The sequence below is a fragment of the Haloplanus salinarum genome, assembly GCF_024498175.1.
GTDB classification, from domain to species: Archaea; Halobacteriota; Halobacteria; order Halobacteriales; family Haloferacaceae; genus Haloplanus; species Haloplanus salinarum.
Genome location: NZ_CP101823.1, coordinates 954,300 through 1,008,855 on the forward strand (window position 1 = coordinate 954,300; position 54,556 = coordinate 1,008,855).

A 54,556-nucleotide genomic window follows, 5' to 3' on the forward strand; every position below is an offset into this window, starting at 1 on the left:
TCGGGGTTCTCGGAGGGTGGTTCGTATGATAATCGAAGCGCTGATCGCCATCACGTTCGTCGCCTCGATGGCCGTGTTGCTGGCCCCGGACGAGTGGGCCGGTCGCCTCGCGGCGGCGCTGAGCCTGCTCCCCATCGTGGGGAGTCTCTACATGTGGAGTCGATTCGACGCGACGGGCAACGCCCTCACCGGCGGTGACCCCGCGTTCGAGACGACCGTCCAGTGGCTGGAACTGGGCGGCTACACGCTCAACTGGCACGTCGGCGTCGACGGCATCGGCCTGCCACTGGTCGTGTTGACGACGGTCCTGACGACCCTCGCCATCGTGAGCGCCTGGGCCTCCATCGACGACCGCCAGTCGCAGTTCTACGGACTGATGCTGTTCATGGAGGCGAACCTGCTTGGCGTCTTTACGGCGCTCGATTTCTTCGTCTGGTTCGTCTTCTGGGAGGCCGTCCTCCTGCCGATGTACTTCCTCATCGGCGTCTGGGGCGGCCCGCGGCGGAAGTACGCCGCGATCAAGTTCTTCGTCTACACCAACATCGCGTCGCTCGCGATGTTCATCGGCTTCATCGCCCTGGTGTTCGGCCTCGGCGACTCGGTGTCGTCGCTCGACATGCCGGCCATCGCCGGGGCGTTGCGGGCGGGCGAACTCGGCTCGCTGTTCGGCATCCCCGCCGCGACCCTGCGGAGCGTCGCCTTCGTGGCGATGTTCCTCGGCTTCGCGGTGAAAGTGCCCATCGTCCCCTTCCACACGTGGCTGCCGGACGCCCACGTCGAGGCGCCGTCGCCGGTGTCGGTGATGCTGGCCGGCGTCCTCCTGAAGATGGGGACCTACGCCCTGCTTCGGTTCAACTTCACCATGCTGCCGGAGACGGCGACGCAGTTCGCGGTTCCCATCGCCCTGATCGCCGTGATCAGCGTCATCTACGGCGCGATGCTGGCGCTGGCCCAACAGGACCTCAAGCGCATCGTCGCCTACTCGTCCGTGTCGTCGATGGGCTACGTCATCCTCGGACTGATCGCCTACACGACCTACGGGGTCGGCGGGGCGACCTTCCAGATGATCGCCCACGGCCTCATCTCGGGGCTGATGTTCATGTCGGTCGGCGTCATGTACAACACGACCCACACCAGGATGGTCGGCGACATGTCCGGGATGGCCGACCGGATGCCGGTCACCGCCGGCATCTTCGTCGCCGGCGCCTTCGGCTACATGGGGCTGCCCCTGATGGCCGGCTTCGCCGGCGAGTTCTTCATCTTCAAGGGCGCGTTCGAGTCGACGGTCCACGCCGCCATGCCGCTGTTCACCGCGGCGGCCATGTTCGGCATCGTGATCGTCGCGGGCTACCTGCTGTTCGCGATGCAGCGGACGCTCTTCGGCTCGTTCCGCCTGGAGACCGACTACGAGGTCGGCCCGGCTCCGCTCAGCGAGACGGCACCCCTCGCGGTGTTGCTCGTGACTATCATCGTCCTCGGGGTCGCTCCCGACCTCTTCTTCGGGATGATCCAGGACGCGGTCGATCCCCTCCTCGAGTTCGGAGGTGACCTCTCGTGACACCACTACAGATCCAGTTGCCGACCTGGGCGGCCGTCGCCCCGACGCTGCTGCTCGGGCTGACGGCGCTCGTCCTGCTGCTCGTCGACAGTATCGACCCCGACTCGACGCGACCGACCGCGCTCGCGGGCGTCGCGACGTTCGGGAGCCTCGCCGCGCTCGCCGTCGCCGGCTGGTACCTGCTCGCGGGGACCGGCCAGCAGGGCGGCGCCATCGAACTCTACGGCGGCTCCGTCGTCGTCGACGGCCTGAGCCTGTTCTTCACGGTCGTCGTCTCCAGCGTCGTCGCCATGGTGTCGCTGGCGAGCTACGACTACCTGCGTGACCGCACCTACCAGGCGGAGTTCTATTCCCTGGTCATGCTGGCGGCCACGGGCATGAGCCTCATGGCCTCCTCGGGATCGCTGGCGACGGTCTTCGTCAGCCTCGAACTCGCCTCGCTACCGTCCTACGCCCTCGTCGCCTTCCTCAAGAAGAACCGGGGGAGCGTCGAGGCGGGGCTGAAGTACTTCCTCGTGGGCGCCGTCTCCTCGGCGGTGCTCGCGTTCGGCATCTCGCTCGTGTACGCGGTCACGGGGTCGCTCCTGCTTTCCGACGTCGCGAGCGCCATCGGCTCCGCCGGTGACCTGGTCGGCGTCGCCGGCGTGGGTGTCGTGATGATCGCCGGCGGCTTCGCGTTCAAGACCGCCTCGGTGCCCTTCCACTTCTGGGCGCCGGAGGCCTACGAAGGCGCGCCCGCACCGATCAGCGCCTTCCTGTCGTCGGCCTCGAAGGCGGCCGGCTTCGCCGTCGCCTTCCGCGTGTTCGCGGTGGCCTTCCCCATCGACGCGGTCGTGCCGATGGGCATCGACTGGCCCCTGCTCTTTGCCGTCCTCGCCGTCGTCACGATGACGCTCGGCAACTTCGCGGCGGCGACCCAGGAGAACGTCAAGCGGATGCTGGCGTACTCCTCGGTCGGTCACGCGGGCTACGCGCTCATCGGCCTCGCCGCCCTCTCGGGCAGCGGCCCCAACGGCAACGTGATGGGCGCCAGCATGGCCCACCTGCTCGTCTACGGCTTCATGAACACGGGCGCGTTCCTGTTCATCGCCATGGTCGAACACTGGGAGATCGGTCGCACCTTCGAGGACTACAACGGGCTGGCGACCCGGGCTCCCGTCGCCTGCCTGGCGATGACGGTGTTCATGTTCTCGCTCGCGGGGCTCCCGCCCTTCGGCGGCTTCCTCTCGAAGTACGCCCTCTTCTACGAGGCGATCCAGGGTGGCTTCTGGTGGCTCGCCGCCGTCGGCGCGATCAACAGCGCGCTGTCGCTGTTCTACTACTCCCGCGTGGTGAAGGCGATGTGGATCGAGGACCCGACCGGCGGGTTCGACCTCGGCGCGACGCCGCTCGGACTCTACGCCGCGGTGATGGTCGCCGCGGTCGGGACGCTCCTGCTGTTGCCGGCGTTCGGCCCCGTCGTCGAGACGGCACAGAGTGCCGCCACGGCGCTGTTCGCGTAGTCAGAGCGTCGACCCGATCGCCTCCGTCACTTCCTTCGACCGCCGCACGGTGATGCCGTCGGTCGTCACGAACACGCCGTGATCCTCGTCGATGACGCGTGTCACGTACCCGTTTTCGAACACCCGCAAGGTGTACTGATACTCGCCGAGTTCGGTGCCGTCGTAGGCCGTCTGGGCTCGAAACCCCGCGGCCTCGTGTTCGACCCACCCCGTGAGGTCGGCCTCCGCCTCCAGATCCGAGCGCAGGTAGATCTGCTCGTATTCGTCCGGCGTGAAGTAGACGATGCTCCGGAGGCTGTCGCCGACCGTCGTCCGACAGGCGCTCACCAGTTGCTCTCCGAGCGACGGATCGACGAGGTCACGGTGCTCGCTCATGGTGCATGGTATCACGCCACACATAGAGTTAACTCCATCGCCGACGCGTGACGGTAGGGTTTTGAGTTCCCGGGGATACCGACGACCATGGTCAGGCGGCTGGTACTCGGCTGTGGTCACGCCGGCGAGACGGTCGCCGGCGTCGTCTCGACGTGGGGCGGATCCCTCCGCGTGGTCGTGCCTGCGGGCCACGAGGTGAGGGAGTTCGAGGCTGGCGCGGAGGTGATCCGCGGCGATCCGGCCGACCCCGGTACCTACCCCGAGGCGGCGGACGTGGTGCTCGTCCTCGGCGACGACCCGGCCCACAACGTGGCCACGGCGGAGCAGGCGCGAGCGTCGTTTCCCGACGCCCTGCTCGTGGCGTCGACGGCCGGAGGTGACGTCGGCGACCGGCTGAGGACCGTCGCGGACCGCGTCGTCGACACCCAGGCGGTCGTCGCCGATTACCTCCTGGAGACGGCGACTGGCGACGGCGGCGAGCGAGTGTGGCGGCTCCTGAACGTCCTCCGGGGAATCGACGGCCGACTGGCGGTCGTGATGCACGAAAACCCGGATCCGGACGCCATCGCGTCGGCTCTCGCCCTCGCGGACATCGCCCGGTCGGTCGGCGTCGAGGGCGACGCCTGTTACTACGGCGACATCTCACACCAGGAGAACCGGGCGCTAGTGAACCTGCTGGAACTCGACTTGTGCAACCTCGGTCCCGGCGATGATATCGGCGAGTACGCGGCCGTGGCGCTGGTCGATCACTCCCGGCCAGGGGTCAACGACGGCCTCGACCCCGACACCCCCGTCGACATCGTCGTGGATCACCACCCCCCACGGGGCCCCGTCACGGCCCGGTTCGTGGACCTGCGAAGCGACGTCGGGGCGACGAGTACGCTCCTCGCGGAGTATCTGGACCGTCTGGGCATGGATCCGAGCCGCGAGGTGGCGACCGCCCTCCTGTACGGCATCCGGATCGACACCCGGGAGTTCACCCGCGAGGCCGTCGAGGCGGACTTCGAGGCGGCGGCTTTCCTCCACGCTCACGTGGACGCGTCGGTCCTCGAACGGGTCGAGTCGCCGAGTATGAATCCGGAGGTGCTGGCGACGCTGGCCGCGGCGATCCGAAACCGGGACGTCAGGGACGACGTGCTCACGACGGGCGTCGGTCGCATCCGGGACCGTGACGCCCTGGCGCAGGCCGCGGACAAACTCCTCGACATGGAGGGGATCCGTGTCACCGTCGTCTACGGGTTCATGGACGAGACGGTGTACGTCTCCGGTCGCACCCGCGGGACGGACGTCGACCTCGGGGAGGTCCTGCGGGACGCCCTGGGCGCCATCGGGAGCGCGGGCGGGCACGCCGACATGGCCGGGGCACAGATCCCGCTGGGGATCCTCGGTGCGGTCGACGACGATTCGACCGCCTCGCTGGCCGACGTCGTCGACGACGTAGTCGCCGAGCGGATCTTCGAGGTTCTGGAGGATCCCCCGAACGCGCCGGGAGGCGACCCGTCGACCGCCGAGGCCGTCTTCGAGTTTCCGCTGTCCGACGACGGGTAGGAGCCCGAACGGCCCGCGACGACCACCCTTTTGAGAGTCGGCCGCGTACGTCGGAGCGATGGCCGACAACGCGACCGTCGAGGAGTACATGACACAGGACGTGGCCACCGTCGACCCAGACGACTCCGTCTCCGAGGTGTCGCGGCGCATCGTCGAGAGCGACGGTCACACCGGCTTCCCGGTGACAGACGGCCGGCAGGTCGAGGGGTTCGTCAGTGCCCGCGACCTGCTGTTGGCCGACGACGAGGCGCTGGTGTTCACCGTGATGTCCGAGGACCTCGTGGTCGCCCACCCCGACATGAAGGTCAACGACGCCGCACGGGTGATCCTCCGCTCCGGCATCCAGAAACTCCCGGTCGTCGACGACGCGGGCAAACTCGTCGGCATCATCTCGAACACGGACGTGATCCGCAGTCAGATCGAGCGGGTGACGCCCAAGAAGGTCGACAAGCTCCTCCATACCTTGGAGGAGATTCACGACATCGAGGCCGCGGAGGAGCGCCGCAGCGTCGAGTTGGCCGAGCTGACGCCGACGCAGGGACGGGTGTACGCCGACGAGTTGCAGGGCCGGAGCTACGAACTCGAACACGGACTGGCCGAACCGCTGGTCGTTATCGACAACGATGGCACGCTCCTGCTCGCGGACGGCCACCACCGGGTCATGGCCGCCAACAGGCTCGACATCGAGGAGATGGACGCCTACGTGATCGTCGTCGACGAGGACGGCGGTGCCGATCTCGAACTCGGGATGCAGCGGACCGCGGAGAAGGAGGGCCTCGCCTCCATCGAGGACATCGACGTCGTCGACTACGCGCGACACCCGCTGATCGAGACGACCGAGCGACTCCAGGAGGAGCGACGCTAGGCCACCGACGTGACTCCGTGTCGTGACGCGGCCTCTCGACCGTCGGCGCCCGCCGGGCGCCCGGGCGGATCCGGATCGTCGTCATCGCCGTCCCCACCGACTTCTTGGCTGTCGTCGTCGTCATCGCCGTCCCCACCGACTTCTTGGCCGTCGTCGTCATCGCCGTCCCCACCGACTTCTTGGCCGTCGTCGTCATCGCCGTCCCCACCGACTTCTTGGCCGTCGTCGTCCCCGTCCGGCCGGTCGACGCCGACTAGGTCGAGTTCGGGGACCAACATCCCGAGCACCGACAACGAGTAGTAGCGGACGAACACGAGCGCGGGCACCTGGAGGAGCAGGCTGACGACGATCAACGAAAGGACGAACAGCAGTACCAGCGGGACCACGACGACGGCACCGACGTGGGCCGCGCCGGCCGCGGCGATGGCGAGATAGAGGGCTCCGCCGACGACCACGAACGGGATGGCCAACGCGATGGCGACGAGGAGGGTCGCGATGGAGACGACGAGGCCGACGGCGATTCCGAGGACGAACTTGGCGACCAGATAGAGGCCGACCTGCTTCCACTCGGCGCGTAGGGTCGGCCAGAGTCGACGCCAGCCGTCGAGGACGCCCCGATCCTCGGTCAGCATCGTCGGCACCACGAAGTCGGTCGTCAGGCCGAGGATAACGCTCGTGACGAGGCCGACGACGAGGAGGACCAGAAGGAGGGGGACCACGAGGACGAACAGCGCCGCCGAGAGGCCGATCCCACCGACGAACACGGCCAGAATCGGGACGGCGATCAACAGGAGGGTGCCGAGGCCGACGGCGATCCGGAACCCGAACAGGCGCAGGCCGGGGCAGAACTCCTCGGCGAACGGGTCGCGGATCGACACCGAACGGTCGCGAAGGGCGCGCACGAGGACGAACTCCATCACGGCGCCGACCAGGTTCCACAGGAGGACGAGTGCGAGGACGAGCGCGACGATGCCGGCGATCAGTACCGCCGTCGACCCCAGATCCGGCAGCGACGGCGACGGCATCTCCGACATGCCACCGCCCGAGGAGAGGTTCGTGTTCGCGTTCCCGCCGGTCGGGACGCCGCCACCGACGCCGACGAAGAGCGTGATCACCGCCAGCCGGAGCCACACCCCTCGATCCAACGGACGGAGGAGGTCTTCGGTCGCTTCACGGGCGGCCGACAGGGCGGCGAAGGCGTACCAGGAGGGCATACGTACGACCCCGCAGTCACGTGCCAAAAATACAGGGGGTCACCCGCAGCACCGGAAACACGGCCGGCGACGCGTCTTTGTCGACGGGGTGAAAACGGGCGGCCATGACGCCGTTCGAACGCCGGACCCGGCGGGTCCAGTCCCGACTCGACGACGACGACCTCCTCGCCCTCTCGCCCGGGCGGAGTCTGTACTACCTGAGCGGCGTCGACGCCGACCCGAGCGACCGCCTCACGCTCCTCCTGGTTCCCGGCGAGGGTGATCCGACGTTCGTGGTGCCGGCCCTGGAGGCCGACGGAATCCGGGCGGCCACGTGGGTCGCGGACGTGCGGCCATGGCGCGACGGGACGGGGCCGGATCGCGTCCTCGATCCGCTCTTCGAGAGCCTGTCGCCGTCCCGCGTGTTCCTCGCGGACCGGATGTGGGCGACCGTCTCGCTCGACCTCCGCGAACGACTGCCCGGGGCCCGCTTCGACCTCGCGAGCGAAGTGTTGACCCCGCTCCGCCGGCGGAAGGACGACCGGGAACTCGACGCCCTCCGTGCGGCCGCCGAGGCGGCGGACGCGACGATGCGGGACGTGCGCGCCCTCGGCGCCGACGCGGTGGGACGGACGGAGGCCGACCTCGCGTCGTTCGTCGCGGAGCGACTGGAGAGCCACGGCGGCACGGGCGTCGCCTTCGAGACCATCGTCGCCGCGGGGGCGAACGGCGCCGACCCGCACCACGCGAGCGGCGACCGGGTGATCGGCGCCGGCGACCCCGTCGTCCTCGATTTCGGGACGCGCGTCGACGGCTACGTGAGCGACCAGACGCGGACCGTCGTCTTCGACGGCGACCCGCCCGCGGCGTTCGCGGACGTTCACTCGGTCGTCCGGGAGGCAGGGGTCGCGGCGGTCGAGGCCGTCGAACCCGGTGCCGTCACGGGGGCGGTCGACCGCGCCGCCCGGTCGGTGATCGAGTCGGCGGGCTACGGTGAACGGTTCGTTCACCGGACGGGCCACGGCGTCGGCCTCGACGTCCACGAGGCGCCGGACGTCGTCGCCGGCGGCGAGGTGACACTCGAACCCGGGATGGTCTTCAGCGTCGAACCCGGGATCTACCTCCCGGATCGCTTCGGCGTCCGGATCGAGGATCTGGTCGTCGTCACCGAGGATGGCTGCGAGCGACTCAACCGGACGAATCGCGGCTGGCGGTGCTAGTCCGCCCCGAGCAACGCGTCGACGTCGGCGTGGTCGGTCAGCAGGTCGTCCATCACCTCGACGGTGTGTTCGTCGCGGGTCCGCCCGCCGTGGACCACCTCCTCGGCGCGTTCGAGCGTGGTGAGGGTGTCCCCCGAACAGAGCAGGATGGGGACCCCCTTCTCCGCCGCGGTGCCGAGGACGGTCGTGGGGGGCCGACGCCCGCCGGTCAGCACCAGACACCTGATCCCCGGCGCTTCGAGCGCCGCGGTGTGGATGTCGGTGCGGTCGCCGCCGGTGACGACCGCGGCGTCTTTCGTCCGGCGGAAGAACCGCAGCGCCGACTCGCCGCTCATCGCGCCGACCAGAAATCGCTCGACGAGGCCGTCGGTCGGGACGTCGGTGAGTAGTTCGGCGCCGAGTTCGTCCGCCAGGTCGCCGACGGTGACGCCGGCCAGTTCCGCCTCGCGGGGCAACACACCGAGCACCGGGATCCCCCGCTCTTCCAGGAACGGCGCGACGAGGGTTTCGACCTCGTCGTAGGCGGCGTCGGCGACCCGGTTGAAGAGGACGCCCGTGAGGCGGTCACCGATCTGCCGGGCGGCCGCCAGGACCTCGTCGACGTCCGCGGGCGTCCCGTACTCCGCGATCAACACGACGTCGGCGTCGAGGAGGTCGGCCACGTCGGGGTCGGTGAGGTCGACGACGCCGCCGGTCGTCAGGTGGCCGCCGCCCTCGACGACCGTCAGGTCGCGGCCCGCCGAGACGGCCTCGAAGCCCTCGCGGACGCGCTCGCGGAGTTCGTCCGGTCGCTCCCGGCCCTCCATCGCGCTCCGGACGAACGTCGGCGAGTAGACGATGGGCTCCATCTCGTGCATCTCGTCGTCGGTGTCGAGGAGTTCGCGCGCCAGCATCGGATCGCGGTCCAGCGTCTTGCCGACCTGGCTCTGGAGGCGCGTACCCTTCGGTTTCATGTAGCCGACGCTTCGCCCCCGGGCCTGTGCCTGGCGGCCGAGCGCGACGGCGACGGCCGTCTTGCCTGTGCTCTCTCCGGTCGCGGTGACGAGTAGGGTGGTCATAGGGTGTCTGGATCGAGGGTCAGTCTGAGGTCGACCGCCTGCACGCCGTCGGGGCGAGCCACCAGCGGGTTCACGTCGAGTTCGAGGATGGCCGGGAAGTCGGTGACGAGCTGCGAGAGGCGGGCCAGCGCCTCCGTGACGGCCGGCTCGTCCACGGGGTCGCGTCCCCGGGCGCCGGACAGGAGCGGGGCGGCCTGGATCTCGTCGAGCATCGCCCGCGCCTCCGACTCGGCGAGCGGCGCGAGACGGAGGGCGGTGTCCTCCATCACCTCGACGAAGACGCCGCCGAGGCCGAAGAGAACGAGCGGCCCGAACTGCGGATCGCGGTTCGTCCCGGCGATGGTTTCGACACCCGACTCCGTCTCCACCATCTCCTGGACCTGGACGCCGAGGATCGTCGCGTCGGGTTGGTAGTTCCGCGCCCGGGTGACCAGGTCCTCGAAGGCGTCGTACACGTCCTCGTGGGCGACGCCGACCTTCACGCCGCCGATGTCGGACTTGTGGAGGATATCGGGGCTCACGATCTTCATGACGACCGGGTCGCCGATCCGCTCGGCGACCGCGAGGGCGTCGACCGGCGAGTCGACCACCTCGCCCGCGGGCGTCGGGATGCCGTAGGCGTCGAGCAGCGGCATGGCCTCGACGCCGAGTCGCGTCGCCCCCCGCTCGCCGGCCCGTTCGAGGACGTCCCTGGCCGCCTCCCGGTCCACGTCGTAGGTCGTCGGCTCGGCTCGCTCCCGCTCGCGGATCTCGCGGTACCGCGAGAGGGTGCCGAGGCTTCCGACCGCCCGGGCAGGGTCGAAGTAGTTCGGGATCCCCGCCGCGTCGAGGGCGTCCTCGGCCGACCGGGCGCGCTCGCCGCCCATCAGACACGTCGTCACGGGGACGCCGTGCCGGGCTTGGAGGTCGGCTACGTCCGCTGCCAGGTCGCCGTAGTCGAGCGTCGCGGTGGGGGCGGCGATGACGACGGCCGACCCCACGGCGTCGTCGTCGAGGACGGCGTCGACGGCCGCACACAGTCGCTCGTTGTCGGCGTCGCCGATGACGTCCACCGGGTTGTAGACGTTCGCCCCCTCGGGCAGGCGGTCGCGGAGCCGCTCCAGCGTGTCGTTCCCGAACTCCGCGAGGGACAGGGGCGCGTCGCCGACGGCGTCCGTCGCCATCACGCCCGGCCCGCCGGCGTTGGTGACGACGGCCACCCCGTCGGTCTCCGGGACGGGTTGTCCGGCGAGGACGCGCGCGGCGTCGAAGAGTTCCTGGACGGTGTCGACGCGGACGACTCCCGCCTCCCGGAAGCCGGCCGCGGCCGCCCGGTCCTGCCCCGCCATCGCCCCCGTATGCGAGGAGGCGGCCTGAGCCCCCGCCTCGGTCCGCCCCGACTTGACGACCACGACGGGCGTCTCGGGGGTCACCTCGCGGGCCACCTCGACGAACCGGCGACCGTCCTCGACGCTCTCCAGGTAGCCGACGATGACGTCCGTTCCCTCGTCGTCCCCCCACGAGGCCACGAAGTCCGCCTCGTCGAGGACGGCCTTGTTGCCGAGCGACACCACGTCCTTGAAGCCGACGCCGTGGTCGGCCGCCCAGTCGAGGACCGCGGTGACGAAGGCCCCCGACTGGCTCAGGAACGATATCGAGCCGGCAGGCGCCGCCCGCGGGGCGAACGTGGCGTTGAGACCGACCGGCGTGCCGATGACCCCGAGGGAGTTCGGCCCGACGACGTTCAGGTCGTATTCGTCGGCGAGCGCGATCAGGTCGCGTTCGCGGGCGGCGCCCTCGCCACCCGCCTCGCCGAACCCCGCCGAGATGACGACGACGTGTCGGATGCCCGCCTCGCCGGCCTCGCGAACGACGTCGAGCACCGCGGACGCCGGCACCGCCACCACGGCCAAGTCGGCGTCGGTGTCGCCGACCCGGTCCCTCGCCGGTAAGCCACACACCGTCTCGTAGTTCGGGTTGACGGGAACCACCTCGCCGTCGAAATCGGCGAGGTTCTCGACGAGCGCGCGCCCGACCGATCCCGGACGCTCCGTCGCGCCGACGACGGCGACACGATCCGGCGCAAACAACGGGGACAGTCCTCCCATCGGGTGACGGTATCACCGGCCGTCGCATAAGTTCGGGGGGCGGTTCCCGCCGGTTTAGGCCGGCCAAATATATCAGGATCGTGATAATATTTATGGCCGTCGGCGACCTGTCGTCGGACGATGGCACTGCTAGCGAACGTCGTATTCGTCTTCCTCGCCGGCCTAGTGACTGCCCTGGCCACCGGTCTCGGAGCGATTCCCTTCTTCCTGGTCGAGGAGGTGAGCGACCGGTGGAACGTGGCGCTGTGGGGACTCGCCTCGGGGATCATGGTTTCGGCCTCGATGTTCGGCCTGATCTTCGAGGGCCTGTCGGCCGCGGACTCGCCGCTCGAGATCGTCCCCGGGTTGATCGCGGGGGTCGTGCTCGTCGTCGTCGCCCACGAAGTGATCGAGAGTTACGAGGTGAGCCCCCGGCAGTACGCGGAGGCCGACTTCCGGAAGCTACTGCTCATTCTGGGGGTGCTGACCGTCCACAGTTTCCCCGAGGGTGTCGCCGTCGGCGTCTCCTTCGCCGACCTGGGGCTACGGCAGGCCGCCGGGACGACGCTCGGCCTGTTCGGCGTTGCCGTCCCGCTGCTTGCCGTGTTCATGACCGTCGCCATCTCGATCCACAACGTCCCCGAGGGTGTCGCCATCTCCATTCCCCTCCGGACGCTCGGCGTCTCGGAGTGGAAGATGGTGTGGTGGGCCGTCTTCTCCAGTCTCCCCCAGCCGATCGGCGCGGTGATCGCGTTCCTGTTCGTCCGGATCGCCCGGGAGTTCCTGCCCATGGGCTTTGGCTTCGCCGCCGGCGCGATGATCTACCTCGTCGTCACGGAGTTCGTCCCCGAAGCGCTGGAGATCGGCGCGGACCTGCCCGGTGGCGGGCGACGCGAACTCGTCGCCGGCGTCGTCGTCGGCGTCCTCGCGATGCTGCCGCTCCTGATCGTCTAGTGGCTGTGGCCCGTCGCCTCCTCGAAGGTCATGCCGAACCGCTCCTCGAAGAGCGCCTCGGCCTTCTCGTTGATCGCTTCGAGGTCGGCGGGCACCTCGCCCTCCGCGTGGTGGACGATGGCGTGGGAGCGCTGGACGAAAGAGAGCAGCGCGATCTCGGCGACGACGGTCGTCGGCGCCTCGCCCTGCTCGGCGAGGGTGTCGACCAGCCCTTCCGGCAGTTCGAGTTCGTCCGTGTCCCCGTCCGGCCCTTCGATTGTGTAGGTCTCGGTGTCGACCATGGCGCTACTGGGAGCCGGTGGTATAAGGGCGTGTGGGACTCGGGACGCCGTTCAGTCGTCGCCCTCGGCGGCCGCCGGCGCCTCGCTTTCGGCGGCCGCCCGCTCGCGATCCAGGTCCTCGAGGTAGCCGTCGGCGTCGATGGCGGCCTTACAGCCCATGCCGCCCGCGGTGATCGCCTGCTGGTAGTGGTAATCGACGACGTCGCCCGCGCCGAACAGGCCGGGGACGCCCGTCGCCGTCTGGCCGGCGCCGTCGCCGCCGGCCGTTTCGAGGTACCCCTCGTCGTCCATCTCGACGTCCAGTCCCTCCAAGTAGTCGGTGTTCGGCGTGTGGCCGATGGCGTAGAAGACGGCGCCGGCGTCGAAGGCGAACTCCTCGGTCTCGGGGTCGTCGAGTTTCCCCGTCGGGTGGCCCTCGGGGTGATGGACCATCGTCACGTGGTCGACGCCCTCCGCCTGGGTGCCGTGGAGTTCGGTAACCTCCGTGTTCAGCTTGAGTTCGATGTCGCCGTCCTCGACGTGTTCCATCACGCGGTCGATCCAGTAGTCCTCGGCGCGGAACTCCTCGCGCCGGTGGACCAGATGGACCGTCGACGCGAACTTCGTCAGGAAGACGGCCTCCTCGCAGGCGGCGTCGCCGCCGCCGACGACGACGATCTCCTCGTCGCGGAAGAAGGCGCCGTCGCAGGTGGCACACGTCGACAGCCCGTAACCCATGAGTTCGTCCTCGCCCGGGATGCCGAGGGTCCGTGCGCTCGCCCCCGAGGCGGCGATGACGGCGTCGGCCGTGTACTCGTCGCCGCTCGACAACGTGACGTGGAAGGTGTGCCCCGGGCCGGGGTCGTCGACCACGTCGACCGACTCGATCACGCCGTTTTCGACCTCGGCGCCGAACTTGCGCGCCTGCTCTTTCATGTCGCTGACCAGTTCGGGTCCGCTGATCCCCTCCGGGAACCCCGGATAGTTGTCGACGTCGGTCGTCAGCGTCAACTGGCCGCCGGGCTCGTCACCCTCGAACACCAGCGGCTCGTTGTTCGACCGGCCGGCGTAGATGGCGGCGGTGAGTCCCGCGATTCCGCTTCCGGCGATGATGAGACGCCGGTGGTCGGCGCCGTCGGGGTCGCTCATACACGTCGTTGGTCGGTGGGACCCATTTAGCTTGTGTTGTCGTGCGGTGCGGCGCTCGACCGCTGCCGGCGGTTTCTTGTCGCCGCCGCTCCCATCCGCGTCCATGCCCGCCGACCTCCAGGAGAAGACCGACCGCTACGAGCGGATGCTCGCCGACGCGCTCGACGAGGCCGAGACGCGTCCGCCCGCCGACACGCCCCTCGGCACCGCCGCCGCCGAGTGTCGGGAGATGGCCGCCTCCTACCTCGACGACGGCCGGCACTTCCGCGAGGACGACGACCCCGTGAACGCGCTCGCCGCGTTCTCCTACGGCTATGGGTGGCTCGACGCCGGGGTCCGGATGGGGCTCTTTGCCGTTCCCGCGGGGACGGAGCTGTTCACCGTCTGAACCGTTCTTGCCCACGTCGTCGGTCGGCTCAGTACCGGTACGTCGTCCCCTCGGTCCCGTCCTCCACCGTGACGCCGAGTGCCTCCAGGTCGTCCCGGAGTTCGTCCGCCCGCTCGTAGTTGCCGGCGTCGCGTTCGGCCTCGCGCACGTCGAGGACGAGTTCGATCAGGTCGTCCGCGAGGCGGGCCTCGCCCTCGCTCCCGCCGCCGAAGTCGAGGCCCAACACGTCGCCGCCCAGTTCCTCGAACGCTTCGATCGCTCGCCGCAGGCCGACGTAGTCGTACGTCTCCCGGCTGTCGACGTGGCGGTTGACCGCCGTCGCGAGTTCCAGGAGGGCGGCCGTCGCCTCGCGCACCCCGAAGTCGTCGTTCATCGCCGCGGTGAACTCCTCGCGCGTTTCTTCGACGGCGGACCGTAGGTCCATATCCTCGACTTTCGTCCGGGCGTCGACGCCGTCGCAGGCGTCGACCGCCGCCTCGTGGGCCCGGTCGAGGCGCTCCCAGTTTTCCGCGGCCTCGGCCATCGCCGCCTCGCTGAACGTCTGTTTCGACCCGTAGTTGGTTGAGCAGTAGAACGTCCGGATGACGTTCGGGCCGAACTCCGCCAGGGCGTCGGTGACGTAGAAGTAGTTGCCGAGGCTGGAGCTCATCTTCTCGCCCGCCGTCTCCAGCAGGCCGGTGTGGAGCCAGTACCGGGCGAACTGCTCGCCAGTCGCCGCCTCGCTCTGGGCGATTTCGTTCTCGTGGTGGGGGAAGACCAGGTCGTGGCCGCCGACGTGGATGTCGATGGTGTCGTCGAGGTGGGTCGTGCTCATCGCCGAGCACTCGACGTGCCAGCCGGGCCGACCCTCGCCCCAAGGGGAGTCCCACGTCTCGCCCGTCGGCGGATGGTCGCCGAGCGGCCGGTCGTCGTTCCGGTGTTCGGCCACGTCGCTCGGCGAGACGCCGCCGGCCTTCCAGAGCGCGAAGTCAGCGGGGTGGCGCTTCTCGCTTCGCTCGTCCGGGTCGCCCTGGGACTCCATCTCCTCCAACCGCTGGTTCGAGAGTTTGCCGTAGTCCTCGAAGGCGGTCACGTCGAAGTAGACCGATCCGTCGGCCTCGTAGGCGTAGCCGCGGTCGATCAGGGTCTCCACCAGGTCGATGATCTCGGGGACGTGCTCCGAGACACGGGGATACACCGTCGCCCGCTTCAGGTTCAGACCGCGCATGTCCTCGATGATGGAGGCGATGAACCCTTCGGCGACGTCGAGTTCCGACGCGCCGAGATCGTCCTCGCCGACCCGCGCGACGATCTTCTCGTTCACGTCGGTGAAGTTCTCCACGTGGCGCACCTCGTACCCCAGGTGCGAGAGCCATCGGTGCATCACGTCGGCGTGGGTCCACACCCGTGCGTGGCCGAGGTGCGCGTCGTCCGAGACCGTCAGCCCACAGACGTACAACAGGACTTCCTCGCCCGCTGGCTCGAACTCCTCGCGGTCGCTGGTCAGCGTGTTGGTCACGGACAGCGTCATTGGCGGGGATTCCGGGCCGAGGCATTAATATTTGAAGAAAGCCCGCCGTCGGCGGCCGTCGGCGACGCGAACGGCCCCACGTCCCGACGGGCCCACGGTGTCCGAACGGGAGCGAGGACGACCCCGTCGGGTGACGTTTTAATTGGGTCATCCGCGTATCGGCGCCCGTGGACGACAACGATCGCTCCATCGTCGGGTTCGTCATGGTCGGCCACGCGATGGTGCACACCTACGAGATGTCCATCCCGATCCTGATGACGGTGTGGTTGTCGCAGTTCTCGACCACGACGGCGGTACTCGGCGTCGCCGCCGCCGTCGGGTACGGGCTGTTCGGGATCGGCGCGTTACCGGGCGGGCTGCTGGTCGACCGCTTCGGATCGCGGGTGTTGATCAGCGCCTGTCTGGCCGGTATGGGCGTCTCGTTCCTCCTGTTGGGTCTCGCACCCGGTGTCATCGGCGTGACGGCCGCACTGGCGGTCTGGGGGGCCGCCGCGAGCGTCTATCACCCCGCGGGACTGACGCTCATCAGCAACGGCGTCGAGGAACGCGGGAGGGGGTTCGCCTATCACGGCATGGCCGGGAACGTCGGCATCGCCGGTGGGCCGCTGGTGACCGCCCTCCTGTTGCTCGCGTTCGACTGGCGGCTCGTGGTGTTGCTCCTCGCCGTGCCGGCCTTGCTCGCCACGCTCGCCGGCCTCTCCATCGAGTTCGACCCCGCCGCGGCCATCGAGGCGACGGACGGCGGCTCCCGACGGCGGTCGCCCGACTCGCTCGGCGAGTTCGCCGGGGAGACACGCCGACTGTTCACGCTCGGCTTCCTGTTGATCTTCGTGATCGTCGGCTTCAACGGCCTCTACTACCGGGGCGTGCTCACGTTCCTCCCGGAGTTCCTCGGCGACTTCCTGACGGCGGCCGTCGGCGACGTCCGACCCGGCATCTTCGATCCCGGGAGCCCGATGGCGGCGGAGTTCGACCTCGCCCAGTACCTCTATGCCGGCCTGTTGACCGTCGGGATCGGCGGCCAGTATCTCGGGGGCCGGCTCACGGAGTCGACCGAACCGGATCGGGCCCTGATATTCGTCCTCGTCACCCTCACCGTCGTCGCACTGGGATTCGTCCCCGCGGCGGAGACGGGACTCCCGGGGCTCCTGCTCGCCAGCTTCGCCCTCGGGTTCGCGCTGTTCGCCACGCAACCGCTCACGCAGGCGACCGTCGCCAAGTACTCCGTCCCGGAGGCGAGGGGGCTCTCCTTCGGCTACACCTACCTCGCCATCTTCGGCGTCGGGGCCCTCGGTGCGGCCATCGTCGGGACCGTCCTCACGTACGCGTCCGTCTCCGTCGTCTTCGTCGTCCTCGCGGCGTTCTCGACGACGGGGACGTGCCTCGCGCTGGCGCTCGTACGGGCCGGTCGAGTGCCGTAGGGGTCAGGGCCGACCGACACCGCGGAGGAGCCGACGCGTCGGTGTCCCGCCCCGCGACGCGCCACCCAGCGTTTTACCGCCCGGTCACGAACTACGGACACAGATGTCCACGGACGAGTTCGACCTCAGCGAACCGGAACTGACCGCCGACGACCTCCTCGTTCTCGACGACGAGCGGTTCACCGACGGGGACGTCGCCGTGGTGACGGGGGCGGCGTCGGGCATCGGCCGCGCCACGGCCGTCGCCCTCGCGGCGAACGGGTTGACGGTCGTCGGGGCCGACGTCGACGAGGGCGGACTCGACGGCACCGTCGACCTCGCCGCCGACGTGGGCGCCGCGGGCGAGGTCCTGCCGGTGCCTACCGACCTCACCGACGACGGGGACGTGGCCGCGATGGTCGACGCCGCGGCCGAGCGGGGCGACCTGCGCTACGTCGCCAACGTCGCGGGGATGCAACACATCGCCTCGCTCCCCGAGTTCCCGATGGAGAAGTACGACCAACTGCTCGACGTGATGCTCCGGGCCCCGTTCCTGACCGCGAAACTCGCGATGCCGCACATCCGCGCGACCGACGATGGCGTCGGTGCCATCGGCAACATGTCCTCGGTTCACGGGCGATACGCCACGCAGGACAAGGCCGCGTACATCACGGCCAAACACGGGCTGAACGGACTGACTCGCGCCATCGCCGCGGAGGGAGAGGGTACCCTGCGGGGCTTCTCGGTGAGCGTCGGCTACGTCCTGACGCCCCTGATGGTGAACCAGATCGAGGACACGGCCGCGGAGCGGGGCATCTCCGAACGGGAGGTCGTCGAGGACGTAATGCTGGGTCAGGCCCGCTCGACGGAGATGATGACGCCCGCCGAAGTCGCGAACCTCTTCGTCTTCGGGTTCTCGAGCCACGCCAGCCACCTCAACGGCGGCGACATGCTCCACGACGGCGGCTACTCGACGACCTACGAGTGAGCGAGCGTCGCAACGCTGGAGCGAATCAAAGTCCGTATATTGGGGTCGGCGTCTAGAGGAGGGTACGATATGACTACCGTGAGCGTCATCGGGTGTGGCCACATGGGCGGAGCCCTGGTGAAGGGGCTCTCCCGTGTCGACACCCACAGGGTGACCGCGTGTGATCTGGACACGGACGCCCTCGAAGCGATGGAGCCGTACTGTGCGGAGACGACGACGGACGTCGCGAGCGCGACGGCCGACGCGGACGTGGTGTTCGTCGCGGTGAAACCGGAGGTGGTGGGCCCCGTCCTCGCCGATCTCGATCTCTCCCCCGACCAGACGCTCGTCACCATCGCCGCCGGCGTCCCGCGGGCGTTCGTCGCCGGCCACACCGACGCGACGGTAGTCCGACTCATGCCCAACCTCGCCGCGGAGACGGGCACCATGGCCGCGGCGGTGAGTTGGGACGCTCCCGACGCGGACGTCCGTGCGGTCCTCGACGACCTCGGCGAGTTCGTCGTGATCGACGAGGACCTGATGGACGTGGCGACGGCACTCAACGGGAGCGGCCCGGCGTTCGTCTACTACCTCATCAAGTCGATGCAGGAAGGTGCCGTCGCCGGGGGGATGGACGCCGATGACGCCCGGACGCTCGCGGCACAGACGTTCAAGGGCGCCGCCGAGACGGTCCTTCGCTCGGAGGAGTCCCTCGACGACCTGATCGACGCCGTCGCGACCGAGGGCGGCACCACCATCGAGGGCATGGAGGTGCTGTGGGACAGCGACGTCGACGTCGCCGTCGGCGACGCCCTGCACGCGGCGGCCGACCGCTCCCGGGAACTGTCCGGTGGATTCGACGATGAATGAGGTCGTCGAGGCGGCGACCGTCGAGCGGGCGCGGCGGCTCGCGGCAGAGGCCGGGCGCGTGGTCGTCAAGGCCGGGACGAACTCGCTGACCGACGACGAGTCCAACCTCGACGACACGAAACTCGACAAACTCGTCGACGACATCGAGGACCTGCTCGCCCGCGGCAAGGAGGTCATCCTCGTCTCGTCGGGCGCCATCGGCGCCGGCATGGGCCGGATCGACTACCCCTCCGAGACGGTCGAGGAGTCACAGGCGCTTTCGACGGTCGGCCAGAGCCACCTGATGCGGCGCTACACGGAGAGCTTCGAGCGCTACGACCGGACGGTCGCTCAGATCCTCCTGACCGATCACGACTTGGAGGACCCCGAGCGGTTCACCAACTTCCGGAACACCATCGAGACGCTACTCGACTGGGGCGTCGTCCCGATCATCAACGAGAACGACGCCGTCGCGACGGAGGAGATTCGGATCGGCGACAACGACATGCTCTCCTCCTCGGTCGCCATCGGCGTCGACGTGGACCTGTTGGTGACGCTCACCGACGTCGACGGCGTCTACACCGGCAACCCGAAGGACGACCCCGACGCGGAGCGCATCGAAGCCGTCGGCCGTAACTACGGCCGCGTTCAGGAGCTCGTCGCCGGCGGTTCGAGCGACGGAATCGGCTTCGGCGGCATCCGGACGAAGGTGGAGGGCGCACGGGATGCGAGCGAACACGGCATCCCGGCGATCATCGCCGGGTCGGCCGAGCCGGACGTGCTCGAACGAATCGCTACTGGCAAATCCGTGGGCACCGTATTCGTCCCCGTGAACGGAGTCATCGATGACTGAGCAAGCCAAATCCACCGAAGAGAAGGTCGCAGAGGCAGGGACCGCCGCGCTGGAGCTGGCGAACGTCGACGACGGGACGCGGAGCGCCGCCCTGCGGAACGTCGCCGACGCCATCGACGCGAACCACGAGCGCATCCTCGAGGCCAACGCGAAGGACGTCGCGGCGGCGGAGGAACTGCTCGAAGCCGGGGAGTACAGCCAGGCGCTCGTCGACCGGCTCGACCTCTCGGCGTCGAAGCTCGACGACATCGCCGAGATGGTTCGCAGTGTCGCCGACCAGGAGGATCCCCTGGGCAGGACGCTGGAGGCCCGACGGCTGGACGAGGACCTCGAACTCTACAAGGTCGGCGTTCCCATCGGCGTCATCGGCACCGTCTTCGAGTCCCGGCCCGACGCCCTGGTGCAGATCGCTGCGCTCAGCCTCAAGTCCGGCAACGCCGTCATCCTGAAGGGCGGGAGCGAGGCCAGCCACTCCAACCGCGTCCTGTACGAACTCATCGTCGAGGCGACGGCCGACGTGCCCGACGGCTGGGCACAGCTCATCGAAGCGCGGGAGGACGTCACGACGCTCCTCGGGATGGACGATTCCGTCGACCTGCTCATGCCCCGGGGGAGCTCCGAGTTCGTCAGCTACATCCAGGACAACACGAGCATCCCCGTCCTCGGCCACACCGAGGGCGTGTGTCACGTCTTCGTCGACCGCGCGGCCGACCTGGGGATGGCCGCGGACGTCGCCTTCGACGCGAAGGTGCAGTACCCCGCCGTGTGCAACGCCGTCGAGACGCTGCTGGTCCACGAGGCCGTCGCCGACGAGTTCCTGCCCGCGATGGTCGAGCGCTACCGCGAGGCGGGCGTCACCCTCCGTGGCGACGCCGCGACCCGCGAGGTCGTCGACGTCGACCCCGCGACCGACGCGGACTGGTCGACCGAGTACGGCGACCTCGAACTCTCGATCAAGGTCGTCGACTCCCTCGCGGCCGCCGTCGATCACGTCAACGCCTTCGGCTCGAAGCACACGGAATCCATCGTGAGCGAGGACGCCGACCGCGCGGGGACCTTCATGCGCGGCGTCGACGCCGCGAGCGTCTTCCACAACGCCTCGACCCGGTTCGCGGACGGCTACCGATTCGGCCTCGGCGCCGAGGTGGGCATCAGTACGGGCAAGATCCACGCCCGCGGCCCCGTCGGCCTCGAAGGACTCACCACCTACAAGTACCACCTCGAAGGCGACGGGCAACTGGTCGCCACCTACAGCGGCGAGAACGCGAAACCCTACCGCCACGAGGAGTTCGACGGGGCGTGGACCCCCGGCCACCTGTCGGACGCCGACGAGTGAGGGCCACGATACCCCTAGCGTCCGATCGCGGTCACCAAACCGTCGGGCCCGACTAGGGGAGCAGATCGTCGAGCACGTCCGCGATCCGGTCACGCTGCAGGTAGGCGGCGACGGCGACGACGGTGACGACGACGAACAGGAGTCCGGCCCGACGGAGTTCGCCGGTCGCCACGAGGTCGCCGAGGACGTTGGCGAGGAAGAAGGCGGGTGCCCGGCCCACGACGGCGACGACGACGAGTTTCCGGAGGGGGATCGTCGTCAGGCCGCCGACGAAACAGAGCGCGTCGTCGGGCAGCCCGGGGATCAGAAAGAGGACGAACAGGGCGGGGAGGCCACGCCGTTCGACCAGGTCGTCGAACCGCTCCAGCACCGCCGCGCTCACGACCCGTTCGACGTAGCCGCGTCCGAACCGGCGTGACAGCCAGAAGGCGATCGTACTGCCCAGGCCGATGCCGATCACGTTGAACAGCGTCCCCCACCACGGTCCGAAGAGGTAGCCGGCGACGACCGCGAGCACCTGGCCGGGGATCGGTGCCAACACGACCTGGAGGGTCTGGAGGAGGATCAGGACGACGGGTGCCAACACCCCGAACCCGGCGACGAACGCCCGTAGCGCCGCGACGTCGGTCACGATCCACAGTCGGTCGCGAACGAGGACCGTCGCGGCCACGAAAACGAGGCCGGCGACGAGGAAATGAACGAGGGCACGCCGGCGTGCCCGTTTCGAGGCGAATACCTTCACGGCCGGGCACCCCACGAGCGGTGGCGGCGACGCTCCCTCCGCGCCCGCGCGGTCGGGTCGGCGCGTGTCCGCCCTCGATGATCGCTCACTCCGTCCCGTCGACGTCGTTTACGGGGTTTCGGGGTGTGTCGCCCTGCAGGATGCCGAGCACGTCCTCGGCGACCGTCCGTCGCATGGTCGCCATCGACTCCTCGGAGTACCACGCGACGTGGGGCGTGTAGACGACCGACTCGTGGTCGATCGGCGGGATCGAGTCCGGCGGCTCCTCGGGCAACACGTCCAGGCCCGCTCCCGCGATCTCCCCCGCCTCGACCGCCTCGCCGAGCGCGTCGATGTCGACCAGCGGGCCCCGGGCAGTGTTGATCAGGATCGCGTCCTCGCGCATCCGCTCGAACGCCGCCGCGTCGATGAGGTGGTGTGTCTCCTCGGTGAGCGGGGCGTGGACCGACACGTACTTCGAGCGCTCCAGCAGGGCGTCGAGGTCGACCTTCTCGGCGTTTGCGGCCTCGACATCCGCGGCGTCGACGTATGGGTCGTAGACGAGGACGTCGAGGTCGAACCCGGCGACGAGTTCCCGCAGGCGACGCGGGAGCTTGCCGAAGCCGACGAGGCCGAGCGTCGACCCGGTGAGGCGGTGGATCGGCTTGCCGCCGGTCCAGTCCCACTCCCCGCCCTTGATCGTCCGGTCGTAACTCGGGACCTTGCGGATGCAGGAGAGCAGGAGCGCGAGCGCGTGGGTCGGCACCTCCTCGATACAGTAGTCCGGGACGTTCACCACCGGGACGTCGTGCTCGGTCGCGGCGTCGAGGTCGATGGAGTCGACGCCGATCCCGTACCGGCCGACGGCCTGGAGATCGAGCGCCTCGAACACCGCCTCGGTGACCTCCGCGTACTGTACCAACAGGGCGTCGGCGCCCGCCGCGGCCTCGATCACCTCTTCGGGGGTCCGGGCGTACTCGCCCCGGAGGTCGGCGTCGGCGGCCTCGATGACCGAGCGTTCGATCGACAGGTCGGGGAAGTCGTAGTCGGTGACGACGATCCGATGAGTCATCGTTCGGCGTGGGTCGCGGTACCCACATAAACGTCCCGCCGTCGGCGTCGTACGTGGTGTGACGAACTCCCAAACCGGTTAGTGCCCCGGCGCCACCGTCACTCGTCGGTCGTATCGACCCCGAGGGCGGCGTTCAGCCCACAGAAACAGGTCACTGCGTTGACCGCGAAACCGAGCGCGCCCGCCGCGGCGAGTAGGCCAGTCGTTCGCTTGCCCCGTTCGAGCGCCGCGATGGCGACGACGGTGAGGACGGCCGCGAGGGCCGTCCGCACGAGTCGGTCGCGTCCGCCCACGTTCTTCTCGATGCGCATACCCGACGGTGGGGCCGACGGCGCATGAACGTTCGGCCCCACGGCCACCGTCACCTACTCGGGGGCCGGTCCGCTACGTCGGAGCATGTCACACCGCGACCGCGTCGTGATCCTCGGTGGGACGTTCACCCCGATCCACAACGGACACCGGGCGCTCCTGCATCACGCGTTCCGGACGGCCAGCCACGACGGCGCGGGCGACGGCCACGTCGTCGTTGGACTCACGTCGCCCGAACTCGCGACCGAGACACGGAGCGATCCGGCCCACGCGGATCGACTCGGGGCCTGGACCGACCGCCGTGACGCCCTCGAGGAAGAACTCGACCGGATCGGAGGGGCGTATCCGGCGTCCTGCGAGATCATCCGTCTCGAGGACCCGGCCGGCCCGGCGGCGAGTCGGGAGGACGCCGACGCCCTCGTCACGTCGCCGGAGGCCACGGCTCAGCGGCGGGCTCACGGGATCAACGAGCGTCGCCTCGACGCCGGGCTGTCGCCCCTCGAGATCCACACCCCGCCGTTCATCGTCGACGAGGAGGGCAACCGGATCAGCAGCACCCGCATCCGGAACGGCGAGATCGACGTCCACGGCCGTCTGCTGGAGTGACCGGTCACGTCGCCCCGTCGCCCTCGGAGTTTGCCGCGGCGCCGGCGATCAGGTCGGCCGCCCGTTCGACCGCATCGACCGCGCTCTCCCCGAGGACGTAGGTGATGGGTTCGATGCCGAACGCGCCCTCGTGGTAGAGGACGCGGGGGACGCCCGAGGCGAACAGGTCGCCAAGCCGGGCGCGACGGTCCGCGTACTCGGCGTCGAACTCGACGGCGTCGATCGGTTCTGGCACGGCCGCGAGGAGGTCGTCGCTCGTCGCCAGGTTGATCGCCCCCCGGATCGAGGGGTCGGCGGCCGTGGCGGCGAGCACCGTCGTCGCGACGTGCTGTGAGGCGCCGAACTCCGGGTTCGCGGGGACGTTGATGCCGCCGCGCATCGCGTGGAGCCGCCCGGGGACGGCCGCCACGTCGGTCTCGTCGGCCGCGTCCGGGAGCGCCATCGCCACGTTCGTCCCGACGTTCGGCACGTGGGCCGCCGCGTCCGGCGTGTTGGCGAAGCGTCTGACCGCCCGGCGGACGTTCGAGAGGATCTCGCGTTCGGCCTGGAGGGCCCGGTCGCGGCCCCGAACACAGAGATCACACCCCATTCCCGCCAGCGCGGGCATCTCCTCCTCGTGGATGGCACAGATGGGCCCCCGGTCCTCGAACTCGCGGACGAGTTCCATGAGTTCCGCCAGCGCCTCGTAGTCGTCCATCCGACCCGTGTCGAAGCCCTCGGCGATCCGCTCGATCGTCGCCCGCATCCGCGGATCGTCGACGAACCGCTCCTCGCCGCCCCCCTCGCCGGCGAGATACTGGCTCACCGCCGCCTGGGAGACGCCGAGTCGGTCGGCGATCTCCCGCTGTGCGAACCCGCGGTCCGCGAGTTCGGCCGCCAGCATCGACCGAACCGTCGGCAGGAAGCGATCGACGACGATCTCGCTCGGTAACTGCACCGTCACGGTTCCACCGCCCGTGTCCCGCGTTCCATACCACATCCTCGTGGGCGGCTGGTTTATATGCTGGTGGACGGTCGTGCCCGGAATCCTTAGGGGCGAACGGCACCGAGTCGGGGTATGCGCCTGTTCCGGTCGAGCGAACTCCTCGGCATCGCGCGGGAGACGCTGGATTTCGTCCGCGAGGCCAGCGAGGAGAGCCACCCCGACGAGTACATGGGCTTTCTCCGCGCCGAGGACGCCCGGAAACTCGGTCTCGAACGCTCGGGACAGGTGATCACCGACGTACTGGTCATCCCCGGCACCACCTCCAACCCAGTCAGCGCGACGGTGAAAACGAGCATGAAGCCGAACGACGTCCAGTCGGTCGGCTCGGTCCACTCCCACCCGAACGGCGTCCTGCGGCCGAGTTCGGCTGATCTGAGCACCTTCGGCCAGGGCGACGTCCACATCATCGTCGGCGCGCCGTACGGTCCCGACGACTGGCGCGCCTTCGACAACCGTGGCGACCCGACGACACTGGACGTCCTCGACGTCGACCTCCCAGAGGAGCGCTTTTTCGATTTCACGCAGGCGGACATCGACGCCGAACTGCTCGACGAGGGGCGACGGCGGGGTGTCGTCCCGCCGGAGGAACAGGGACTCGAACGTGACGACGACGACGGCGGGTTCCTCTCCTGGCTCCGGTGACCGCTCGGCTAACGGCGGGAGTCCGGCGGTCCGTCGGCGTCCTCGTCGTCACCCTCCGTTCGTTCCCGTGCGGCCTCCACGGTTTCCCGGGCCGTCTCCTCTATCTGTTCGGAGGCGTCGACGGCGTAGGCCTCCAGATCCCCGATGTCGACGAGGTCCGCGGCCTCCAATCGCCGGTTGACGCGGTCGAACATCCCTTCGCTGAACTCGTACTCGCTCCCGGACCGCTGGCCGGTGGCGACGCCGCTGGTGACGATGGACTGGATACCCTCCTCGACGGTCAGGTCCACGTCGTGGACGCGGTCCGCGGAGACGTGGAGGACGTACCCACCCATCACGGGGTTGGGTGCGAGCGGGAGAAAGACGGTGACCATCCCCTCCGCCTCCGGCGTCGCCTCCCGAACGACCTCGGGGGTCTCGGCGGTCAGGAAGGCGACGGCGTAGGACCCCTCGGTGGGGAACTCGACCAGTTTCACCTCCCGGAAGCTGTCGGTGTCGCTGTCGAGGAGGAGACCGCTCATCTCGTCGATGCTGCGGTACAGCGAGCCGACGCCGGGGATGCGGGAGACGAGCGTATCGAAGAGGGCGCCGAACCCGGTGCGATCGGGGCGGCGCTCGGCGACGACGCCGATACAGAAGATCAGGGCAGCCAGCGTCACCACGGCGAGGAGTTTGAGCGTCACCTCGGAGGCCGGTTGGATGCCGGTGACCCGGGAGACGAGTTCGACGATCGGATCGAGTTGCTGTGAGACGAAATCGACGACCACGCCGAGGACGAGGAGGGTGACGATCAGCGGGAGCGTCACAGCGGTACCGGTGACGAAGGCCTGCCTGGCGAACCCTCGCAGCCCGTCGTACTCCTCGACCCCGTCGATATCGAGGGAGCGATCCATGTGCCCACATCGAGGGGCCGGGTCAAAACGTTCCGGACGACAGACTTTAGCCGACGCTGTCGGAGGCTACCGTATGACCGGACAGACGCTCCGTCCGTTCCTGACGCGGGCGGCGACGCTGTACCCCGACCGGGCGGTCGTCGCGCGGACGGGAGCCGGGGAGACCCGAGACACGTACGCGGGCTACGCCGACCGCGTGCGCCGACTGGCGAGCGCCCTGCGCGCGGCGGGGATCGGCCGCGGCGACCGCGTCGCGACCCTCTGTTGGAACCACGGCAGGCATTTCGAGGCCTACTTCGCGGTGCCCGCTCTCGGCGCGCAACTGCACACGATCAACCCGCTGCTCCCGGCCGACGACGTGCGACGGATCGTCGCGGAGGCGGCGGACCGTCTCCTGTTGGTCGACCCCTCGCTGACCGACGCGCTCCGTGCGGCCTACGACCCCGACGCCTTCGAGAGCGTCGAACGGGTCGTCGTCGTCGGATCGACGGAGCCGGACCTCCCCCTTCCGACGACGGGGTTCTCCGAGTTCGTCGCCGCCCACGACGCGGACGGCGACCTGCCGGCCCTCGACGGCGACGACCCCGCCGGCCTGTGTTACTCCTCGGGGACGACCGGCGATCCGAAGGGGGTCGAGTACACCCAGCGGATGCTCTGGAGTCACACCATGGCGATCATGACGCCGATGGGGTTGGATATCGCCGACTCGGACGTCGTCATGCCCGTCGTCCCGATGTTCCACATCAACGCCTGGGGACTCCCCTACGCCGCGACGGCGGCGGGGGCAAAGCAGGTTTACCCCGGCCCCTCGCCCGACCCCGCGGACCTCGTCGGCCTGATCGAACGCGAGGGCGTCACGCTCACCGCCGGGGTGCCGACCGTGTGGCTCGGCGTCCTCGACTACCTGGAGGACCACGACGCCGACCTCTCGACGCTCTCCCGGGTCGTCGTCGGGGGCGCGGCGCCGCCCGAGCGGCTGATCCGTGCGTTCGACGACCGGGGCGTCGAGGTGGTCCACGGCTGGGGGATGACCGAGACGGCTCCCGTCGGCGCCGTCTCCCACCTCAAGCCCGAACTCCGCGACGCGGACTACGAGACGCGCCTGGAAAAGCGCAAGAAACAGGGCCTGATCCTCCCGGGACTGGAGTTCGAGGTGGTCGACGACGACGGCGACTCCGTCCCCCACGACGGCGAGTCGATGGGCGAACTCCGGGTGCGGGGGCCCTGGGTCGCAGAGGGGTACGTCGACGGTAACGGCGACGCCTTCGACGGCTCGTGGCTCCGCACCGGCGACGTGGTCACCGTCGACCCCGATGGGTACGTGGAACTCGTCGACCGGGCCGCGGACGTGATCAAGTCCGGCGGGGAGTGGATCTCCTCACAGGCCGTCGAGAACGCCATCATGAGCCACGGGGCGGTGAGCGAGGCGGCGGTCGTCGGCGTCCCCCACGAGCGCTGGGGGGAGCGCCCGGTCGCCTACGTCGTGGCCGACGCGGCCCGCGACGACCTGATCGCGGCCGTCTCGGCCGAGGTCCGCCGGGAGTTCCCGGACTGGTGGGTGCCCGACCGCTTCGAGTTCGTCGAGTCCATCCCCAAGACCGCGACGGGGAAGTTCGCGAAGACGGCGCTCCGGGCGCGACACGAGGACCCGCTGGCGGGGCCGGTCGCAGCCGAACCGCCGGACAGCGCCTAACCGACGATCAGGAGGCCGGCGCCGAGCGCGGCGGCGAACACGCCGACGAGCAGTCCGGCGACCGCCGTCTTCGACAGCCGGAGGAGGGCCCGAATCGGCGAGCCGTCGACGACGAGCAGCGGGTCGAGGCGGCCGTCGACGACTCGGCCGACGACGGTCACCGACTCGCCGGGCGAGAGGCGACGTTCGGCGTACCGGCGCCTTCCGAGCGAGAGCGCGCGGGCGAGGGGGGCGAGCAACGCGGGCGGCGACCGGAACCCGGATTCCGGGCCCACCCCCGCGGTCCCGCGTTCGTAGTCGGCGATCCGGGCCGGCGGCGTCTCGCCGGCTCCGACCGTGGCGACGACGGTCGGATCGAGGGCGACGGTCCGGGACGGGGCGTCGACCGGGACCGTCGCGTGGGGGGTCCGCAGGGCGAAGGGTCGGCTCCGGGCCGGATCGTGAATCGTCACGTCGGTCGGGAGGAGGAAGCTCCCGACGCGTCGCTCCTCGACCACCGGGCGCAGGACGACGCAGTCGACGCCGCTGAACGGCGCCTCGATCGACTCGCCCTCGGCTTCGACGGTGCCGGTGAGACGGACGAGCGCTCCCTCCGCGCCGTCGATCCGCGACACCGTCTCGGCGCGCAGGAGGGAACTCGACCGCCACACGTACCGCAGGCTGACGAGCGTGATCAGCAGGCCGACGGCGAGGAGGGCGAGACCGAAGAGGGAGGGGGTGGGGAGATCGGCGGGCATGTGGAGGGCTCGGTGTCGTCAGGAGCGGCGCGGGCTGTCCGGCGCGAGCGCGTCGTCGTAGATGGTGACGTAGAGGTCGGCGATCTCCTCGCGGGTCGGCTTCCGGGGGTTGTTGTCGGGCGACCCGGAGTCGATGGCGTCCTGTGTCATCTCGTCGACCACGTCGAGATACGCCTCGCGGGCGGGTACCTCGCCGAAGTCGTCGAGGTAGCCGGTGAGGTTCAGGTCGGCACAGAGGTCGAGCACGCCGTCGGCGGCCGCGTCGGCGGCCTGACGCGTCGAGTCGTCCGTATCGGCGGCGTCGAGGATGCGCGCGACCTCGGCGTACTTCTCGGGTGCGGCCATCGCGGAGAAGTCGACGACGTAGGGGAGGATGAGCCCGTTCGCGAGTCCGTGGGGGATGTGGAGTTGCGCGCCGAGGGGGCGAGCGAGGCCGTGGACCAGCGCCACGGAGGCGTTGGTGAAGGCCTGTCCGGCCTGGAGTTGGCCGACCATCACGTCGGCGCGGGCGTCGAGGTTGTCGCCGTTGGCCCACGCGACCGGCAGCGAGCGGGCGATACGTTCCATGGCCTCCTCGGCGTAGCCGTCGGGGACGCTGTAGGACTTCACCGAGACGTAGGCCTCGATGGCGTGGGTGAGAGCGTCGATGCCCGTGAAGGCCGTGTGGCTCTTGGGGAGCGACTGCGTGAGGACGGGATCCTCGATGGCGACGTCGGGCACGACGTTCGCGGAGACGATGAGGAACTTCGTCGACGTGGACTCGTCGCTGACGACCACCGAGCGGGTCGCCTCGCTACCCGTGCCGGCGGTGGTGTTGACCGCGATCAGCGGCGGCGTCGGGGTGGGCACGCCCTCGTAGCCGGCGCGGTCGACGCCGAAGTCGCGGATCGACCCCTCGTTGGTCGCGAGGATGCCGACCCCCTTGCCCGTGTCGATGGAGGAGCCGCCGCCGAGGGTGACGATCATGTCACAGTCCTCGCGGTCGTAGAGCGCGTACGCGTACTCGATGTTCTCGACGGTCGGATCGGGGCGGACGTCCGTGTAGACGACGGGGTCGACGCCCGCGGCCTCCAACCCGTCGGTCACGGCGTCGCCGTGAAACTCGAAGATCTGTTCGGTGGCGACGACGAGTGCGGTGTCGCCGTACCGGGCGGCGTGACCGCCGAGGGCCTCGACCGCCCCGGCGCCGAGTTCGATCCGGCCGGGCGAGACGACCGTCCGCGTCTCGCTCGCGAGTACCGTGTCGTGCATGACACCCTCACGGTCGTTCGTCTCGGTCTTATACCTCGGGGTCGGTTGCCGCGGTGGCCACACCCCTCAGTTGCTCGGCAGGCGTGGCTGGAGGACGGAGACGAAGGCGTCCAGGTCGCGGGTCTGGTACCAGGCGGTCCCGGGGCCGGTGAACTCGAAGACCAGGCCCTCGCCGCCGAGGAGCGTCGACTTCAGGCCGCCGACGCTCCGCGTCTCGAAGTCGACCGTGTCGTCCCACGCGACCAGGTGTTCGTTGTCGAGGACGTACGACTCGCCGGCGTCGAGGTCGAGGCGTTCGAGACCGCCGTAGGCGTCGACGAAGGCCGTGCCCGTCCCCTTCAGCGCGAGGGGCGTCAGGCTGGCCTCGCCGAGCATCGAGTTCAGCCCGCCGAGTTCGCTGTCGATGTCCACCCCGGGCGTCGCGGCGAGGAAGGCCCCGTCGGTGGTGTACAGCGTCTCGTCGTCGAGTTCGTGTTCCATCACGTCGCCGGGCGTCGACGGCGCGAGCGTCACCGTCCCCGGGCCGCCCTCGGCGACGAACTCGTTCGCGAACATGGACTCGCCGCCGAGCATGGATTTCGCGGAACTGAGCAGGCCGTCCCGACTGGTCGACGTCTCGACGGCGACGTTCGGCGAGTGGCCGACCATCGCTCCGGGTTCCGCGACGAGGGTTTCGCCCGCGTCGAGTTCGACGGTCAGGTGTGTATACGACGGTCGGTGCGTGAATTCGGCGTTCATGGAGGGCACCTACCGTCACAGGCGTCGAAGAGGGACATAACTCTTGTCCAGCGTTTCGGCGCGAGAACCGCACCGCCCCCGATCGATCGGCCAAGGTTTATCCTCGCCCGCCGCGGTTGCACGGATATGCCTCAGGTCACGGTCGAATCCGTCGAGTCCGTCGGCGAGCGGACGGTCGCGCTGGAACTACGGACGCCCGACGGCTTCGACGCCGCCCCCGGCCAGTTCCTGCTGGTTCGGGCGACCGTCGACGGGGTCGAAGAAACCGGCTACTACACCCTCTCATCGCCGGACGCCGAGGGGCGTATGGAGGTAACCGTCGAGTACGTCCCCGAGGGGACGCTCGCGCCGTGGCTGGCCGAGCGGAGCCCGGGAGACACGGTAGAGATCGAGGGCCCCTTCGGCGACGTTCGCTACACCGGCGAGGGGTCGGCGGTCGTTCTCGCCGAGGGACCGGGCATCGGCCCGGCGGTGGGCATCGCCGAGCGCGCCCGGGCGGGCGACCACGACGCGACGGTCGTCTTCTGGGGGCAGGATCCGCCCCACCGGAACCGGCTGGACGCCCTCGAGGCCGACGGCGCGACGGTCATGGTGGTCGAGTCGCTGGACGAAGCGACGGACGCCATCGCCGCCGACGACGACGCGACGGTGTACGTCTTCGGCTTCGAGTCGTTCGTCAGGGACGCCAAGACGGTGGCCGAGGCCGTCGGCATCGACGACCTCCGGGCCGAGAGCTTCGGGCCGCGGTAGTCGCGCCCGGTCCGGTTCGCCCGGTCGGGGTGTGACGGCGTACGGACCGACCGCTACCGCGCGCTCTCGATTTCGTCCAGCGCCTCCGGGTTCTCGATGCTGCTCATGTCGCCGAGTTCCTCGCCGCGGTGGACGGCCTCGATAGCCCGGCGGATGATCTTCCCGCTCTGGGTCTTGGGGAAGGCGTCGACGAAGCGGACCTCGCGGGGCCGGAACGGCTTGCCGAGTTCCTCGCCGACCGTCTCCCGGATCGCCTCGCGCAGGTCGTCGGACTCCGCCTCGCCGGCTTCGAGGACGGTATAGAGGACGACTGCCGTCCCGGTCGTGTCGTCGTCCGCGCCGATGGCGGCGGCCTGGTTCACCGCACCGTGTTCCATCGCGGCGCCCTCCACTTCCGCCGGACCGACCTTCCGCCCCGCGACGTTGAGGGCGTCGTCCGCGCGGCCGTGGAGGAACCAGAATCCGTCCGCGTCCTGCTGGGCCCAGTCGCCGTGGTCCCACAGGTCCGGCCAGGTGCTCCAGTACTCCTCGAGGTAGCGTTCGTCGCCGCTCCACAGCGACTTCGTCATGCTCGGACAGGAGTCGCGCGCGACGAGGAAGCCACGCTCGTGGGCGTCGGCCACGGACTCGCCGTCGCGGTCGACGATGTCGATGTCCATCCCCAGACCCGGGCCGCCGAGGGTGCAGGGCTTGAGCGGGCTGATCGGCATCGGCATGAGAAAGCAGCCCATGATCTCGGTCCCGCCCGAGATGTTGATAATCGGGGTGTCACCGCCGCCGACTTCCTCGTAGAACCAGAGCCACGACTCGGGGTCCCAGGGCTCGCCGGTCGACCCCAACACGCGGAGGGTAGAGAGGTCGTGGCCCTCGACCCACTCGTCGCCCCGCTTGCGGAGCGCCCGGATGGCGGTGGGGGAGATGCCGAACTGCGTGATGCCGTGGTCGTCGATCATCCGCCAGAACCGGTCCGGCTCCGGGTGGTCCGGTGCGCCCTCGTACATGAAGACCGTGCCGCCGTGGGCGTGGGTCCCGAGCAGGGTCCACGGTCCCATCATCCAGCCGATGTCGCTGACCCAGAAGAAGCGATCCGAGGGCTTGAGGTCCATCCCGAAGTACACCTCCTTGGCCGCCTGCAGGAGCGCGCCCGCGTGGGTGTGGACGATGCCCTTCGGCTTGCCGGTCGTCCCCGAGGAGTACAGGAGCATCGACTCCTGGCTCGCGTCGAGCGATTTCGTCTCGTAATCGTCGTCGGCCGCGCCGACCGCCTCGGTCCACCGCTCGTCCCGGTCGTCGTTCCACGGGATCGCCCCGTCGCTCGCGAGGCCGAGTCGGTCGTAGACGACGACGTGTTCGACGTGGCCCGCCTGCTCGATGGCCTCGTCGGCTGTACCCTTCAGTCGGACGTGGTCGCCCCGGCGGTAGAAGCCGTCGCCCGTGAACAGGACCGAGGCCTCGGCGTCGTCGATACGGGTGGCCGTCGCGTCGACGCCGAACCCCGAGAACACCGGGACGGCGACGGCACCCACCTTGAGACAGCCATAGAGGATGGCGATCACCTCCGGCACCATGGGCATGTAGAGCGCGACGGTGTCGCCCGTGCCCACGTCACGTGACTCCAGGTAGTTCGCCACGCGGTTGGCCTCGCGGTGGAGTTCGTGGTACGTGAGCTCCCGCACCTCGCCGGGTTCCCCCTCCCAGATGCAGGCGACCTTGTTGCGGGTCTCGGCGTCGGGCGCGGCGTGTCGGTCGAGGACGTTGTGGGCGGCGTTGAGGCGCGCGCCGGGGAACCACTCGGTGAACTGCGGGCCCTCGGCGTCGTTACGGATCGCGTCGTACCCCTCGTCGAACTCGATACCGAGGTAGTCGACGAGTTCGTCCCAGAACCAGTCGACGCCGGAGCGTGGCTCGCCCGGGACCGTCGAGGTGGTGCGCTCGATCAACTCGTCGTAGTCGTCGATGTCGTACGTCTCCATGAAATCGTGGACGTTGGTCGACTCGACGAACTCCCGTGAGGGCCGGTGAACCACCCCGTCCGTCCGCTTTCCGCGTTCCGGATCCATGGTGCGAACTCTACCATCGAACCCAATAGATGTTCGTGTCGGATGTCGGCGACTGCGACACGCCGATCAGAGGAGCGCGAGCAGGTCGTCGTGAATCCGGCCGTTCGAGGCGACGAGGCCCTCGCTTCCCGGCGTCCACGGCTCGCCCGCGAGATCCGTCACCGTCCCGCCGGCGCGTTCGATCAGGTGGACGCCCGCGACGGTGTCCCACGGGTATGCCTCCGAGATGCCGACGGCGGCGTCGAGGTGACCGCCGGCGACGAGCGAGAGCGTCGTCTGGGCCGATCCGAAACGGCGCACGTCGCCAACGTTCGGGGAGAGGGTGCCGAGAAGCGAGCCGTAGGCGCCGTCGCCCGTGTAGCGCAGCGTCGGCGCGACGAGGCTCGCCTCGAGGCCGGCCGTGTCGCTGACCGTCGCGGTGTCGCCGCCGTCGACCGGCCCGTCCGGGCGGTACGCGTCCCGAACGGCGTCCTCCGTGTCCGCGTGGTACTCGTCACCGAGCAGCGGGAGACAGTTCGCGGCGGCCACGGGGTCGCCGTCCTCGACGACGGCGACGCTCGTCGCCCACAGCGGCATGCCACGGACGTAGTTCGTCGTCCCGTCGATGGGATCGACGATCCACGCCGTCTCGCCGGACTGCAGGCGCTTGCGGCCGTCGCCCTCCTCGCCGATGACCGTCTCGTCGGGGTAGTCCTCGGCGAGCCGGTCGACGATCCGCTCCTGTGTCCGCCTGTCGGCCTCGGTGACGTAGTCGGTCGCCGACTCCTTCGTCTCGGCGTCGAGTCCGGTGCGAAACAGTTCCGTCGCGAGGGCCGCGCCGGCGCGGGCCGCGCGGACGGCCGTGGTCCGACGATCCATCGCGTTGCTGTACCCGGCACGGTGATAAGAACGGTTCGGTTCCGGCGGGCGGCCGAGAGCTACTCGTTTCCGAACGCGTCGGCGGTGAAGCCGTCGTCGACGGTCAGAACGCTTCCCGTGGTGTAGGTGGCCGCGTCGCTGGCGAGGTAGATGGCGGCGCCGACGATCTCCTCGGGCTCGCCCATCCGGCCGTGGACCGTCCGGCGGACGATCTCCCGGTTCCGATCCGTCCCCTCGTCGTACGTCCCCGTCGTCTGCTCCGAGCGGACGAAGCCGGGCTTGATCGCGTTGACACGGATCTCGGGGCCGAGCTCCTTCGCGGCCACCCGGGTGAACGAGTCGATCCCGCCTTTCGCCGTCGTGTACGGCACGAGGTTCGGGATCGCCGTCTGGTTCGAAATCGAGGAGATGGGGATGATCGACCCCTCGTCCATCCGCTCGGCGAACAGTTGGATCGCGCGGAAGGTTCCGTCGAGTTGGACGTCGAACACGCGCTGCCACTCCTCCTCGGTGCCGTCCGAGAGAGTCGACCGCGCGATGTAGCTCTGGGAGGTCACGAGCACGTCGACGCCGCCGAGTTCGTCGATCACGGCGTCACGCATCTCGACGATGCTCTCCCGGTCGGTCACGTCACAGGTCACCTCGACCGTCTCGGCGCCGAGGTCACGTAGGTCGGCCGCCGTCTCCGCGACCCGCTCCTCGGTCCGGCTCGTCGCTACCACGTCCGCGCCGTCGGCCGCGAAGCCACGCGCCAGCGCCCGTCCGATGCCGCTCGTGCCGCCGATGACGACCGCTCGCTTCCCTTCGACCGTCACGGGTGTGTGTTCGTAGGTCACGGCAGGGCGGTCGGGGGTCGGGGACTTAGCCGTTGTCCCCGCGTCCCGGCTACCGGGACGCCAGCCCCCGGTGGGTCCGCGTTCCGATCAACTCCGTGTCAGTATCGGAAGCCTCTTTTTATATCCGCGAGTCATAGGGGTATGTCCCCGAAGACCGACTCCGACGACCTGCCGCTCGTCGAGGGCGCCATCGCCGGCGCCGCCGCCTGGATCGTCGGCTACGTGCTCACGGGCCTGCTCGTCCTCGTCCGCCTCGAAGACACCGAACTGGGCGAGCTATCCAGCAACCTCGACGGCGGCGGCAACGGAATCGAGTTCGTCGGGTGGGTGTTCTTCAACAGCCACTTCGTCCAGACGGTCGTCGAGGCCGACTTCCTCGGGTTCGGCGGATCGAGCACGACGTCGTTCGTCGGCGGTGACGGGTTCACCGCCCTGCTGTACCTGGTTCCGGTGGCACTGCTGGTCGGGGCCGGACTGGCCGTCGGCCGCGCACGGGGCGTCGACGGGACGACCGACGGCGCGGTCGCCGGTGCCCTCGTCGTCCCCCCGTATCTGGTGCTGTCGGCCGTCGGCGCCGTGCTGTTCCGCGTCTCGTCCGAGGGACTCGGCGCCAGCTTCAGCGGCCGACCCGAACTCCTGCCGGCGATCCTCCTAGCCGGGGTCGTGTTCCCGGCCGTCTTCGGCGCCATCGGTGGCATCGTCGCCGCGAACACCGGCCCCGGACGCGAGTGAGTGCCGCCCCGGGCGGGGCGACGGGGGTCGACCCCCTACACATATCACGGTTCCGACCATCCGCGTTCGTATGCGCGAGTTCGACAAGGCAATCGTCTCCTGTGCGGTGACGGGGGCGATCCACACGCCGACCATGTCGCCACACCTCCCGATCACTGCCGAGGAGATCGCCGACGAGGCCGTCGCGGCCGCCGAGGCCGGGGCGAGCATCGTCCACGTCCACGTCCGCGACGAGGAGACGGGCGAGCCGATCACGGATCTCGACCTGTTCCGCGAGGTCGCCGAGAGCGTCGCCGAGCGCTGTGACGCCGTCGTCCAGCCGACCACCGGCGGCGCGCCGACCATGGCGCCCACCGAACGGATCCGGGTCGTCCCCGAACTCGAACCCGAGATGGCCTCCTGTAACATGGGGTCGATCAACTTCGGCCTCTACCAGTTGGTCGAGAAGTACGACGAGTTCGAGTACGACTGGGAAGCCGAGTACCTCGACGGCACCCGTGATCTGGTCTTCCAGAACACCTTCGAGGACCTGGAGACCATCCTCCCGGTCTTCGACGAACACGGCACCAAACCCGAACTCGAGGTGTACGACGTCGGTCACCTCTACAACGCGAAACACCTGCTCGACCGGGGGCTGTTGCGGACGCCGCTCCACGTCCAGTTCGTCCTCGGCATCCACGGGGGGATCGGTGCGAGCGCGAAGAACCTGAACCACCTGGTCGACGTGGCCGAGGACCTCTTCGGCGACGCGTTCACCTTCTCGGTCATCGGCGCCGGCCGCCACGAATTCCCCCTCGGCACCCAGGCCGTCTCGATGGGCGGCCACGCCAGGGTCGGTCTGGAGGACAACCTCTATCTCGAACGCGGCCGCCTCGCGGAGAGCAACGCCGAGTTGGTCGAGAAGATGGTCCGGCTCACCCGCGAGGTGGCGGGTCGGGAGGTCGCCACCCCCGCCGAGACGCGCGAGATGCTCGGGCTGAAGGGCAAGTCGGCGACGGCGTTCTGATCCCCGACGCCGGACGGAAACCCTTAGTACGGTCCTCGGACAAGCGGGGCCATGCTCTGGGAGAACACCGATCACTCGGCGAGCGAGGCGACACTCCAGTACACGATGGAGCCGAAGGAGTTCGAGAACCGGTTTCTCCCGTACGACGTGTTGACGAACCTCGCCCACGTGACGATGCTGAACCGACAGGGCTTCCTGACGGACGACGAACTCGCCGAGCTACGGGCGGCGCTCACCGACCTCTACCACGAGGCACCGGCCGTCGAGGGCGAGGACGTCCACACCTTCGTCGAGGAGCGCGTGACCGAGCGCACCGAGGCGGGCAAGAAGATGCACCTCGCCCGGTCGCGCAACGATCAGGTCTTCGTCGACACCCGGCTGTTCATGAAGGACGCGACCATCGACCTCGCCGACCGGATCCTGGGGTTCGTCGAGGCCCTCGATACCTTCGCCGCCGAGAAGAACATGCTCATCCCGGGATACACCCACCAGCAACAGGCCATGCCCTCCTCGACGGGGCTGTGGGCGTCGAGCTACGCCGACGCGCTCGTCGACGACCTGCGGTCGCTGCGGGCGACCTACCGCATCGTCGACTCGAACCCGCTCGGCGCCGCCGCCTCCTACGGCACCAGCCTCGACATCGACCGCGACCTGACCACCGAGTTACTCGGGTTCTCGGGGAAACAGCACAACCCCATCTACTGCTCGAACCGCGGGAAACAGGAGCTACAGCTGCTCCAGACGCTCGATCTGGTGATGCTCGACATCCAGAAGCTCGCCGAGGACCTCATCAACTTCTCCGAGGACCAGCAGTTCTTCGAGTTGCCCGACGAGTACTGCACGGGCAGCAGCATCATGCCCCAGAAGCGCAACCCGGACATTCTGGAGCTGGCGCGGGCGAAAGCCGAGGAGGTGTCGGCGAGCAAGGAGGCGGTCCGCCGCATCATCGGCAAGCTCCCGAGCGGGTACAACCGCGACAGTCAGCAGACGAAGGGCCACCTCATCGAGAGCGTCGATACCGTACGTGCCACCGTCGACATCCTCACGCCGCTGATCGAGGACCTGGAACTCTCCGAGGAGTTCACCGTCGACGAAGGCATCTTCGCCGCTTACACCGCGAACCGGAAAGTAGAGGAGGGGATGGCCTTCCGCGACGCCTACCACGAGGTCAAATCGACCGAGGAGTACGAGGTCCACGACGACGTGGCCGAGCCGGTACGACAGCCGCTCGGTGACCTCCGGACGTTCTGGACCGACGAGCGCGAGGCGTTCGACCGGATGTCCGAACGGCTGCTTGACGGCGACTGATACGGGTTATCGTAACCGTTTACCGGTGGTTCGCCGGATCATCGGTACTGACTCACGACAACCCGGACGAGCTACAGCGTGTGTTCGTCGTCGGACTCGTTGCGGATCGCGGGATCCTGCTGGTCGTCGACCACCTGCGTGAACAGGTCCTCGTCGGTCGTCTGGTTCGGGGAGTCGTCCGTGGTGTAAGCCGAGACGCCGAGCGAGAGCAGCTCCTCGACGGCCTGGTCCCGGTTGATGAACTCGCCCTCTTCGACGAGCTGTCTGATCTCGATGTCGACGTCGTCCGGCAACGAAATTTCCGCGGAAGGCATATCCCTCACTCGGTCGCCCTCCGTGTTAAAAACCCGGTTTCGACGGGGTCCCGCCGGCCGACACGAACACGTTCGGGGTGGAACCGAGGGACTCGGGCCCCGTATCCGCGACCATGGCAGCCGTCCCCGACGACGTCGACACGGACACCCAGCCGCCGCTCTCGATCCCGCTCCGGCATTTCGTTGTCGCGCTGGCGTTCCTGCTGGCCGGTGGGGTCGTCGGGCTCGCGGACGGGCTGGGACTGGTGACCGGCCTCGCCCGCGCCGCCCACCTCCACCTGGTGCTCGTGGGCTTCGTCTGTCTCACCATCGCGGGCGCCATGACGCAGTTCGTCCCCGTGTGGTCCGGGACGAACCTGCACTCGAATCGGCTGGCGCGGGCGCAGTTGTGGCTCCTCGCCGTCGGCCTCGGCGGCCTGGTCGTCGGTTTTCTGGGCAACCGGCCGTCGCTCCTCCCGGCGTTCGGAACGTTCGTCCTCGCGGGGTTCTGGACCCTAGCGTACAACGTCGGGCGGACGCTCGCGACGGCCCGGCCGTTCGACGTGACCGAGGGCCACTTCGCCGCGGCGCTCGGCTTCTTCGTCGTGCTGACCCCGCTTGGTCTCCTGCTCGCCGTCGGCTTCGTCGCGCGGCCGCTCGCCGCCCTCCCGGTTACCCGCGGCGGGGTCGTCGCGGCCCACGCCACCCTCGCCGTCTTCGGCGCCGTCCTGACCACGGTCTACGGGGCACTGTACCAGCTCGTGCCCATGTTCGGTCAGACGGAGCTTCGGGGCGTCGACCACACGCTCCGGCGGGTCGAGACGGTCGCACACCCGACGGGCGTCGTCGTCCTCGCGGCCGGTCGACTCGTCGGCGCCGCGGCGCTCGCCCGCGTCGGGGCCGCCCTCCTCCTCGCCGGCACTGCGGCCTTCCTCGTCGTCCTCGTCCGCCTACTCCGCTCCGCCCGTGCCCGACGGACGCCGATGCTGACCCGGTACGCACTCCTCGCGCCGACCGGTCTCGGCTGGGTGGCCCTCGCCGCCCCGGCGTGGCTCCGCGGCCCGCTCGGGGTCGGCGTCCGGTTCGGCGCGCCGAACACCGCCCACCTGCTCGGACTCGTCTTCCTCCTCGTCCTCCTGGGGACGCTCTATCACATCGTCCCCTTCCTCGTCTGGGTCCACCGCTACAGCGACCGTCTCGGGTTCGAGGCGGTGCCGATGATCGACGACCTGTACGACGACCGCCTCGCGACGGCCGACCTCGTCCTCGTCGCGGCCGGCGACGGCCTCCTGGTCGTCGGCGACCTGGTCGCCCGGCAGTTCCTCGCCCTCGTCGGCGGCGGTGCACTCACGACCGGTCTCGCCGTCTTCGTGGCGAACCTGTCGCTCGTCCTGTGGCGACACGCGCCGTCGTCGCTGGGACGTGACCCGTCGGAACCGACGCGAAGCGACTGAACGGCGCCGTTCAGAACGGCGTCGACGGGCCGTCCTCGCCCTCGTCGGCCGGCATGTCGTCGACGCCACCGAGGCCGCGATCCCCCGCTCCCGCGAGCGTCCCGCGCTCCCCGTCGCCCTCGTCGTCCGGCACCGACCCCGAATCCAGGTAAGCCGCCTCCATGTCGGCGAGTCGGTCGTTGATCCGGACGCTCGACTCGTGCATCGGCGCGACCCTGACGCACACGAGGTCGAACTCGTGGGGCGAGCCGACGTCGTCGGCGTTCCAGGCCCGGAACGACGCCGTCACGAGCGTGTCGCTCTGCGGGCAGAACTCGGTCGTCGGCGTGAACTCCGCACGGAGGACCGAGGGGTCGTCGGCGTCGACGGCGTACCGATAGCCCGCGTTCGGGTGTCGCGTATCCAGGTTCAGACGCGCGAGGTTGTAGCCGAAGGTCACGTCGTAGACGGTACGCTCCTCGAACCGCTCGCGGGTCAGCCGGTGGAAGGCGGCGTGCCGTCGACCGGTCAGGACCTCGTGCCCGTCGAGGAACGGCCCCGGAGCGGGCAGGTTCTCGGGCCGGAAGGAGTCGTCGTCGTCGAAGTCGTCGCTGTCACTCGACCAGGGGCGCGGGACGAGGGGCATGGCTACCGTTCACTACGGCGTCCCCTCACCTACGCCCCGTCCCGAACATCTTCGTCCGGGAGGAACAGCCGCCCGGCCGTCTCGGGAGCCGCCGAGTGGCCGACCCCGCCCCCGTCTTCGCACTCGCCGGCGACGGCCACCCGTGCGGGTGCGAGGACGCCGGCGGCGATCCGGCCGGCCATCGTCGCCACGGTCCGGCGCTGGGCCGGCGAGAGGTCGTCGAGCCGGCCGAGTGCGGTCGCCAGTTCCCGATCGGCGACGGCGACGCCCCGGTCGCGCAGGCGGCGGTCGAGCGTCGCGGCGTCCGGATCGGCGCCGTCGTTCGCGTCCGGTCGCGCCGTCGCACGGAGGATCGGTGGCGTCGACATGGTCAGGGGTGGGGGCGGGACTCGTGGCTATCCGGGAGCGGTCCCTCGTAGCCGTCGGGGACGTACGCACAGAGCGGGTCGCTCGCCAGTGGATCGCCGGTCTCGGCGTAGGCCCGCGAGCGACTCCCGCCACAGACCCCCCGGAACTCGCAGGCGCCACACTTCCCTTCGAGGGCGTCCGGGTCCCGGAGGTCGGTGAACAGATCGGCGTTCCGGTAGCAGTCCACCAGGTCCGTCTCGCGGACGTTCCCGGCGGACACGGGGAGGAAGCCGGACGGGAACACGTCGCCGACGTGGCTGACGAAGGCGAAGCCGTCGCCGGCCGTGATGCCGACCCGACGACCGATGGCGTCGGTGGCTGCGGCCGCCGGCTCGCTCCCGTCGGTCCGGCGCTGGAGCGCGACCCGCCGGTAGTGGGGAGCTTCGGTGGTCTTGATGCCGAAGTCGGCCGACTCCTCGACGTCGACCAGCCACTCCATCACCCGCTCGGCGCGGGCCGGATCGATGCTGTCGAGGACCGTCCCGCGGCCGATGGGGACGAGGAAGAAGACCGACCACAGGACCGCATCGAGGTCGGTGACGAGTTCGCGGATCTCCGGGAGTTCGCCGACCGTCTCCGCACAGACGGTCGTGTTGATCTGGAGCGGGAGACCGGCGTCGCGGGCCGCCTCCGCCGCCCGGATCGTCGAGTCGAAGCTGCCCGGTTCGCCCCGGAACTCGTCGTGGGTGGCTCGGGACCCGCCGTCGACGCTCACCGCGAGGCGGCGGGCGCCGGCGTCGGCGATTTCCCCGACCCGCTCCGGCGTCAGCGACGCCGTCCCGCTCGGGGTGAGCGTCATCAGGAGCCCCCGGTCGGCGCCGTGCTCGATCAGTTCGACCGTATCGTCGCGGGCCAGCGGATCGCCGCCCGAGAGCACGACCAACTGGTTCTCGCCGAAGCGCCGCGCCGCGTCGAGAAGTTCTTTCCCCTCCGCGGTGGTGAGTTCGTCCGGGTGGCGTTCCGGCTGGGCGTCCGCGCGGCAGTGCTTGCAGGTGAGTTCACACGCCCGCGTGAGCTCCCACACGAGGACGAACGGCCGCTCGTCGGTGTCGATGGCGTTCGGGTGCATCTCAGCGGTGAACGCGGGTGACGTGCCCGCCACAGCCACACTGGTCGACGTACTCGATGCGCACGTCGTCGAAGGCGTCACGCAGTTCCGCGAAGAGGTACGTCTCGGGGTGCCCGTGATCGCCGTGGGTCACCAGGTTGACGTGGTAGCCCGACGCGGTGTGGTCCACCGCGTCGACCGCCCCTTCGACCACGAGTTCGCGGTCGTCGGCGTGTTCCGGCCCTTCGAGGTTCGCCGACCACGACGTCTCGTGAACCGTGTCCGTGATCGGTTCGGCGTCGTCGTGTGTTGTCTCCATACCTACGGGTTGTCGGCCCACCTCCCAAAGCGGTTGCCCGAACACGTTCGGGGGCGTGTCATACGGATTATTGTAACTGTGTACCGGTGGTTCGCCGCACCCCCCTGGCGAACCACCGGCCATGACTTACAATAGACGGTATCAGGCGAACAGCGATTCGAGGTGGTCGAACTGCGCGTCGAGTTCGCGGCGCCGCTGTCGCTTGATGACCGTCGCGTCGAGAAGGTCGCCGACGAGCGCCACGTCGAGCGAGAAGTCGGTCTCCGCCTCGACCCGGACGCCCGCCTCGCCGGCGTCCTCGATCCGGTAGACGGTCCGCATCGACTCGAAGATGCCCTCGGCCTGTTCGTAGGCCAGGACCGCGTCCGGTTCCTCGATCCGTCGGAGCGCCAACTCGAGCTGGGCGATGCCCACCCGGTTGACGAGGTGAATCTCGTCGCCGTCGACGGTCACCTCGTCGAACCCGGCCGAGAGCATGAAGGGCTCGACGTCGAGGATCGCGTCACGGACCGCCGACTCGGGGCCCGATATCGTCCGCGAAACGCTGACTGTCTCCATGGTGGTGTTCCTCTTGCCTTCCCCAAGAACCCCGGGCACGGTGATCTGTGTGTCGAACGTGTTCGGGGCAAACGTCTGGCGGGTACTCTCCCAACCTCGATGTATGTCAGGCGTCGAATCGCTGTTGGCCGAGACGGACGCCCCGCCGACCGGTGACCACGAGGTGCTCGACGTGCGCGACCTGCCGCCGCCACAACCCCTGAAGCGAACGCTCGAGACCCTCACGGACCTCGACGAGGAGGGGGTACTGGTGCAGGTGAACGACCGGGTGCCTCAGCACCTGTTCCCGCGACTCGACGACCGGGGGTTCGTCTACGACACCGTCGAAGCGGAGGATCGTGCCGTGACCGCCATCTGGCGGGAGTGACGGCGTCCCCGTCGGGCTACTCCCCCGCGGTAACGGCGGCGACCACGTCGCCGACGTTCATCGCGACGGCGAGGACGAGCGCGAGAACGAACAGGACCAGCGTCGCGATGACGTTGAGTTTCGGCGCGGTTCCGTAGGCCAGCATCGCGTACATCGAGGTGGTGAGCACATCCATCGTTCCGGAGACGAAGTACGCACGGACGAACTCCTCGAAGGATCGGATCCACGCGAAGAGAAACCCCGCCGCGACGGCCGATACCACCTGTGGGAGCGTTACGTCCCAGAACGCTTCGAGGGGTGACGCGCCGAGGTCACGGGCGGCCTCCTCGAGGCTCTCGTCGAAGGCGGCGAGACGCGCCGACACGAGCAGGACGACGAACGGTAACCCATAGACCGCGTGAGTGAGTACCGTCGGAACGAACCCGGGGGTCACGCCGAGGACGCTCCGAAAGTAGATGAGTAGACCGATACCGAGGATGACGCCCGGAACGACCATCGGGAGGACGACACCGACCCGAAACACGTCGGCTAGCGGGAAGTCGTACCGAACGAGCGCGACGCTCCCCGGGACGCCGGTGAGGGTAGCGACGACGGCGGCCAGCGTGGCGACGGTGAAACTGTTGGCGACGCTTCGGAGCAGTTCTTCGTCGCCGAGCGTCGCGCGGTAGTGTGCCAGTGTGACCCCCTCGAACGGGAACAGCGTCGAGGCGTTCTCCGCGACCGATAGCGCGACGATGAACACGAGCGGGATCCAGAGGAAGGCGAGCACGAGCACGGTCCATCCGGAGAGTGCCCGCGACAGCAGCCGGTCACGCCCTGTGGTCGCCACCATCTACCGCTCACCTCCGGCAGTGGCGCCCGTGTCCGCGTACCGCACCGCGGCCGCGAACGCCACGACGACGACGGTGACGACGAACGCCGCGGCGGCGCTAGCGCTGGCGATATTGTAGGAGTCGACACGCCCCGCGATGAGTTGGCCGACCATCAGGACGGTCGAACCGCTGAGAAACTGTGGGGCGACGAACGCCCCGAGGGCCGGGACGAACACGAACAGCGAACCGGCGACGACGTTGGGGAGGGTCAGGGGCCACAGAACGTCCCGGAACGCCGCGACGCGAGACGCCCCCAGATCCCTGGCGGCGTCCACGAGGTCGAAATCCACCGCGTCGATGCCGGCGTACAGCGTCAACAGCATGTACGGGAACTGTGCGTGGGCAAGTCCGACGACGATGGCAGGGACGCCGAACTCGAACAGGCCGATCGATCCGAATCCGAGGGCCGCCGCGATGTCGTTGAGGATCCCGCCCTCGCCGAACAGGAGGTACCACGAGTAGACGCGGACGAGATACATCGTGAAAAACGGCACCAGCACCAGAAACACGACGATGTGCCGGCCGCGTTCCCGGCGGGCCAGTGCGTACGCCACCGGATACGCCGTTATCAGACAGACGAGGGTCGTGGCCGCCGCGATACCGATCGAAAGGAACAGCGACCGGGCGAAGGGGGTCGTCCAGAACGGCGTTGCATCGAACAACGCGGTGTAGTTCGCGACGGACGGTTCCCAGACGATTTCGTAGGCGCTGTCGATCCGGGCGAACGAGACGGCGACCATGAACGACAGCGGCGCGAGCAACAACGCCGCGAGTAGTCCGCCGCTCGGCACGAGCATGGCCGCGTACCGCCCCCGTCGCGAGGACAACAGCCGCCCGATCCGTCGGGTCCGTATCCGGTCGATCCCGACGACGGGCGCGTCCGTGTCGGTATCGGCCATCTCAGGCCGCCTTGATCTCTTCCCAGGCGGAGCGCCAGGCGTCCTCGTTTTCCACGGCTTTGAACGGGATCATCCCGTCGAGCCGGCTCGGGTCGATGGAGCCGTACAGCTCGTTCCGGCGCTCGGAGAGGTTCTCCGAGGTCTTGGGGTTGACGCTCGGTGCATGCCCCTCTCTCGCGAGCGTCGCGCCGGTCCCCGGGGCGATGTACTCGTCGATGATCCGCCAGGCGAGTTCGGGGTGATCGGACTGTTTCGAGACGACTGCGGCCTCGAACCACGACATGGATCCCTCCGTCGGCGTGGCCATGTTCACCCAGTCGTGGCCGTCCACCCACATGTTCGTGATGTTCATACGGCCCGAGTGGCCGAGGTGAAAATCACCCTTCCGAATCCCCTTCACGAACGACGCGTCGCCGGCGATATAACCGGAGAGCAACGTTTGCTTTTGTTCGATCAGCGTCTCTTTCACCCGTCGGACCTGTGACTCCGAGAGCGTAATGCGGTCGCCCTCGAACGCGTCGCCGAACCCGTGGTGGAGAGCAGCGGCGGTCATCGCCTTGAAGTGGTTGTCGTAGAGTGCGATCTTTCCACCCAGGTCGACTCCATCGATGCCCTCGAAGAGGACGCTCCACGACTCCTCGTGATCGGGTACGTCCCGCGAGTCGTAGCCGTAGCCGTAGAACCCGAATCTGATCGGGACGCCGTACGGCGTCCCATCGACGGCGAGTTGTCCGGTGGTGAACTGCTTGAACTTCTCGTAGACGTCGGCGTAGTGCTCCAGTTCGTCGAGCGGTGCGGGCTCGACGAGGCCGGCATCCGCGAACCGTGGAACGTAGTTGTTGTTCGGGACGGCGATGTCGTACTGTTCGTCCTGACCGGACTGCCACCCGGAGAACATGTCCGCCGAGGACGTCGACCGCGTGATTTCGAGTTCCACGTCGAGCGAGTTCTCTACGGCCGCCACGACGTCGTCACGCGCGTAGTGCTCCCAGGTGATGACGTTGATCGTGGGCGTCGACGAGCCGCTCCCGCCGCCGATGCAGCCCGCGGCGGCGGCCGTCGCCGCCGCCCCCGCGGTCGCCAGAAACGACCGACGGCCAGCATGATCGAGCGTGGATTCGTCGTTCATGTTCGTCTCGAATACATCTTCCTGAGACGCATAAGTCCCCGGAAACGTGCAGTACGGTGGGGTACATACGACGGGGAGGCTGGAGACGATTCCCGCCGGAATGGGGTCGAACGGACCGAAATAGCTGGAATCCGTCCAGTTTCGACGTTACGGAAACAGGCAATATTAGTCGCTTACGCCGGCCATATACGAATCTTGGTCCGACCGGAGGTGATGGGAGTAGCCACGGAGGAAACGAGCGACGTCCTCGTCGAACTCGACGACGTTCGGAAGCTCTACGGCGACACGACCGCCGTCGAGAACGTGACCATGGAGGTCGAACGTGGCGAACTCTTTACCTTGGTCGGGCCGTCCGGATGTGGAAAGACGACGACGCTCCGCCTCGTGAGTGGCTTCGAGGAACCGACGGACGGAGTCGTCCGCATCGACGGGAGCGACAGTACGGACGTTCCACCGGAGCGCCGAGACACCAATCTGGTCTTCCAACACCACGCCCTGTTCCCGCATATGACCGTCGCGGAAAACGTCCGTTATGGTCTCGAAAAGGACGACGCCGTGACCCCGACCGAGGCCGATCGGCGGGTCGAGGAGATGCTCTCGCTCGTCGATCTCGACGGCTACGGCGACCGGCCACCGGCGGACCTCTCGGGCGGGCAGCGACAACGCATCGCCCTCGCACGCGCGCTCGTGAACGAGCCGTCGGTGTTGCTCCTCGACGAACCGTTGTCTAGCCTGGACCGCAAGCTTCGAAAACAGATGCAGTCGGAACTGCGCAGGCTCAACGATGCTGTCGACGGCTCGTTTCTGTATGTCACACACGACCAGGAACTCGCGATGGCGATATCGGACCGAATCGGTGTGATGCGGGCCGGAGAGATCGTACAGGTAGGAACGCCCGAGGAGGTGTATCGAAACCCGGTGTCACCGTTCGTCGCGGAGTTCGTAGGCGACACCACCCTCCTCGAAGGACGGATCGATCCGTCGGAGGCGGCGGGCGACTCGCCCCCGACGCTGACGGTCGGCGAGTGGATGTCAGTGCCGGTCGCGACCGATACGGACGGAGGCGTGACCGCATCGGTCCGTCCCGAGACGATCGAATGGGTAGACGACGACCCCGACACCGCGGCGGACGTCGACGGCGGGTTCGCCGCGGAGGTTCGTGAGCGGACCTTCCAGGGCGACTCCGTTGAGTACCGGCTCGCCCCTATCGCTCCGGATCCCGATTCGACTGTCGGGCTCGAACTCCAGGCGTCGTCCCACGACGTCGACTCGCCACTCTCAGTCGGCGACCGGGCGGCGTTCGCTGTCGTCGACGATCCGGTGATCTTCGACCGGTAATCCTCCGTGCGGGGGTCCCCGCCTATCGACCGGGACGCGATGCCGCGTACCCGTGGATTTTTACCGACCGACCGCCTCCCCCCGGGTGATGAAGGAATCCCTGATGGAGATCCTCTGTGATCCGCTCGACAAGAGCGAACTGGAACTCGAGGTGGACGAGCGCGACGGCGAGGAGATCATCGAGGGCCGCCTGATCGGGACCGTCACGGGCGAGGAGTACCCGATCGAGGACGGCATCCCGAACCTCCTGCCGCCGGACATGCGCGACGACTAGCGGGCCGCTCACCCGAACGCGCCGAGACTCGACTGGAGTCGGCGGTCGGTGCCGCCGTCGGTCACCTCGTAGCCGACCAGATCCCGCAGATCCACCGCGTAGGTGCTTCCCCCGTGATCCAACACCAGTAGCCGGCCCTTGGTCCCGCGGACCCGCCCCGTCGCCACCGTCTCCGCGACCGGGCGCTCGTCGAGGTCGAGACCGTAGTCGAACGCGACGGTCTCGAGGGGATCGAAGTCGGCGAGCAACGTCTGCCACGCCGCCTCGTCGACCGTTCGGCCGAGGCCCGCCCGCTTCTCGGGGACCCGCGCCCGATCCGGGATCTCGTCGGCCAGCCCCGCCTCGATTTCCCGGGCGATCCGGCCGTTCTCGACCGTCCGGAGGTGGGCGCCCCGGTCGGCCCCCTGTTCGCGGAGGCGCGTCTCCAACCGCCACTCCTTCGTGACGCCGACCTTGAACGTGTCCGGGGCGAAGGCCGCCAGGTAGACGGCGTGATCGTCGAAACAGTCCATCTCGTCTTTGAGACAGGTGCCCGTACACCGGGCACAGACCCACGTCGACGTGTGGGCCGAACAGTACGGTACGGCGGGGTCGTCACAGGGCCGGTGGCCGTCGTCGACGACGACGCCGGCACAGTGGCGGTCGCCGAGGCGGTAGTCGAGCTCGGTCCCCGGGTCGAGGGCGACGTACTCGACGGGCGCGGTCGCGGCGTCGTCGGTCGTCGTGGTCGCCGCGTCGGCGGACGGGGCGTCGCCGTCGCTCACCAGAAGGCCCGCGTCGGCCGCGTCGTAGCCCACGAGCTGCACGCCCGTCCTTCGATCCCGGCGAGTAAAGGCGTGTCTCTCCGGCGTCGTCAGGTCATCTCGTCGACCAGTTGGCGGGCCGCACGGCGGACCGCCTCGTCGCTCGACGCCGGCGGCTCCCACCCGAGCGCGGCCAACTTCTCGATGGAGAGGCGCATCTTCGGGACGTCGCCGGTCCAGCCGCGGTCCCCGCCCGTGTACTCGTAGGTCGGGTCGAGGCCCATCTCATCGCTCACGACGTCGGCGATGCGGTTCACCGAGGTGGTGGTCCGGGAGCCGAGGTTGTAGGTGTTCAGGTCGGCGTCCGCGTGTTCGACGACGTGGACGATGGCGTCGACGCAGTCCTCGACGTGGAGGTAGGACTTCTCCTGTCGGCCGTCGCCGAGGATGGTGAGGGCGTCGGGGTCGTCGCGGAGCTTCTCGACGAAGTCGGGGATGACGGTCCCGCGCTGGTGCGGGCCGACGATGTTAGCAAAGCGGAAGGTCCACGACTGGAGGTCGTGGGAGTGGGCGTACGTCGAGACCAGCCCCTCGTCGGCGAGTTTGCTCGCGCCGTAGACGCTGATCGGTTCGAGGGGGGCGTAATCCTCGGGCGTCGGTCGCGGCGCCTCGCCGTAGACCGTCGAGGAGGAGGTGAAGACGAAGCCCTCGACGCCCACCTCGGCGGCGCGTTCCAGTAGCGTGTAGGTCATCTCCGTGTTCTCCTCGAAGAGTCGCCGGGGCTCCCCGTAGTTCGTGTCCGTGTAAGCCGCCAGGTGGAAGACGACGTCCACGTCGGCGGTGACGACGTCGGCGACGTCGTCCGGGTCGGTCACGTCCGTGACGACCAGGTCGGCGGCGTCGGGGACGCGGTCGACCTCGCCCTTCGAGAGGTCGTCGGCGACGACCACCTCGTTGTCGGGCGCGAGTCGCGCCGCGAGGTGCGAGCCGATGAGCCCCGCCCCGCCGGTGATCACCACTCGCCGGTCGGTGAGATCCATACCGGCCCATGGCCGGGGGGCGGGCAAGTGCGTTCCGATCCGGCCGTTTCGAAAGCCGTTACCCCCTCGACACCCACCCGTCGGATATGCAAGATACCCCCGAGGTGGTCGTGTTGCGACTGGGCCACCGGCCCGGCCGCGACGACCGCATGACGACACACGTCGCCCTGACGGCGCGGGCGCTCGGCGCCGACCGGGCGGTCCTCGTCGGCGACACGTCACAGGCCCGGGAGACGGTCGCCGACATCACCGACCGCTTCGGCGGTCCCTTCGACGTGACGGTGACCGACGCCTACCGACCGATCCTCCGGGAGTGGGAGGGGTCGGTCGTTCACCTGACGATGTACGGCGAACCGGTCGAGGCGGTGACGCCGACGATCCGAGAACGACACCGGAGCGAACCGCTGTTGATCGTCGTCGGCGCCGGAAAGGTCGACTTCGAGGTGTACGACCGCGCCGACTGGAACGTCGGCGTGACGAACCAGCCCCACTCGGAGGTGGCCGCGCTGGCGGTCTTCCTCGACCGCCTGTTCGACGGCGCGGAACTCGACCGCGAGTGGGTCGACGCCGACCGTCGGGTGATCCCCCAGGAGACGGGCAAACGCGTCGAGGAAATCGACTAGAGCCGCTCGGCTCCGGAGTCGACGTCGTGGCCGTCGAGGATGCCGGTCCCTTCGAGCAGGTAGTAGGCCACGGTGTGTACGACGAAGGCGGCGACCAGACCGTTGAGCGCCGCGCCGCCGGGGCCGGGGAGCACCTGCGGGGCGGCCACGCCGGGGACGACCTGGCCCGCAGTGAGGGCCGCGACGAGGATGCCGACGACGTAGGCGAGGACCGCGATCCAGCGCACCCCGGCGAACTCGACGTCGTCCATGCGGGGGATGCGCAGTCGCCAACAGAGGAGGAAGTCGGCGATGATGACCCCCCCGAGGGGCGGAACGTACTGTCCGAGCGTCGACAGCCAGGGGATGAGCAGGCTGTCGGCGCCGGCCAGCGCGAGCAGGATGCCGACCGTCCCGCCCGCCAGCACGAACGGCCGCTTGCGGTCGAACTCGAAGGCCTCGCTCCCGGCGACGCCGAAGGCGTAGGCGGCGTTGTCGTTCGTGGTCCAGATGTTGAGCACGAGCGCGATCAGGCCGATGGCGGCCAGCCCCTGGGCGGCGAGCACCTCGTAGAGGTCGCCGGCGGGGGTCACGTCGTAGACGGCACCCCCGACGGCGCCCGAGAGAAAGAGGAAGCCGTTGCCGAGGAGGAAGGCGACGAGGCCGGCCCAGAAGCCGACGCGGGTCGAGGACGCGAACCGCGCCCAGTTGGGCGCCTGGGTCCCGCCGCTGATGAACGTCCCGACGACGATTGTGACCGCGGCGGCAAAGCCCATCTCCCCGCTCCCGCCGCCGAACAGGCCGCCGATCCCCCCGGCGTCGCCGACGGCGATGAACACCGAAAGCAGGCCGACGACCACGAGGATGGGGACGGCGACCAGGGAGAGTTTCTCCATCCCCTCGTAGCCGAAGTACGCCGTCGCGAGGTGGAGGACTCCCCAGATCACGATGAGCGCGAGCGTGAACGTCGGCGAGTCGAGGCCGAAGAAGGTCGCCGTCGGGATGGCGACCATGGGGATGGTGACGCCGAACCAGCCGACCTGCGTCCCGCCGAGCAGGAGGTCGGCGAACTTCGCGCCCCAGCGGCCGAAGCTGTACCGGGCGAGGAGGACGGTCGTCAGGCCCGCCTTGGCGGCGATGCCACACAGCGCCGCGACGTAGACGCCGAGGATGGCGTAGCCGACGGCGGTCGCGGTGAGCATCGGGCCGAAGCCCATGGCCGCACCCACCTCGGCGCCCGACCAGAGGGTCCCGGCGAAGAAGACGAAGCCGAGCAGCACCGCCGAGATGCTCACCAGTCCTTTGCGTTCGTCCCGCGGAACGTGATCGATCGGGTAGTCCGGATCGGGGAGGTCCTCGTCCCCGAACACGAACGTACGCCACGCCGATGATTCGTCTTCGGTTGCCATTACCCGTTGTCGCACAGGTATTGTAGATAAATTTTGGCAAACAGGCACACGTTCGTTCGAAAACGGAGTGCCAACGAATATGTGTCGGCTGGTCGTCGCCCCGGTATGTCCGAGTACATCGTCACGGGTGGTCGACGGCTGGACGGCGCGGTCGTCGACGTCGAGATCCGCGAGGGGCGCATCGACCGGATCGTCTCGGCGGGCGAAGGTGACCCGTCGTCGTTTCCGGCCGACCGCCGGTACGACGCCGACGGGCGTCTGGTGACGCCGCCGCTGATCGAACCGCACGTCCACCTCGACGCGACGGGGACCGCCGGCGACCCGTCGTGGAACGAGAGCGGGACGCTCGCCGAGGGCATCGACGTCTGGGCGGCCTACAAGGAGGACATCACCGTCGCGGACATCGTCGAGCGGGCGACCCGGACCGTGGAGTGGTACGCCGCCAACGGCGTGACGCGGATCCGCACCCACGCGGACACGACCGAGCCGTCGCTGACGACCGTCGAAGCGTTGCTCGAACTGCGCGACCGGGTGTCCGATCTCGTCGACCTCCAGGTCGTCGCCTTCCCGCAGGACGGCGTCTTCACCGCCGAGGGCAACGAGGACCTGCTCCGGGAGGCCGTCGAGATGGGCGTCGACGTGATCGGTGCCATCCCACACAACGAACACACCCGCGAGGACGGCGTCGAGAGCGTCCGGACGGTCTGTGATCTGGCCGAATCCCACGACTTACCCCTCGACCTCCACATCGACGAGACGGACGACCCCGGCTCGCGGTTCACCGAGGTGCTGGCGAGCGAGGCGCTCAAGCGGGACATCGGCGAGCGCACGACGGCGAGTCACACGACCGCGATGCACTCCTACAACAACGCCTACGCGGACAAACTGATCTCGCTCTTGGCCGAGAGCGGGGTGAGCGTCGTAACGAACCCGCCCGACAACTCGGTCCTCCAGGGGAGCTACGACGACTACCCGCGGCGGCGCGGCCACACCCGCATCGACGAACTGCACGCGGCGGGGGTCACCGTCGGCCTCGGTCACGACTCGGTGCTCGACCCGTGGTACCACTACGGCCAGGCCGACCCCCTCGACGCCGCGTTCGTCCTCCTCCACTACGCCCACATGGCGGGGCGGGGCGACGTGTCCCGGCTGTGGGAGATGCTGACGGACGCGAACGCCGAAGTGTTCGGGGTCGACGGCTACGGCCTCCGGGAGGGCGCCGAAGGGTCGCTCGTCGTCTTCGACAGCCCCGACGGGTTCAACGCGCTCCGCACCCGCGCGCCGCGGACGCTCGTGCTCCGCGACGGCGAGCCGACGGCGCGGACCGAGCCAGCGCGCACGACGGTCCACCGCGACGACGGGAGCCGCGCCGTCGACTTCCACCGGGGGTGATACTGTTTCTCCTACGTCGTTACCGGTGGTTCGCCGGACCGTCTTGGCGAACCACCGGTACACGGTGACGAGACGCCGTACGAGACGGCTCGGGCAGGGAGTTGAAATAGGACGACCGGGTACACGGGGTATGGCGAAGTACTCCACGGGGTCCGGCGGCGGCGGCGACGACGGCGACGCCTGCGAACTCTGCGGTCGCGAGACGTCGTCGCTCGAACGGGCGACGGTCGCAGGCGCGAAGTTGCTCGTCTGTTCCGAGTGTGCGCCACACGGTGACACCGGCGGGCGTGGCTCCGATTCCGGCTCCGGCTCCGACTCCGCGTCCGGGTCCTCGGGGTCGCGCACCGACGCCGACGAACCCAACCGCCGGAAGCGCGCCGCCCGGAACACCGCGCGCGTCTACGACGCCGCCCGCAGCAACACGAAGCGCTGGGAGGAGGAGGGGACCGACTACGAGTCCGACCGGCTCCCCTACCTCGTCACGAACTACGGCGACCGGATCGAGAGCGCACGACAGGACGCCGGCCTCACGGTCGAGGAACTCGCCGCCGAACTCGACGCCGACGAGGCCGACGTCCGCGCGCTGGAGGAAGGGCGGGCGACGCGCGCCGGCGTCGGCGGCTCCCTCGTCCGCGCCGTCGAGGAGCGGTTCGGGATCGACGTCGTCGACGAGTGAGGCGGATCGGTGGCTCCGTCGAACCCCGCTGTCCGGCACGACCGGGGTGCGGGATACAGCGGAGTCGTCTACCGGTGAGTTAGCTCACTTCGGTCAGTCGTCCTATCTCACTCCTCGGGATCGCCGAGTTCTCTCGCTTCCAGTTCCCGGTCGAGGAAGGCCCCGATGACCACGAACAGGAACAGGATCGTGATCGCCGTCCCGGCGATACCGACGATCACCACGGTGCCGACGGCCATTCCCTCGGCGCCACTGATCCTCTCGGTCCACGCCAGTCGCATCAGGCCGACGGTCCCAAGAGCGACGAGGACGACGCCGATGGCTCCGACGGACCCGAACTTGGCGGCACGATCGAGGTCCATACCGCGGCTTCATGTCGCCGGATGAAAACCTCTTCGTCGAGCAACCCGCCGACGTATGCGCCTTGGATTCAGCACGACCGCTGGAACCAATCACCGACCGAGGATTGCCACGGAGACGGACCGGCCGCGAGCCGAACGGATTTATGGGTCGAGTCCGACCCCCGCCTATGCAGACGCGCGCTCCTGCCGACCCCGACGTACGGGAGTTCGAGGCGACCGTCACGGCCGCGGCGGGCGGCGAGGTGGTCCTCGACCGGACGTACTTCTACGCCGAGAGCGGCGGCCAGCCCGCCGACCGCGGCACGCTCGCGGGCGTCCCCGTGGTCGACGTGCGGGCCGGCGACGACGGCGTGGTACATCACCTCGCCGAGGACCCGGACCTGTCGCCCGGGGACGAGGTGGTCGGCGTGATCGACGACGAGTTCCGGACGTACTGTATGCGTGCGCACACGGCGAGCCACCTCCTCTACGGCGCCGGCCGGCGACTCCTCGACGACCTC

At 69.1% G+C, this 54,556-nt stretch carries 59 protein-coding genes (2 of these 59 only partly in view); 28 read left to right on the forward strand and 31 right to left on the reverse strand.

The window, feature by feature from the left end:
• The 3 genes in view from nuoL to NO364_RS05070 are tightly spaced (each overlapping or abutting the next) and all read left to right on the forward strand, a layout consistent with a single transcriptional unit that may run on beyond the window.
• Window positions 1-29, forward strand: partial view of an NADH-quinone oxidoreductase subunit L gene (gene nuoL / locus NO364_RS05060; RefSeq protein WP_157688339.1) — the end only. 1,993 nt of this gene lie to the left of the window's left edge; the window shows 29 of its 2,022 coding nt (coding positions 1,994-2,022); the start codon falls outside the window, past its left edge; its stop codon occupies window positions 27-29.
• The gene (locus tag NO364_RS05065) at window positions 26-1,558 is read left to right on the forward strand and encodes a complex I subunit 4 family protein (RefSeq protein ID WP_157688340.1); all 1,533 of its coding nucleotides are present in this window, start codon (window positions 26-28) and stop codon (window positions 1,556-1,558) included. The genes nuoL and NO364_RS05065 overlap by 4 nt, the downstream gene beginning before the upstream one ends.
• A complete protein-coding gene (locus NO364_RS05070) occupies window positions 1,555-3,060 on the forward strand; it encodes an NADH-quinone oxidoreductase subunit N (protein WP_257628694.1) in 1,506 nt (501 codons plus the stop codon). The genes NO364_RS05065 and NO364_RS05070 overlap by 4 nt, the downstream gene beginning before the upstream one ends.
• Here NO364_RS05070 and NO364_RS05075 read toward each other — a convergent pair whose 3' ends face one another.
• Window positions 3,061-3,435, reverse strand: coding sequence for a DUF7522 family protein (locus NO364_RS05075; protein WP_257628695.1), 375 nt, complete (start codon window positions 3,433-3,435; stop codon window positions 3,061-3,063).
• A gap of 87 nt (window positions 3,436-3,522) precedes the next feature.
• On the opposite strand from NO364_RS05075, the gene NO364_RS05080 reads away from it, so the two are divergent.
• On the forward strand, window positions 3,523-4,983 hold the full coding sequence (locus tag NO364_RS05080) for a DHHA1 domain-containing protein (RefSeq protein WP_257628696.1): 1,461 nt from the start codon (window positions 3,523-3,525) through the stop codon (window positions 4,981-4,983).
• Window positions 4,984-5,041: 58 nt separating this feature from the next.
• Window positions 5,042-5,848, forward strand: coding sequence for a CBS pair associated ParBc domain-containing protein (locus NO364_RS05085; RefSeq protein WP_157688344.1), 807 nt, complete (start codon window positions 5,042-5,044; stop codon window positions 5,846-5,848).
• On the opposite strand, the gene NO364_RS05090 is transcribed toward NO364_RS05085, so the two are convergent.
• Window positions 5,845-7,062 (reverse strand): DUF7544 domain-containing protein, encoded by a 1,218-nt coding sequence (locus NO364_RS05090; RefSeq protein ID WP_257628697.1) that lies wholly within the window; start codon window positions 7,060-7,062, stop codon window positions 5,845-5,847. The two genes, NO364_RS05085 and NO364_RS05090, sit on opposite strands and share 4 nt — an antisense overlap.
• 104 nt (window positions 7,063-7,166) lie before the next feature.
• Between NO364_RS05090 and NO364_RS05095 the strand changes: the two genes are divergently transcribed.
• On the forward strand, window positions 7,167-8,261 hold the full coding sequence (locus NO364_RS05095) for an aminopeptidase P family protein (protein ID WP_257628698.1): 1,095 nt from the start codon (window positions 7,167-7,169) through the stop codon (window positions 8,259-8,261).
• Here the strand turns inward: NO364_RS05095 and NO364_RS05100 are convergent.
• Both NO364_RS05100 and NO364_RS05105 read right to left on the reverse strand, forming a co-directional pair.
• Window positions 8,258-9,319 (reverse strand): phosphotransacetylase family protein, encoded by a 1,062-nt coding sequence (locus tag NO364_RS05100; RefSeq protein WP_157688347.1) that lies wholly within the window; start codon window positions 9,317-9,319, stop codon window positions 8,258-8,260. The genes NO364_RS05095 and NO364_RS05100 overlap by 4 nt on opposite strands.
• A complete protein-coding gene (locus NO364_RS05105; protein ID WP_257628699.1) occupies window positions 9,316-11,406 on the reverse strand; it encodes an acetate--CoA ligase family protein in 2,091 nt (696 codons plus the stop codon). The genes NO364_RS05100 and NO364_RS05105 overlap by 4 nt, the downstream gene beginning before the upstream one ends.
• Window positions 11,407-11,526: 120 nt before the next feature.
• Between NO364_RS05105 and NO364_RS05110 the strand changes: the two genes are divergently transcribed.
• A complete protein-coding gene (locus tag NO364_RS05110; RefSeq protein WP_157688349.1) occupies window positions 11,527-12,339 on the forward strand; it encodes a ZIP family metal transporter in 813 nt (270 codons plus the stop codon).
• Here the strand turns inward: NO364_RS05110 and NO364_RS05115 are convergent.
• The gene (locus NO364_RS05115; RefSeq protein WP_157688350.1) at window positions 12,336-12,620 is read right to left on the reverse strand and encodes a DUF7545 family protein; all 285 of its coding nucleotides are present in this window, start codon (window positions 12,618-12,620) and stop codon (window positions 12,336-12,338) included. The genes NO364_RS05110 and NO364_RS05115 overlap by 4 nt on opposite strands.
• A gap of 51 nt (window positions 12,621-12,671) precedes the next feature.
• Window positions 12,672-13,748: an NAD(P)/FAD-dependent oxidoreductase gene (locus tag NO364_RS05120; protein ID WP_257628700.1), complete on the reverse strand. Its 1,077-nt coding sequence runs from the start codon at window positions 13,746-13,748 to the stop codon at window positions 12,672-12,674.
• Between the two features lie 103 nt (window positions 13,749-13,851).
• On the opposite strand from NO364_RS05120, the gene NO364_RS05125 reads away from it, so the two are divergent.
• A complete protein-coding gene (locus NO364_RS05125) occupies window positions 13,852-14,136 on the forward strand; it encodes a DUF357 domain-containing protein (RefSeq protein WP_157688352.1) in 285 nt (94 codons plus the stop codon).
• Window positions 14,137-14,164: 28 nt separating this feature from the next.
• Here NO364_RS05125 and cysS read toward each other — a convergent pair whose 3' ends face one another.
• Window positions 14,165-15,646 carry a cysteine--tRNA ligase gene (cysS, locus tag NO364_RS05130; protein ID WP_257628701.1) on the reverse strand — a complete coding sequence of 494 codons (1,482 nt, stop codon included), beginning with the start codon at window positions 15,644-15,646 and terminating at the stop codon, window positions 14,165-14,167.
• Between the two features lie 167 nt (window positions 15,647-15,813).
• On the opposite strand from cysS, the gene NO364_RS05135 reads away from it, so the two are divergent.
• The 5 genes from NO364_RS05135 to NO364_RS05155 all read left to right on the forward strand — a co-directional run bounded on the left by NO364_RS05135 (window position 15,814) and on the right by NO364_RS05155 (window position 21,051).
• Entirely contained in the window at window positions 15,814-17,067 is a 1,254-nt protein-coding gene (locus tag NO364_RS05135) for an MFS transporter (RefSeq protein ID WP_233255288.1), read from the forward strand.
• Between the two features lie 103 nt (window positions 17,068-17,170).
• Complete coding sequence (locus NO364_RS05140) at window positions 17,171-18,034, forward strand: SDR family oxidoreductase (RefSeq protein ID WP_257628702.1); 864 nt, start codon at window positions 17,171-17,173, stop codon at window positions 18,032-18,034.
• A 69-nt stretch (window positions 18,035-18,103) separates the two neighbouring features.
• Window positions 18,104-18,883 (forward strand): pyrroline-5-carboxylate reductase, encoded by a 780-nt coding sequence (gene proC, locus NO364_RS05145; RefSeq protein ID WP_257628703.1) that lies wholly within the window; start codon window positions 18,104-18,106, stop codon window positions 18,881-18,883.
• A complete protein-coding gene (gene proB, locus NO364_RS05150; RefSeq protein ID WP_157688356.1) occupies window positions 18,876-19,715 on the forward strand; it encodes a glutamate 5-kinase in 840 nt (279 codons plus the stop codon). Before proC ends, proB begins: the two co-directional genes overlap by 8 nt.
• A complete protein-coding gene (locus NO364_RS05155; RefSeq protein WP_157688357.1) occupies window positions 19,708-21,051 on the forward strand; it encodes a glutamate-5-semialdehyde dehydrogenase in 1,344 nt (447 codons plus the stop codon). Before proB ends, NO364_RS05155 begins: the two co-directional genes overlap by 8 nt.
• Before the next feature lie 52 nt (window positions 21,052-21,103).
• On the opposite strand, the gene NO364_RS05160 is transcribed toward NO364_RS05155, so the two are convergent.
• The 3 genes from NO364_RS05160 to NO364_RS05170 form a co-directional block, all read right to left on the reverse strand.
• The gene (locus tag NO364_RS05160; protein ID WP_257628704.1) at window positions 21,104-21,721 is read right to left on the reverse strand and encodes a TVP38/TMEM64 family protein; all 618 of its coding nucleotides are present in this window, start codon (window positions 21,719-21,721) and stop codon (window positions 21,104-21,106) included.
• A gap of 157 nt (window positions 21,722-21,878) precedes the next feature.
• On the reverse strand, window positions 21,879-22,844 hold the full coding sequence (locus NO364_RS05165; RefSeq protein ID WP_257628705.1) for a C-terminal binding protein: 966 nt from the start codon (window positions 22,842-22,844) through the stop codon (window positions 21,879-21,881).
• 98 nt (window positions 22,845-22,942) lie between these two features.
• The gene (locus NO364_RS05170) at window positions 22,943-23,155 is read right to left on the reverse strand and encodes a YgaP family membrane protein (RefSeq protein ID WP_157688360.1); all 213 of its coding nucleotides are present in this window, start codon (window positions 23,153-23,155) and stop codon (window positions 22,943-22,945) included.
• Window positions 23,156-23,240: 85 nt separating this feature from the next.
• Here NO364_RS05170 and NO364_RS05175 point away from each other — a divergent pair, with 85 nt between their 5' ends.
• Complete coding sequence (locus NO364_RS05175; RefSeq protein ID WP_157688361.1) at window positions 23,241-23,759, forward strand: phosphopantetheine adenylyltransferase; 519 nt, start codon at window positions 23,241-23,243, stop codon at window positions 23,757-23,759.
• Between the two features lie 4 nt (window positions 23,760-23,763).
• Here the strand turns inward: NO364_RS05175 and NO364_RS05180 are convergent, their stop codons facing one another.
• Window positions 23,764-24,702, reverse strand: coding sequence for a thiamine-phosphate synthase family protein (locus NO364_RS05180; protein WP_157688362.1), 939 nt, complete (start codon window positions 24,700-24,702; stop codon window positions 23,764-23,766).
• A gap of 114 nt (window positions 24,703-24,816) precedes the next feature.
• Here NO364_RS05180 and NO364_RS05185 point away from each other — a divergent pair, with 114 nt between their 5' ends.
• A complete protein-coding gene (locus tag NO364_RS05185; protein WP_157688363.1) occupies window positions 24,817-25,386 on the forward strand; it encodes a Mov34/MPN/PAD-1 family protein in 570 nt (189 codons plus the stop codon).
• A gap of 8 nt (window positions 25,387-25,394) precedes the next feature.
• Here the strand turns inward: NO364_RS05185 and NO364_RS05190 are convergent, their stop codons facing one another.
• Complete coding sequence (locus tag NO364_RS05190; RefSeq protein ID WP_157688364.1) at window positions 25,395-26,279, reverse strand: DUF502 domain-containing protein; 885 nt, start codon at window positions 26,277-26,279, stop codon at window positions 25,395-25,397.
• Between the two features lie 73 nt (window positions 26,280-26,352).
• Between NO364_RS05190 and NO364_RS05195 the strand changes: the two genes are divergently transcribed.
• On the forward strand, window positions 26,353-27,972 hold the full coding sequence (locus NO364_RS05195) for a long-chain fatty acid--CoA ligase (protein ID WP_157688365.1): 1,620 nt from the start codon (window positions 26,353-26,355) through the stop codon (window positions 27,970-27,972).
• Here the strand turns inward: NO364_RS05195 and NO364_RS05200 are convergent.
• From NO364_RS05200 to NO364_RS05210, 3 genes are all read right to left on the reverse strand, one after another.
• Complete coding sequence (locus tag NO364_RS05200; protein WP_157688366.1) at window positions 27,969-28,709, reverse strand: hypothetical protein; 741 nt, start codon at window positions 28,707-28,709, stop codon at window positions 27,969-27,971. The genes NO364_RS05195 and NO364_RS05200 overlap by 4 nt on opposite strands.
• 18 nt (window positions 28,710-28,727) lie before the next feature.
• Window positions 28,728-29,960: an iron-containing alcohol dehydrogenase gene (locus NO364_RS05205; protein ID WP_257628707.1), complete on the reverse strand. Its 1,233-nt coding sequence runs from the start codon at window positions 29,958-29,960 to the stop codon at window positions 28,728-28,730.
• Between the two features lie 66 nt (window positions 29,961-30,026).
• On the reverse strand, window positions 30,027-30,698 hold the full coding sequence (locus tag NO364_RS05210; RefSeq protein ID WP_257628708.1) for a TIGR00266 family protein: 672 nt from the start codon (window positions 30,696-30,698) through the stop codon (window positions 30,027-30,029).
• Between the two features lie 126 nt (window positions 30,699-30,824).
• Here NO364_RS05210 and NO364_RS05215 point away from each other — a divergent pair, with 126 nt between their 5' ends.
• Window positions 30,825-31,448 carry an FAD-dependent oxidoreductase gene (locus NO364_RS05215; RefSeq protein WP_257628709.1) on the forward strand — a complete coding sequence of 208 codons (624 nt, stop codon included), beginning with the start codon at window positions 30,825-30,827 and terminating at the stop codon, window positions 31,446-31,448.
• A gap of 53 nt (window positions 31,449-31,501) precedes the next feature.
• Here NO364_RS05215 and NO364_RS05220 read toward each other — a convergent pair whose 3' ends face one another.
• The 3 genes from NO364_RS05220 to NO364_RS05230 form a co-directional block, all read right to left on the reverse strand.
• Entirely contained in the window at window positions 31,502-33,508 is a 2,007-nt protein-coding gene (locus NO364_RS05220) for an AMP-binding protein (protein WP_257628710.1), read from the reverse strand.
• 66 nt (window positions 33,509-33,574) lie between these two features.
• Complete coding sequence (locus NO364_RS05225) at window positions 33,575-34,366, reverse strand: inositol monophosphatase family protein (protein WP_257628711.1); 792 nt, start codon at window positions 34,364-34,366, stop codon at window positions 33,575-33,577.
• A 59-nt stretch (window positions 34,367-34,425) separates the two neighbouring features.
• Entirely contained in the window at window positions 34,426-35,202 is a 777-nt protein-coding gene (locus NO364_RS05230) for an SDR family NAD(P)-dependent oxidoreductase (protein ID WP_157688371.1), read from the reverse strand.
• Window positions 35,203-35,343: 141 nt separating this feature from the next.
• On the opposite strand from NO364_RS05230, the gene NO364_RS05235 reads away from it, so the two are divergent.
• From NO364_RS05235 to argH, 3 genes are all read left to right on the forward strand, one after another.
• A complete protein-coding gene (locus NO364_RS05235; RefSeq protein WP_157688372.1) occupies window positions 35,344-35,934 on the forward strand; it encodes a DUF7978 family protein in 591 nt (196 codons plus the stop codon).
• Window positions 35,935-36,004: 70 nt separating this feature from the next.
• A complete protein-coding gene (gene kce, locus NO364_RS05240; protein WP_157688373.1) occupies window positions 36,005-36,940 on the forward strand; it encodes a 3,5-dioxohexanoate:acetyl-CoA acetone transferase in 936 nt (311 codons plus the stop codon).
• 51 nt (window positions 36,941-36,991) lie between these two features.
• Window positions 36,992-38,248 carry an argininosuccinate lyase gene (argH, locus tag NO364_RS05245; RefSeq protein ID WP_157688374.1) on the forward strand — a complete coding sequence of 419 codons (1,257 nt, stop codon included), beginning with the start codon at window positions 36,992-36,994 and terminating at the stop codon, window positions 38,246-38,248.
• A 71-nt stretch (window positions 38,249-38,319) separates the two neighbouring features.
• Here the strand turns inward: argH and NO364_RS05250 are convergent, their stop codons facing one another.
• Complete coding sequence (locus tag NO364_RS05250) at window positions 38,320-38,562, reverse strand: DUF7120 family protein (protein WP_157688375.1); 243 nt, start codon at window positions 38,560-38,562, stop codon at window positions 38,320-38,322.
• Between the two features lie 113 nt (window positions 38,563-38,675).
• Between NO364_RS05250 and NO364_RS05255 the strand changes: the two genes are divergently transcribed.
• Entirely contained in the window at window positions 38,676-39,995 is a 1,320-nt protein-coding gene (locus tag NO364_RS05255) for a heme-copper oxidase family protein (RefSeq protein ID WP_257628712.1), read from the forward strand.
• A gap of 10 nt (window positions 39,996-40,005) precedes the next feature.
• On the opposite strand, the gene NO364_RS05260 is transcribed toward NO364_RS05255, so the two are convergent.
• The 5 genes from NO364_RS05260 to NO364_RS05280 all read right to left on the reverse strand — a co-directional run bounded on the left by NO364_RS05260 (window position 40,006) and on the right by NO364_RS05280 (window position 42,953).
• A complete protein-coding gene (locus NO364_RS05260; RefSeq protein WP_257628713.1) occupies window positions 40,006-40,620 on the reverse strand; it encodes a DUF7998 family protein in 615 nt (204 codons plus the stop codon).
• Window positions 40,621-40,649: 29 nt separating this feature from the next.
• Window positions 40,650-40,988, reverse strand: coding sequence for a hypothetical protein (locus NO364_RS05265; RefSeq protein WP_157688378.1), 339 nt, complete (start codon window positions 40,986-40,988; stop codon window positions 40,650-40,652).
• A gap of 2 nt (window positions 40,989-40,990) precedes the next feature.
• Entirely contained in the window at window positions 40,991-42,097 is a 1,107-nt protein-coding gene (locus tag NO364_RS05270) for a TIGR04053 family radical SAM/SPASM domain-containing protein (RefSeq protein ID WP_257629145.1), read from the reverse strand.
• Window position 42,098: 1 nt separating this feature from the next.
• Entirely contained in the window at window positions 42,099-42,395 is a 297-nt protein-coding gene (locus NO364_RS05275) for a CGCGG family putative rSAM-modified RiPP protein (protein WP_157688380.1), read from the reverse strand.
• Between the two features lie 141 nt (window positions 42,396-42,536).
• On the reverse strand, window positions 42,537-42,953 hold the full coding sequence (locus NO364_RS05280; RefSeq protein ID WP_157688391.1) for an SRPBCC family protein: 417 nt from the start codon (window positions 42,951-42,953) through the stop codon (window positions 42,537-42,539).
• Window positions 42,954-43,056: 103 nt separating this feature from the next.
• On the opposite strand from NO364_RS05280, the gene NO364_RS05285 reads away from it, so the two are divergent.
• The gene (locus NO364_RS05285; RefSeq protein WP_257628714.1) at window positions 43,057-43,320 is read left to right on the forward strand and encodes a DUF2249 domain-containing protein; all 264 of its coding nucleotides are present in this window, start codon (window positions 43,057-43,059) and stop codon (window positions 43,318-43,320) included.
• 16 nt (window positions 43,321-43,336) lie between these two features.
• Here NO364_RS05285 and NO364_RS05290 read toward each other — a convergent pair whose 3' ends face one another.
• From NO364_RS05290 to NO364_RS05300, 3 genes are read right to left on the reverse strand one after another with little or no spacing between them, the layout of a single operon-like run.
• Window positions 43,337-44,152, reverse strand: a complete 816-nt coding sequence (locus tag NO364_RS05290; RefSeq protein ID WP_257628715.1) for an ABC transporter permease — start codon at window positions 44,150-44,152, stop codon at window positions 43,337-43,339.
• Complete coding sequence (locus NO364_RS05295) at window positions 44,153-45,091, reverse strand: ABC transporter permease (protein WP_157688388.1); 939 nt, start codon at window positions 45,089-45,091, stop codon at window positions 44,153-44,155.
• Window position 45,092: 1 nt separating this feature from the next.
• A complete protein-coding gene (locus NO364_RS05300; protein WP_157688387.1) occupies window positions 45,093-46,220 on the reverse strand; it encodes an ABC transporter substrate-binding protein in 1,128 nt (375 codons plus the stop codon).
• A gap of 213 nt (window positions 46,221-46,433) precedes the next feature.
• On the opposite strand from NO364_RS05300, the gene NO364_RS05305 reads away from it, so the two are divergent.
• Window positions 46,434-47,558: an ABC transporter ATP-binding protein gene (locus NO364_RS05305; protein ID WP_257628716.1), complete on the forward strand. Its 1,125-nt coding sequence runs from the start codon at window positions 46,434-46,436 to the stop codon at window positions 47,556-47,558.
• Between the two features lie 88 nt (window positions 47,559-47,646).
• Window positions 47,647-47,832 (forward strand): methytransferase partner Trm112, encoded by a 186-nt coding sequence (locus NO364_RS05310; RefSeq protein ID WP_199243730.1) that lies wholly within the window; start codon window positions 47,647-47,649, stop codon window positions 47,830-47,832.
• 8 nt (window positions 47,833-47,840) lie between these two features.
• On the opposite strand, the gene NO364_RS05315 is transcribed toward NO364_RS05310, so the two are convergent.
• On the reverse strand, window positions 47,841-48,638 hold the full coding sequence (locus tag NO364_RS05315) for a DUF2797 domain-containing protein (protein WP_257628717.1): 798 nt from the start codon (window positions 48,636-48,638) through the stop codon (window positions 47,841-47,843).
• Window positions 48,639-48,685: 47 nt separating this feature from the next.
• On the reverse strand, window positions 48,686-49,615 hold the full coding sequence (locus NO364_RS05320; RefSeq protein ID WP_157688384.1) for an NAD-dependent epimerase/dehydratase family protein: 930 nt from the start codon (window positions 49,613-49,615) through the stop codon (window positions 48,686-48,688).
• An 86-nt stretch (window positions 49,616-49,701) separates the two neighbouring features.
• Here NO364_RS05320 and NO364_RS05325 point away from each other — a divergent pair, with 86 nt between their 5' ends.
• Window positions 49,702-50,238, forward strand: a complete 537-nt coding sequence (locus NO364_RS05325; RefSeq protein ID WP_157688383.1) for a tRNA (cytidine(56)-2'-O)-methyltransferase — start codon at window positions 49,702-49,704, stop codon at window positions 50,236-50,238.
• On the opposite strand, the gene codB is transcribed toward NO364_RS05325, so the two are convergent.
• Window positions 50,235-51,626 (reverse strand): cytosine permease, encoded by a 1,392-nt coding sequence (gene codB, locus NO364_RS05330; protein WP_257628718.1) that lies wholly within the window; start codon window positions 51,624-51,626, stop codon window positions 50,235-50,237. The genes NO364_RS05325 and codB overlap by 4 nt on opposite strands.
• A 105-nt stretch (window positions 51,627-51,731) precedes the next feature.
• On the opposite strand from codB, the gene NO364_RS05335 reads away from it, so the two are divergent.
• Both NO364_RS05335 and NO364_RS05340 read left to right on the forward strand, forming a co-directional pair.
• Window positions 51,732-53,018, forward strand: a complete 1,287-nt coding sequence (locus NO364_RS05335) for a cytosine deaminase (RefSeq protein ID WP_257628719.1) — start codon at window positions 51,732-51,734, stop codon at window positions 53,016-53,018.
• Between the two features lie 130 nt (window positions 53,019-53,148).
• Window positions 53,149-53,694, forward strand: a complete 546-nt coding sequence (locus tag NO364_RS05340; protein ID WP_157688392.1) for a helix-turn-helix domain-containing protein — start codon at window positions 53,149-53,151, stop codon at window positions 53,692-53,694.
• Window positions 53,695-53,801: 107 nt separating this feature from the next.
• On the opposite strand, the gene NO364_RS05345 is transcribed toward NO364_RS05340, so the two are convergent.
• Entirely contained in the window at window positions 53,802-54,056 is a 255-nt protein-coding gene (locus tag NO364_RS05345; protein WP_157688393.1) for a hypothetical protein, read from the reverse strand.
• 167 nt (window positions 54,057-54,223) lie between these two features.
• Here NO364_RS05345 and NO364_RS05350 point away from each other — a divergent pair, with 167 nt between their 5' ends.
• Window positions 54,224-54,556, forward strand: partial view of an alanyl-tRNA editing protein gene (locus NO364_RS05350; RefSeq protein ID WP_257628720.1) — the 5' portion only. The gene runs 858 nt beyond the window's last position; the window shows 333 of its 1,191 coding nt (coding positions 1-333); it begins with the start codon at window positions 54,224-54,226; the stop codon falls past the right edge of the window.

Bases quoted from the DNA above. Each gene is read 5' to 3' on its own strand.
- NO364_RS05065 (WP_157688340.1), top strand. From the start codon at position 26: ATGATAATCGAAGCGCTGATCGCCATCACGTTCGTCGCCTCGATGGCC.
- NO364_RS05075 (WP_257628695.1), bottom strand. From the start codon at position 3,435: ATGAGCGAGCACCGTGACCTCGTCGATCCGTCGCTCGGAGAGCAACTG.
- NO364_RS05080 (WP_257628696.1), top strand. From the start codon at position 3,523: ATGGTCAGGCGGCTGGTACTCGGCTGTGGTCACGCCGGCGAGACGGTC.
- NO364_RS05085 (WP_157688344.1), top strand. From the start codon at position 5,042: ATGGCCGACAACGCGACCGTCGAGGAGTACATGACACAGGACGTGGCC.
- NO364_RS05090 (WP_257628697.1), bottom strand. From the start codon at position 7,062: ATGCCCTCCTGGTACGCCTTCGCCGCCCTGTCGGCCGCCCGTGAAGCG.
- NO364_RS05095 (WP_257628698.1), top strand. From the start codon at position 7,167: ATGACGCCGTTCGAACGCCGGACCCGGCGGGTCCAGTCCCGACTCGAC.
- NO364_RS05100 (WP_157688347.1), bottom strand. From the start codon at position 9,319: ATGACCACCCTACTCGTCACCGCGACCGGAGAGAGCACAGGCAAGACG.
- NO364_RS05105 (WP_257628699.1), bottom strand. From the start codon at position 11,406: ATGGGAGGACTGTCCCCGTTGTTTGCGCCGGATCGTGTCGCCGTCGTC.
- NO364_RS05110 (WP_157688349.1), top strand. From the start codon at position 11,527: ATGGCACTGCTAGCGAACGTCGTATTCGTCTTCCTCGCCGGCCTAGTG.
- NO364_RS05115 (WP_157688350.1), bottom strand. From the start codon at position 12,620: ATGGTCGACACCGAGACCTACACAATCGAAGGGCCGGACGGGGACACG.
- NO364_RS05120 (WP_257628700.1), bottom strand. From the start codon at position 13,748: ATGAGCGACCCCGACGGCGCCGACCACCGGCGTCTCATCATCGCCGGA.
- NO364_RS05125 (WP_157688352.1), top strand. From the start codon at position 13,852: ATGCCCGCCGACCTCCAGGAGAAGACCGACCGCTACGAGCGGATGCTC.
- cysS (WP_257628701.1), bottom strand. From the start codon at position 15,646: ATGACGCTGTCCGTGACCAACACGCTGACCAGCGACCGCGAGGAGTTC.
- NO364_RS05140 (WP_257628702.1), top strand. From the start codon at position 17,171: ATGTCCACGGACGAGTTCGACCTCAGCGAACCGGAACTGACCGCCGAC.
- proC (WP_257628703.1), top strand. From the start codon at position 18,104: ATGACTACCGTGAGCGTCATCGGGTGTGGCCACATGGGCGGAGCCCTG.
- proB (WP_157688356.1), top strand. From the start codon at position 18,876: ATGAATGAGGTCGTCGAGGCGGCGACCGTCGAGCGGGCGCGGCGGCTC.
- NO364_RS05155 (WP_157688357.1), top strand. From the start codon at position 19,708: ATGACTGAGCAAGCCAAATCCACCGAAGAGAAGGTCGCAGAGGCAGGG.
- NO364_RS05165 (WP_257628705.1), bottom strand. From the start codon at position 22,844: ATGACTCATCGGATCGTCGTCACCGACTACGACTTCCCCGACCTGTCG.
- NO364_RS05170 (WP_157688360.1), bottom strand. From the start codon at position 23,155: ATGCGCATCGAGAAGAACGTGGGCGGACGCGACCGACTCGTGCGGACG.
- NO364_RS05175 (WP_157688361.1), top strand. From the start codon at position 23,241: ATGTCACACCGCGACCGCGTCGTGATCCTCGGTGGGACGTTCACCCCG.
- NO364_RS05185 (WP_157688363.1), top strand. From the start codon at position 24,817: ATGCGCCTGTTCCGGTCGAGCGAACTCCTCGGCATCGCGCGGGAGACG.
- NO364_RS05190 (WP_157688364.1), bottom strand. From the start codon at position 26,279: ATGGATCGCTCCCTCGATATCGACGGGGTCGAGGAGTACGACGGGCTG.
- NO364_RS05195 (WP_157688365.1), top strand. From the start codon at position 26,353: ATGACCGGACAGACGCTCCGTCCGTTCCTGACGCGGGCGGCGACGCTG.
- NO364_RS05200 (WP_157688366.1), bottom strand. From the start codon at position 28,709: ATGCCCGCCGATCTCCCCACCCCCTCCCTCTTCGGTCTCGCCCTCCTC.
- NO364_RS05205 (WP_257628707.1), bottom strand. From the start codon at position 29,960: ATGCACGACACGGTACTCGCGAGCGAGACGCGGACGGTCGTCTCGCCC.
- NO364_RS05210 (WP_257628708.1), bottom strand. From the start codon at position 30,698: ATGAACGCCGAATTCACGCACCGACCGTCGTATACACACCTGACCGTC.
- NO364_RS05215 (WP_257628709.1), top strand. From the start codon at position 30,825: ATGCCTCAGGTCACGGTCGAATCCGTCGAGTCCGTCGGCGAGCGGACG.
- NO364_RS05220 (WP_257628710.1), bottom strand. From the start codon at position 33,508: ATGGATCCGGAACGCGGAAAGCGGACGGACGGGGTGGTTCACCGGCCC.
- NO364_RS05225 (WP_257628711.1), bottom strand. From the start codon at position 34,366: ATGGATCGTCGGACCACGGCCGTCCGCGCGGCCCGCGCCGGCGCGGCC.
- NO364_RS05235 (WP_157688372.1), top strand. From the start codon at position 35,344: ATGTCCCCGAAGACCGACTCCGACGACCTGCCGCTCGTCGAGGGCGCC.
- kce (WP_157688373.1), top strand. From the start codon at position 36,005: ATGCGCGAGTTCGACAAGGCAATCGTCTCCTGTGCGGTGACGGGGGCG.
- argH (WP_157688374.1), top strand. From the start codon at position 36,992: ATGCTCTGGGAGAACACCGATCACTCGGCGAGCGAGGCGACACTCCAG.
- NO364_RS05250 (WP_157688375.1), bottom strand. From the start codon at position 38,562: ATGCCTTCCGCGGAAATTTCGTTGCCGGACGACGTCGACATCGAGATC.
- NO364_RS05255 (WP_257628712.1), top strand. From the start codon at position 38,676: ATGGCAGCCGTCCCCGACGACGTCGACACGGACACCCAGCCGCCGCTC.
- NO364_RS05260 (WP_257628713.1), bottom strand. From the start codon at position 40,620: ATGCCCCTCGTCCCGCGCCCCTGGTCGAGTGACAGCGACGACTTCGAC.
- NO364_RS05265 (WP_157688378.1), bottom strand. From the start codon at position 40,988: ATGTCGACGCCACCGATCCTCCGTGCGACGGCGCGACCGGACGCGAAC.
- NO364_RS05270 (WP_257629145.1), bottom strand. From the start codon at position 42,097: ATGCACCCGAACGCCATCGACACCGACGAGCGGCCGTTCGTCCTCGTG.
- NO364_RS05275 (WP_157688380.1), bottom strand. From the start codon at position 42,395: ATGGAGACAACACACGACGACGCCGAACCGATCACGGACACGGTTCAC.
- NO364_RS05280 (WP_157688391.1), bottom strand. From the start codon at position 42,953: ATGGAGACAGTCAGCGTTTCGCGGACGATATCGGGCCCCGAGTCGGCG.
- NO364_RS05285 (WP_257628714.1), top strand. From the start codon at position 43,057: ATGTCAGGCGTCGAATCGCTGTTGGCCGAGACGGACGCCCCGCCGACC.
- NO364_RS05290 (WP_257628715.1), bottom strand. From the start codon at position 44,152: ATGGTGGCGACCACAGGGCGTGACCGGCTGCTGTCGCGGGCACTCTCC.
- NO364_RS05295 (WP_157688388.1), bottom strand. From the start codon at position 45,091: ATGGCCGATACCGACACGGACGCGCCCGTCGTCGGGATCGACCGGATA.
- NO364_RS05300 (WP_157688387.1), bottom strand. From the start codon at position 46,220: ATGAACGACGAATCCACGCTCGATCATGCTGGCCGTCGGTCGTTTCTG.
- NO364_RS05305 (WP_257628716.1), top strand. From the start codon at position 46,434: ATGGGAGTAGCCACGGAGGAAACGAGCGACGTCCTCGTCGAACTCGAC.
- NO364_RS05310 (WP_199243730.1), top strand. From the start codon at position 47,647: ATGAAGGAATCCCTGATGGAGATCCTCTGTGATCCGCTCGACAAGAGC.
- NO364_RS05320 (WP_157688384.1), bottom strand. From the start codon at position 49,615: ATGGATCTCACCGACCGGCGAGTGGTGATCACCGGCGGGGCGGGGCTC.
- NO364_RS05325 (WP_157688383.1), top strand. From the start codon at position 49,702: ATGCAAGATACCCCCGAGGTGGTCGTGTTGCGACTGGGCCACCGGCCC.
- codB (WP_257628718.1), bottom strand. From the start codon at position 51,626: ATGGCAACCGAAGACGAATCATCGGCGTGGCGTACGTTCGTGTTCGGG.
- NO364_RS05335 (WP_257628719.1), top strand. From the start codon at position 51,732: ATGTCCGAGTACATCGTCACGGGTGGTCGACGGCTGGACGGCGCGGTC.
- NO364_RS05340 (WP_157688392.1), top strand. From the start codon at position 53,149: ATGGCGAAGTACTCCACGGGGTCCGGCGGCGGCGGCGACGACGGCGAC.
- NO364_RS05345 (WP_157688393.1), bottom strand. From the start codon at position 54,056: ATGGACCTCGATCGTGCCGCCAAGTTCGGGTCCGTCGGAGCCATCGGC.